The sequence below is a fragment of the uncultured Tateyamaria sp. genome, from assembly GCF_947488715.1.
In the GTDB taxonomy this organism is placed as follows: domain Bacteria; phylum Pseudomonadota; class Alphaproteobacteria; order Rhodobacterales; family Rhodobacteraceae; genus Tateyamaria.
In genome coordinates this window covers 339,912-396,080 of record NZ_CANLAG010000001.1, presented here as the reverse complement: position 1 = coordinate 396,080, position 56,169 = coordinate 339,912, and the positions used below count along the sequence as shown (strand labels likewise).

The following is a 56,169-nucleotide window of genomic DNA, read 5'->3' as shown; positions in this document are numbered from 1 at the left end:
CGTTGCATGCGACTTCCATGGCCTGCCCCGTTCAACGGGACCAATGTCCGAAAGGATTGCCCAGATGCACGAGACCACCCGCACCGCCGACATCCAGACAGGCACGACTGCGCAATTGCCGCAGGTCACAGAGCCGCGCAATCCGGGTCAGCCGCTGGATATGGATTGGGTCCGACGCGTACAGGCCAACACTTCGGCCATTGAGCGACGCTGCGCCACCCTGCCCGGTCGCCGGTCGATCAAGAAGGATCACCAAGCCGCGTGGCTGCTCAAGGCGGTGAGCCTGATCGACCTGACCACCCTGTCGGGCGACGACACCGAGCGGCGCGTGCAGCGGTTGTGCGCCAAGGCTCGCCAGCCTGTGCGCGCTGAAATGTTGGAAGCACTGGGAATGCCCGGCCTGACCACCGGGGCGGTATGTGTCTATCACGAGATGATCCCCGCAGCGGTCACGGCTCTGCGCGGCACGGGAATTCCGGTGGCGGCTGTTTCCACCGGCTTTCCCGCCGGCCTGTCGCCCTTTCCCCTGCGCTTGCAGGAAATCCGCGACGGCGTTGCCGCGGGTGCCTCCGAGATCGACATCGTCATCTCGCGCCGCCACGTGCTCGAGGGCAACTGGCAGGCGCTTTATGACGAGATGGCACAGATGCGCGCGGCCTGCGGCGATGCCCACGTCAAGGCGATCCTCGCCACGGGCGAGCTGGGCACGCTGCGCAACGTGGCGCGTGCGTCGCTGGTGTGCATGATGGCGGGGGCGGATTTCATCAAGACTTCGACCGGCAAGGAAAGCGTGAACGCCACCCTGCCCGTCAGCCTCGTGATGATCCGCGCGATCCGCGACTTTTACGACCAGACCGGGCATCGTGTGGGCTACAAACCCGCGGGCGGGATTTCCAAGGCCAAGGACGCGCTGGTCTATCTGAGCCTGATCAAGGAGGAACTGGGCGACCGCTGGCTGATGCCCGACCTCTTCCGCTTTGGCGCGTCGTCACTCTTGGGCGATATCGAGCGCCAGTTGGAACACCACCTGACCGGCGCCTATTCCGCCGGCTACCGCCACGCAATCGGGTGACTGGGCATTTCATGCAAGGTAGCTGGAAAATAAGTCATTTTGCTCGGTTCCATGTGAAGAAAAGCGCATTGGTCCCCATCCTAGTGGTGGCCCAATTGTTCGCCCCAAACTTCGCAAGCGCAGGAGACCAGACCTACACTCTGTACAGGAATTCTCTGCTTGATGCTCAAATGAGAATTCACGTCGCCACCTTTGATGCATCTTCTGGGCGGGATTACAATTTCGAGAATTGTTGGTTGGCAGCAACACTGTTCAAAGAGCAACCTGACGTAAAAACAGTCTTTTGGTGTGAGCCTGGGAACTTTGAGGAAAAACGATGACCGTCAAAGACATATTCGAGACCATGGACTACGGCACGGCCCCCGAGGCTGCAGGCGAAGCGTTGAAATGGATCGCCGATCGCGGCGGCATCGCGGGCCACTACATCAACGGCCAGTGGGGTCCGCTCCGCGACGATTTTGCCGCGCGCAACCCGGCCACCGGTGACAAGCTTGCAGGCGTTACCAAGGGTACGGCGGACGAGGTCGCAACCGCCGTCGCTGCCGCACGCAAGGCGCAACCAGCATGGGCCAAATCGGGCCACACACGCGCCCGCGTCCTTTATGCCATGGCCCGCCTGATGCAGAAACACAGCCGTCTGCTGGCGGTCATGGAAACGCTCGACAACGGCAAACCGATACGCGAAAGCCGCGACATCGACGTGCCCCTGGCGATCCGGCATTTTTATCACCACGCGGGCTTTGCCCAGTTGATGGACGATACACTGCCCGACCGCGTGCCACTGGGCGTGTGTGGCCAGATCATCCCTTGGAACTTCCCCCTGCTGATGCTGGCGTGGAAGATCGCGCCCGCGCTGGCCATGGGCAACACCGTTGTCCTGAAACCCGCCGAATACACATCGCTGTCTGCGATGGTTTTTGCCGAAATCTGCACCGAGGCGGGCGTGCCCCCGGGTGTTGTGAACATCGTCACGGGCGATGGCGATACGGGTGCCGCTCTGGTCGATGCAGACGTGGACAAGATTGCCTTTACCGGCTCCACCGCCGTGGGCCGCCGCATCCGCGAGGCCACGGCAGGCACGGGCAAGGCGCTGACGCTCGAACTGGGCGGCAAATCCCCCTACATCGTCTTTGACGACGCCGATCTCGACTCAGCCGTCGAAGGGCTGGTCGACGCCATCTGGTTCAATCAGGGCCAGGTGTGTTGCGCCGGGTCGCGCCTGTTGGTGCACGAACCCGTGGCCGACGCCTTCTATGCCAAACTGCGCGCGCGCATGGACAAACTGCGCATCGGCGACCCGCTGGACAAGAGCATCGATGTGGGCGCCGTCGTCGACCCGGTCCAGCTCGAAACCATCACACGGATGGTCGCGGACAACACCGCAGGGGATACCTATCAGGCGCAAACGGCTTTGCCCGAGACAGGCTGCTATTACCCACCCACGCTCATCACCGGCCTCAACACCGCCGACACGTTGATGCAGGAGGAGATCTTTGGCCCCGTCCTCGTCTCCACCACCTTCCGCACGCCGTCCGAAGCGGTCGAACTGGCCAACAACACCCGCTACGGGCTGGCCGCGACGCTTTGGACCGAGAACGTGAACCTCGCCCTGGATATCGCGCCGAAACTGGCCGCAGGCGTGGTCTGGGTGAACGCCACCAACCTCTTTGACGCCGCCGCAGGCTTTGGCGGGGTCCGCGAAAGCGGGTTCGGACGCGAAGGCGGCTGGGAAGGGCTCATGGCTTACACCAAGCCCGCAGACAAACCCAAACGGATCAAACCCATTGCTGCCTTCACCGGCGATGCCGCTCCCGCCGGCCCACTGGACCGCACCGCAAAACTCTATATCGGCGGCAAACAGGCGCGCCCCGACGGCGGCTATTCCCGCAATGTCTACGGCAAGAACGGCGCGCTTCTGGGCCAGACCAGCCTCGCCAACCGCAAGGACCTGCGCAATGCCGTCGAAGCCGCCGCAGCTGCCAAGGGCTGGGGCAAGAGCTCCGGCCACCTGCGCGCGCAAATCCTCTACTACATCGCCGAAAACCTCTCCGCGCGGGCCGATGAATTCGCCGCACGGCTGAATGCGATGCAGGGCGGACGCAACGGTGACAAAGAAGTCGACGCCTCCATCCAGCGCCTCTTTACCTACGCCGCGTGGGCCGACAAATACGACGGCGCGGCCAAGGGCGTGCCCCTGCGCGGCGTGGCGCTTGCGATGAACGAACCCACCGGCATCATCGCAGCCCTCTGCCCGGACGAGGCTCCACTGCTAGGCCTCATCTCCTGCATGGCGCCCGCGATCGCCATGGGCAACCGCGTCATCCTCGCCGCCTCGCAACCCTTCCCGCTGGCCGCCACCGACTTCTATCAGGTGCTCGACACCTCCGACGTGCCGGGCGGCGTCGTCAACATCCTGACAGGCGACCACGCCGACCTCGCCCCCCACATGGGCAAACACCTCAACATCGACGCAGTCTGGTCCTTCTCCGGCAGCGACCTCTCGGCCACCATCGAACACGCAGCCGCAGGCAACCTCAAACGCACCTGGGTCAACGCAGCCCTGGCGCGCGACTGGTTCGGCCCCGAGGGCGAAGGCAAACCCTTCCTGCAAGCCTCCACAGAAATCAAAACCGTCTGGATCCCCTACGGCGAATAGCCCTTCCTTTCGCCAGAAATACCTCGGGGTTTGGGGCAGCGCCCCAACAAAAAACCCCCGCGCACAGCGCGGGGGTCAAACATCGTGTGTGCGTCAGCACTCAATTGGCGACGGTGCTCTCCAACCCGACGGGTTGGCCCACCACGACAAAGTGCAGGCCCTCGGGATCCAGCAACTCACCCGCCACGCGCTTCACATCATCCAGGGTTACCGCCTCAACCTTTTCATTGCGGGTGGCAATGTAGTCGATGGGCAAGCCCAGCATCTGCATCCCCACCATGATCCGCGCAATGGGGCCGTTGCCATCGAACCGCAGCGGATATGCACCGGTCACATAGGTCTTGGCGGCGTCCAGCTCTTCCTGCGTCACACCCTCGACCGCAGTACGCGCCCACTCGTCGCGGATCACCGACACCGCTTCGGCCACGCGCTCATTGGCTGAGGCCACCTGCCCCTGGAACGTCGCCGCGTGGTCCTGCGGCACGAGGAAGGAATAGACACCGTAGGTCAATCCACGTTTCTCGCGCACTTCGGTCATCAGACGGCTCTCGAACCCGCCTGCACCCAGCACCTGGTTCAGCACGCGCGCGGCAAAGAAATCCGGATCCTCCTGCTCAATCCCGCGCTGACCGAAAATCGCCACCGACTGCGGCGTATCGAATGGCACAACCGTGGTGCCGCCCTCGATCAATACCTGCGCCGGACCGGGCTGTGGCGCACCCTCATCGGGCAGCGCGCCCAGCAGATCATCCAACAGCACACCCAACTCGTCAGGCGTGATGTCACCGACCGCACCGACATAAAGCCTGTCCTTGGCAAACACCGCGCCATGTGCGGCCAGCATGTCATCGCGGGTCAACGCTTCGACACTTTCGATCGTGCCGCGGAAATTCGATCCATAGGGGTGATCGCCGTAGGCCATCTTGTCAAAGGCGGCACGCGCAATCTCGTTGGGGTCCTTGGCATCGGAGCGCAGCCCCGTCAGCACCTGCCCCCGCACCCGGTCCAGTGCCACCTGGCCAAAGCTCGGCTCGATGATCGACTTGCGCAGCAACTCGACCGCTGCACCCCGGTTTTCACTAAGGAACCGCGCCGACACCGACAGGGCATCATCGCTGATGTCATAGTCAAAGGACGCCGCAAGGCGTTCCAGCTCGCGGGCAAAGGCGCGCGCGTCCAGATCGGCCGCCCCTTCTTCGAGCAGGCCAGTCATAAGATTGATCGCCCCGCGCTTGCCCGGTGCGTCAAGCGACGCGCCACCCCGGAACCGCAGTTCGAGCGCCATGAAGGGGATCGACGGCTCTTGCACCAGCCAGGCGGTGATGCCACCGGGACTGACAACTTCGGTGATCTCGACTTCGGCGCGCGCGGGCAACGCCGCAGCCAGTGCCACCATCACGGCACCCAGAAAACGTGTCACGACCTTGTTCATTGTGTCACCTCCGCCTCAGGTTTGGTCAGCCAGCCGGTCACCGACGCATCGCGGTTCAGCACCATGCGCGCGGCCTCCATGATTTCGTCGCTTGTCACCGACTGCAAAACATCCGGCCACGACTGGATGTCTTCGACCGTCAGGCCAACGGACATCGCAGCGCCGTAGCGGCGGGCGATCCCGTCAACATTGTCGCGTTCGTAGATCTCGTTGGCGCGCAGTTGATACTTGATCCGCTCCAGCAATTCCTCATCCACACCGTCCTGCAGGAATTGGGCCAGCGTGGCATCCATGGCGTCCTCGACCTCTTGCAAGGACAGGCCCGGCACCGGCACAACCACCACGTCAAAGGTCGTGTCATCCAGTGACACACCCCGATAGAACGCGCCCGAGAACACGACCTTCTGTTCCTCGAACTGCAGCTTTTCAGTCATATAGCTGGTCTGCCCGCCACCCAGCACTTCGGCCAGCAAGGTCAACGCAGCCGCCGCCCGTTGATCACCCGGATCACGTTCAGGCGCGAGGTAGGACCGGCTGACATATTCCTGCGCCACACGTGCGTCGCGGTAGATCAGGCGGCGTTCTGCGGTTTGCGGTGGCTCGGCGCTGCGCACCCGTTCGGGCAGATCGGGATTGGCGGGGATCACGCCATAGTATTTCTCGGCCAGTACGCGAACCTCATCGGGGTCCACGCCACCCGACACCACGAGGATCGCGTTGTTGGGATAATAGTAAGTGTCGTAAAAGCCCAGCGCGTCCGCCTTGTCCAACGTCTCCATCTCGTGACGCCAGCCGATGATCGGTACGCCGTACCGGTGGTTGAGGTACTGCGCGGCGTTCATCTGTTCAGAGAACAGCGCGCGGGGGTTGCTGTCGGTACGTTGGTTGCGTTCCTCGAGGATCACGTCCCGCTCGGTCGCCACGTTCTGATCGGTAAAGTTGATGTTGCGCATCCGGTCGGATTCCATGCGCATCATCAATTCCAGCCGGTCTGCCGCGACACGCTGGAAATAGGCGGTGTAGTCATAGCTGGTAAAGGCGTTGTCGCGCCCGCCGTTGGCCGCCACGGTTGCCGAAAATTCGCCGTCCTTGAGGGTGTCGGTGGCCTTGAACAACAGGTGTTCGAGGAAATGCGCCACGCCCGAAGATCCGACAGGTTCGTCGGCGGACCCGGCCTTGTACCACACCATGTGTTGCACAACGGGTGCGCGGCTGTCCTCGACGACGACAACCTGCATGCCGTTGTCCAGTTCGAATGTGGTGACGTCAGCCGCCAGTGCCGCAAGCGGCAGAGCAGCGGACAAGGCAAGCCCGGACAGGGCGGAACGCAATCGGATCATAAGATTTCCTGACTTGTGTCGGTTGACCAACAGATACAGTGCGCCCGCCCGGCTTCAAGCGGCGCTGGCGGGTTTGTGAGCAACCGATCGCCCGTGGTCAGCGGCGACGGCGACCGGATGGCGGCGCGTTGGGCGTCGGGATGCCCGCACGGCGGAACTGTTGTGCCGTGCGCCCGGCATTGAGCGACTCGCGCCGGTAGGCTTCGTTATAGAAGTCTTCGCGGATCAGGCGGAACTGTGTGAACCGGGCCTGACGTTTGCGGAAGGCGGCGTCTGCCTCGGCCAATGTGGCGCGGATATTGGCCTCGCGACCAAAGCGACTGGCGTGGTTGACCAGTGCACCGTCTGCCCCCGGCACAGGTGCGTTGGGCGATGTGCGCTGTCCACCCAATGCGGCGGCGCTTTCTTCGAGGGGGCGTTGATCTGTGCGGTTGAACCCGCCGGGCGTCGGCGTGGGCAGTGCAGTCAGGCTTTCGGGCTGTTGCAGCGGCTTGGACGGCACGATGATGAACTCGTCCGGCCCCTCGCCGCGCGACGTGACCTGGCGCAGGCCCTTGTTCTCGCACGCGGCAAGCAGGGTCACGGCAATCATGGCACACGCGATCAGTCGCATCGAACGTCTCTCCCTTGTTCGGGCCGCATTATCGCAACTTGGCCCGCGTTGTCACGCGCCCTTTTTACGCGCACCCGTTTTGCCCGATCCGCCTTCCTTGCCAAAAAAGACAAGGCCGATGGCACCGGCAAAGATAAAGATATCCGCCACGTTGAACACAAACGGGTTGTCGACGCCGCAGCAGGACATGTTCAAAAAATCCAGGACAAAGCCATAAAGCACCCGGTCCAGCACGTTGGCCAGCGCCCCGCCGATCAACATACCTGCACAAATCCGTGCAATGGCCCCCTGGGGGTGCCGCCACATCCACCACAGTACGCTCGCGCAGATCGCGCAGGCGATGGCAATCAGCAACCAGACGCTTGTCCCCTCGCCCAAAAGGCCAAAGTTGATGCCACGGTTCTCGCCATAGCGAAAGTTCAGGATCGGCGGCAGCACATCGACGGGCTTGAACTGGGACACGCCCATGACGTGAATGACCAGGTATTTCGACACCTGATCGAGCACAAAGGCGATAGCCGCAGAGATCCAGAGAAGTTTCATACGCGCCTTAATGCCGGAAATGACGCATGCCGGTAAAGACCATGGCCAGACCAGCCTCGTCTGCGGCGGCAATCACCTCGTCGTCACGCATCGACCCGCCGGGTTGGATCAGCGCCGTGGCACCTGCCTCCGCCGCCGTGATCAGGCCGTCGGCAAAGGGAAAGAACGCGTCCGAGGCCACGACCGACCCTTGGGTCAGCGGGGCGGGCAGGCCCATGGCTTCGGCCATATCCTGTGCTTTGCGCGCGGCGATGCGGGTGCTGTCCACGCGGCTCATCTGGCCTGCGCCCACACCAACGGTCGCGCCGTCCTTCACGTAGATGATGGCATTGGATTTCACGTGTTTAGCGACCGTCCAGGCAAAGAGCAGATCGGCAAGTTCCTGCTCGGACGGCTGGCGTTTGGTCACGACCTTGAGGTCATCGGCGCTGATCCGGCCCACATCCTTATCCTGCACGAGGAACCCGCCGGACACTTGTTTGACGGCCAACGACGCCGCCGACGCATCCGCCAGACCATCGGTGGTCAGCAGGCGCAGGTTCTTTTTGGCGGCAAAGACCTCGCGCGCCTCGTCGCTTGCCGCAGGGGCGATGACCACCTCGGTAAAGATGCCGGTGATCTCGCGGGCGGTGTCGCCGTCCAGTTCGGTATTCAGCGCGATGATCCCGCCAAAAGCCGACGTGCGGTCACAGTCAAAGGCGCGGGAGTAGGCCTCTTTCAACGTGGCCCCCGTTGCCACACCGCAGGGGTTGGCGTGCTTGATGATGGCACAGGCGGGGCCTTTGCCCGCAAACTCGCTCACCAGCTCGAACGCCGCATCGGTGTCGTTGATGTTGTTGTAGGACAGTTCCTTGCCCTGATGCTGGGTCGCGGTGGCCACGCCGGGACGGGCCGAGCCGTCCGTATAGAATGCCGCCGCCTGATGCGGGTTCTCGCCATAGCGCAGCGTCTGCGCCAGTTCGCCGCCAAAGGTGCGTCGGCGCGGGGTGTCCTCCACCTGTGCGGCCATCCACGTGCTGACGGCGGTGTCATAGGCCGCCGTGCGGGCATAGGCCGTCTGCGCCAGCCGCTGCCGCAGGGCATAGGTGGTCTGGCCGTCGTTCCCGGCCATCTCGGCCAGCACGACATCATAGTCGGCCACATCGACGACGATGTTCACAAACCCATGATTCTTGGCCGCCGACCGGATCATCGCGGGGCCACCGATGTCGATGTTCTCGATGACCTCAGCGTATTCCGCACCTTTGGCCACGGTCTCTTCGAACGGATAGAGGTTCACCACCACCAGATCGATTGCGCCGATCCCGTGTTCCTCCATCGCGGCGACATGGTCGTCATTGTCGCGCAGCGCCAGCAGACCACCGTGTACGACCGGGTGCAGCGTCTTGACCCGACCATCCATCATCTCGGGGAACCCGGTGACGTCGCTCACATCCTTGACCGTCAGACCGGCCTCGCGCAGGGCGCGCGCCGTGCCCCCGGTGCTCAGCAGTTCCACGCCGTGACCGGCCAATGCGGTGGCAAATTCCACCAGCCCGGTCTTGTCGGATACGGAAATCAACGCGCGGCGCACGGGGGTCAGGTCGGTCATGTTGGCAGCAGTCCTTTACTCGTAGATCTCGCCGGGCTCATCCCGGTTCAGGTCGCGGATGCCCATGGCAGTTTCCTGCGCCTTGGACAAGGACCAGCGCACACGTGTGGCATAATCCATCGCACGTCCCGTCAGCACGATTTGCAAAGCGGCACGCGGTTTCAGGCGGCCTTTTTCCAGAAAAACGCTGGGCTCCAGCGACAGGTTTTGCGTGCCGTCATGGCGGAACACCCAGATCTCACCGCTCTTGAGCGCCATGGACACGGCGGCGCCACCCATATCGATGGCCGCGTCCACCTCCGGGTGCAGGTGGAACCGGATGTCAAAGGGTATGCCCCCAAGTTTCTTGGCGTCCATCACCTTGTCGAACACGCGCTTTTCGTTGTCCTCAAGCGCCAGCAACATATCCTCGCCCGCCATGCCGCGTCCGTCAAAGGTCAGCTCAAGCTGGCGGGCGTGGGTCACGCCGTGGGTCTGGACATAGCCATTGTGCCCCCCCTGAAATCGCAGGCCGTCCGGGGCATGGCTGACCTCGATCGGGACGTGGTCGGGGGCATCAATCAGAATTTCACGCGCGGTGGCGCGGTCGGCATCCCCAAGGCGGGCGCTGGAATAGCCGTCAAGCGACAGGGCCGAATGCGACGGCGTCGCCCGGCCCGCACGCCGCCAATCCGCGCCAAAGCTGATGCCTGATCCGCAGTTTACGACCAACGGGCGCCGTCCCGACGTCAACTCAAAGGCCAGCGTCGAGGCATGGGCGTTGTGGCTGGCCTCGGGTGCGGGTGGTGTGGCCGCGTCGATGATCACGCTGGTGCGCCCCGCGCTCAGCCGGGCATAGCCCATCGACAACCCGTCCGGTTGGCGCGTGCGGATGCCGGATGCGGCCAGCGCATGATCCAGCCACCCCTCTTGTCCGCGCCCACCACCGTGAAACCGCGCAAGGCTGCCGTCCGAGTGCCGCAAGGTGCGCAGGGTCGGGGCGATGCGTTCAATTGCGGCCAGATGCGCCTGTGGCACTTCGCGTTCGGCAGCTGTAAGCGCCGCCGCCGCCCATGTGAGCAGGGTGAACACCTCAAGCAGTTCTTCCGGATTGCGGGTCGGCAACCCGCCCTGTTCGTCGATCTGGTCACGACATTCGCGGGCCAGTGCCGTGACGGCGGGCGGGGCCAGCGCCTCTTTGCCCTCGAGCGACAGACCGGCATAGATCAACCCTGTGAGCGCCTCGAACCGCGACAGCCCCGGCGGGGCTGCGTGCCAGCGTTTCGATAGAAATTCCGTCTGTTGCGCAAGCGAGCGATAGAACGCCTCGGCCAGATCGGCATCCTGTCCGCGCAGCACAAACAGCGCGTGGTTGATCCAGCGGATCAGGCGACGCCCGGTCAGGTCCGGTGTCCAGCCCGGCCCACGTCCGCGGCCATAGCGGTCAATCCACCCCCACAGCCAGGTCTGCCCCAGCGTCCGTGTGGACACGTCGCCCACCGCCGCCAGATCGTCCATCCAGGCAAATCCGTGCACGGCGTCCTCGAAGGCGCGGTCGGGCATGGCCACATCCCAGATCGGGGTATCGGGCGCTTCGATCAGCGCACCCGCAAACAGGTAGTTACCCGCCACCAGTTGCCGCCCCTTGGCAAAACTGCCGATGGTGCGCGGCTCGGGCGCGGATACGAACGCAGTCGCGGCCTTGGCCCGCGTTGCGCGCGCGGCATGCCAACGGTTCAGGAACCGCGCTTTTCGTTCGGAAAACCCATATCGGGTGGACATGCTGACTGCCTCGGTGCGTCTTGGGCGCTTTGGCGGCACCATAGCCGCACCGCGCCTTCAAGTCACGTGGTCCCGTCAGCTTTTGCGCAGGCAAGCGACATAGAACCCATCCATCCCACCTTGGTCCGCCCACATGTCCGGGCGCAGGCGCAGTCCGCCCTCTTCGGTGATCCAGCTCTGGTCAATGCCGGGACGGTCCAGTGCGGCGCGATCTACCGACAGACCGGGATGGCGCTCCAATGCCTCTTCGACCTGCACCTCGCCCTCGTCCGGCAGCAGCGAACAGGTGCAAAACACCAACCGCCCGCCGGGTTTCAACAGGCCCAACGCGTGATCCAGCATCCGCGCCTGCACGTCCATCAGCGCGCCGAACTCCGAGCCATCCTTGGCAAAGGGCAAATCAGGGTGCCGCCGCATCGTGCCCGTTGCGGAACAGGGCGCATCCAGCAAGATCGCATCATAGGCACCCGTCAGTTCAAAGGCATCCGCCACTTGCGTGTCCACAGTCAGTCCTGTGCGGACAAGGTTTTGCGACACCCGCTCCATGCGTCCTGCGGAAATGTCCACTGCCGTCACCGTAGCGCCAGCAGCGGCCAGTTGCATCGTCTTGCCGCCCGGTGCGGCGCACAGGTCCAGTACCGCTTCGCCCGGCTGCGCGTCCAAAACACGTGCGGGAATGGCGGCGGCTGCGTCCTGCACCCACCAGTCGCCAGCGGTAAATCCCGGCAGGCTCGACACCTGCCCCGGATCGGTCAGCCGCACCGACCCCGTGGGCAGCACCGTACCGCCCACCGCAGCAGCCACCGCGTTCACATCACCCTTAGGCGTCAGGTCGAGCGGCGCGCCAGTGAATTGGACCGCCTCCATCGCCAACACGGCCTGCGGCCCCCACGCGTCGACCAAAGGCGCGCGCAACCACTTGGGCAGGCGCGGGGTACGCAGGGCGGGCCACTGTTCCGGTCCCTTGTCCGCCACTTTACGCAACACGGCGTTCACCAACCCCTTGAGGTGGCCATAGCGCTTGTGCTTGGAAATGATCCCGACCATGGCATTCACAACACCATGGGCCGCCTCACCCTGACACAGTTCATAGGTGCCAATGCGCAAGGCATTGCGCACGGTCAGGGGTGGGTACTTGCTCAGATGTTTCTGCAGGATACGGTCGGCCCGCTCCATCCCGCGCAATGTCTCCGTGGCCAACCGCTGGGCCCGCGCACGGTCGCCGGGCTCAAGACGGTCCAAGGCCCCCGCACCGATCACCTCAGCCATCAGCTTGCTCTCACCCATGATCTGATCCAGCAGATAAATCGCACTGCGCCGCGCAGGCAGGCCGATGTCAGACATGAATGAGGTTCCCTTGCATCTCGTCGCACCCGACTTGCCGGGGCAGAAGCCGCGCGTATATCAAGGGTCAGACCAGAGAGAAAGCAACCATGTCCAAAGAGACCCCCGACGACCTGCCAGCCGCCGCAAAACGCGCCCTTGCCGAAGCCGAAGCACGACGCAAAGCGGCACAGGACCTCGACCTTCCCACCGAATTGGGTGGCCGCGATGGCCCCGAACCGGTGCGTTACGGAGATTGGGAGAAAAAAGGCATCGCCGTCGACTTCTGACAGCACCGCCCAAAGGGATGGTGGGTGGGGCGTCGTTGGCGTGCGCATGCACGCAAACGCGCGTCAGCCAACAGACTTAACGCAACCGGAACATCGCACTGTCACCGGCACCCCGATCCGACGTGAACTTGATCCGACCGTCTGCCGTAGCGCGCACTTCCTGGCAATTGTAACCCAGCGCATCTCCGCCCCAGAACAGATCCCGGCAGAAATACCCATCTTTCCAGGACCACGTGCCTTCGACATCCCAACGTGCGCCGCGGCCCTCGATCCGACCATCCGGCGTCACGGTCAGCTTGATCAGTGGCCGGGTCAGCGTCTTGCCCTTGACCAGTTGCACAAACTGCCCCTGGTCATCCACCTTCTTCAAATCGGCCATCGCAGGCACCGCACAGATCGCCGCAACCGCAGCCAAAACAAACACACGCATTCCAAAGCACCTCACAACTGGTGTCACTCGTACAAACACTTACGAGCCTACCGGCGCTTTGGTTCACTCCGTGGGAAAAATTTCGACATCATTGTGCCCAATGCATCAAATTGAGCGGATCACCGCTTCAATCCCAGCACATCCAGCATGTCATATTCACCCGGCACCTTGTCCTGCGCCCAGAGTGCCGCGCGCAGCGCGCCCTTGGCAAACAGCGCCCGGTCCGTCGCCATGTGCCGCAAAACAATCCGCTCGCCCGCCCCGGCAAACAGCACCTCATGCTCGCCCACGATGTCGCCGCCACGCACCACGGAGAATCCAATATCGCCGCGTGTCCGCGCCCCGGTGATCCCGTCGCGCGCCGCATCGCGCACTTGCGCCAGATCCACGCCACGCCCCGCAGCCGCTGCCTCACCCAGCATCAGCGCCGTCCCAGACGGAGCATCAACCTTGTGGTGATGATGCGCCTCGATGACTTCAATGTCGAAATCCTCGTCGAGCGCTGCGGCCACCTGTTTGGTCAATTGCACCAACAGGTTCACGCCGAGGCTCATATTGCCAGCCCGCACGATCGGGCAGTGCCGCGCTGCGGGTTCCAGCTGTGCGATCTGCTCATCCGTCATGCCGGTGGTGCCGATGATATGCGCCGCCCGCGCCTGTGCTGCGATCTTCGACAGGGCAATCGTGGCCTCGGGTGCCGTGAAATCAATCACCGCCTGCGCCCGCGCCATCGGCTCCAGCGGATCGTCAAAGACCTGCGCACCCAGCGCAGCGCCGCCCATGGCCACGCCCACATCCTGCCCGACCCAGTCATGCCCCGGACGTTCCAGCGCGCCGACCAGCCGCATCTTGTCGCTTTCCATCACCGACCGGATCAGCATCTGGCCCATCCGTCCCGACGCACCCGCAATCACGATACCCGGCAGTTCTGTCATGTCCCTCACCCCTTTTGGCGGTTTCCCGCTGTCCTAGCGCGCGCAGGCCCGCTTGGCAAAGGGGGGCCGCTGACTTAGATGGGTCACATGGCAAAGAACAAATTCCATGACGGCCCCGGCCCCTCGCAACGTCAACTGCGCGTGGGCGAACTGATCCGCCGCACCCTATCCGAGGTGCTGGCGCGCGGCGACGTGCATGACCCCGACCTCAACCGCATGTCCATCACCGTGGGCGAGGTGCGCACCTCCCCCGATCTCAAGATCGCCACGGCCTATGTCCTCCCCCTCGGCGGGCAGGGACAGGACGAGGTGCTGAAACTACTCGCCCGCAACAAGAGCGAGCTGCGCCGCGCCGTGTCCAAGAAGCTGGCGCTGAAATTCGCGCCTGACCTGCGTTTCCAACTGGACGAGACCTTTGACCGCATGGACGACACCCGTCGCATGCTGGGCCAGGACGCGGTGCGCCGCGACACCGAAGCGTGATACGTGCCGCCCTTCTGGCGTTGATCGCATGGACTGCCCCCGCCTGGGCCGCCACATGCGAAAACGTGCGCCATGACGGCACTGGCTATACCATCTGTGAGGTCGATCTGACGACCGAGGACCTGCGCCTGTTCCTCTATGACGAGGCGGGCGATGTGCTGGGCCAGTTTGGCGCGGTAGACCGGAGCCTGCGGGCTGAGGACAAGACGCTGGGCTTTGCCATGAACGCGGGCATGTATCATGACAACCGTGCGCCCGTTGGACACTATGTCGAGGACGGCACGGAACTGATGCGCGTCATCCCGAATGCAGGCCCCGGCAATTTCGGCCTGCTGCCCAATGGGGTGTTCTGCATCCGGCCGGGCCGCGCGGACGTGATCGAAACGCTGCGCTTTCAACGCGAGGCGCCCGCCTGCGCCTACGCCACCCAGTCGGGGCCGATGCTGGTGATCGACGGAGATCTGCACCCGCGGTTCCTGCCCGACAGTACCTCGCGCTATGTGCGCAACGGCGTCGGCACCAGCGCCGATGGCACCCGCGCCGTGTTCGCCATTTCAAACACCACCGTGACGTTCCACCAGTTCGGGCGGCTCTTTCGCGATCACCTGAAACTGCCGAATGCCCTTTTTCTCGATGGCAACATCTCGCGGCTCTATGCGCCCGACCTGAACCGCAGCGACATCGGCTTTGCCATGGGGCCGATTGTCGGCACCGTGACCGACCGCACAGATTGACAAGCCCGCGCGCGCTGCGCTAGGCGGCAGCCCTTACGCAAAACGGGGGCGACATGGGCCGCACACGCAAAGGGCGCGATATTTCCGGGTGGCTGGTGGTGGACAAACCCGCCGGGCTGACCTCGACCGCTGTGGTGAACAAGGTCCGCTGGGCGCTTCAGGCCAAAAAGGCCGGGCATGCCGGGACGCTCGACCCCGATGCCACCGGTGTTCTGGCCGTCGCACTGGGTGAGGCGACCAAGACGGTGCCCTACATAACCGACGCGCTCAAGGCGTACCGATTTGTCGTGCGGCTGGGGCAGGCCACCAACACCGACGATGCCGAGGGCGAGGTGATCGCAACCTCAGACGCGCGCCCCACGGATGACCAGATCAAGGACGCGCTTGCCCCCTTTGTCGGGGACATCATGCAGGTCCCGCCCAAGTTCTCCGCCGTCAAGATCGACGGCCAGCGGGCCTATAAACTCGCCCGCGACGGCGAAGACGTCGACATCGCCGCCCGCCCCCTCTGGGTCGAGGAACTGGTAATGACCGACCGGCCCGACGCCGACCACGTGGAGCTGGAGATGATCTGCGGCAAGGGCGGCTATGTCCGATCCATCGCGCGCGATTTGGGCGCCGCACTCGGGTGTCACGGCCACGTGCGCGAGTTGCGCCGCATCTGGTCGGGGCCCTTCGAGGCCAGCGAGGGCCTGACCTTTGACCGGATCGAGGCCATGGCCCAAACGCCGGAGCTCGACACCCACCTGCGCCCCACCGCCGAAGGGCTGGCAGATCTGCCCGAGGTCAAGGCCACGCCCGAGGGCGCCGTGCGCATGCGCAACGGCAACCCCGGCATGGTTTTTGCATCAGACGTAGAATATGGCGACGAATGCTGGGCCTCGCTCGACGGTGTGCCAGTGGCCGTAGGCCGCTACAAAGCGGGCGAGTTGCACCCCGCACGGGTGTTCAACCTCTGAACCTTCGGGCGCATTGTAACAATTCCCGTCGCCGTCACCCTGCGTCACCGACGGATTCGCACCGAATTGTTACAGTCTCGCCATCCAAGATCAGCCCTCCGTGAGGCGGGCTGACACTTTGGGACCATATGGTCCATATCTCTCTCATCAAAACGTCCATACGACTTTCAAGAGAGAGACTGACATGACACCTATCACACTCCGCACCGTCGGCACTGTTCTCACCGCAGGCGCCTTTGCCACCATCGCCTTTGACGTCTTCGGTCAGGCGCTCAGCCCGCTCTTTGGCTATGCCAAGCTGGCGCCGGTGGGCCTCGCCGGTGCCTCGATCAAAGCCATTTTCGGCGCCAACCCCTCTGGTGCGGCTTACTTGCTGCACGCCCTGACGGGCCTCGTGTTCTATGCCGTGGGCTGGTTCGCGGTTGCACGTCCGCTGCAACTGGCTGTTGCGCCCCGCCTGCACTGGTCGCTGACGGCAGTGGCCTACGGTGTCGCCCTCTGGGTCTTTGCCCTCTACGTCATGGCGCACCTTGTGACCGGCAACAAACCGTTCCTCGGCTTTACCGGGATCACCTGGGTCGCCTTGTGGGGGCACATCGTCTACGCCCTGATCGCCGCCGGCATCATGGAAGCCAAGGGCGCTGTCCTTGACCTGCGCCGCGACACCACCGTCGCTGTCCCAGCCGAATAATTCAAACTACCACTCACGCGACAACCGGGGTCGCCGCTTATGCGGCGGCCCCTTTTTGCGCGCCGGTTGCGCGCCCGGTAGCGCAATGGCAAACAGTCTTCCATGATCACCCGCACCCACACCAAGGGCGACGCCCCGTCCACCGCCGTCTATTCCGACTGCGAACGCTACCGGTACAGCCTGACACGTATCTGGGACCCGGCAGGACAGCGGGTGAACTTTGTCATGCTGAACCCGTCCACCGCGACCGAAGTCCAGAATGACCCAACAGTCGAACGCTGCGAACGGCGCGCACGCACGCTGGGGTTTGGCAGCTTTGCCGTGACCAATATCTTTGCCTGGCGCGATACCGATCCCCGTGCCATGCGGGCCGCAACCGACCCGGTGGGCCCCGACAATGACGCCGCCATTGCCGAGTGCGCTGGTTGGGCAGACCAGGTGATCGCGGCCTGGGGGACACATGGCGCGCATCTGGGCCGGGGGGAGACGGTTGCCACGCTGTTGCGCGGTATGGATCGCCCCATTTACCATCTGGGTTTGTCCAAGGCCGGACACCCCAAACACCCGCTATACCTGCCCTATAGCCAACAACCCCAAACATGGTCCGCCACTGTTTGAAATACGCCAAATTTTGTGGATTTCCTTTACCGGACGTTAACCAATTGTCCGAAAACGCTTTGCGTCCGACACCTGAGTCGCCGTATCTTTCCCTTGGGTAGTTGTGCCCAAACGTATTGGGAACGAGTGGATGTTGTGGCTTGCAGGTTTGATGGGACTGATGGCGGTCGGCGCGGTTGGCGTGATCGACATGGGTGGCGAATCGGACGACGAAGAAACGGTCGAAACTACATCCGAATCCACGGATGAGGCAGAAGCGCCCTCGGACGCCGTGGACGCCGCTATGTCGGATGAACCACAGGCGGCGGCGCAAGATCCCGCGCAAACTTTTGATCAAAGACCCGCAGACACCCTGACACTTGGCACCGATGGTGATGACGCCCTGACCGGATCAGATGCCGGTGACACGCTCTATGGCGAAGATGGCAACGACACGATCGACGGCGGCGACGGCAACGACACGCTGCACGGCGAGGACGGCACCGACCAGATCGACGGCGGCGCGGGCGATGACGTCATCACCGGCCACAATGGCGACGATATGCTCGCCGGCGGCGACGGCGATGACACGATGCAAGGGTCCGCCGGAGCAGATGTCCTCAAGGGCGGCGATGGTGATGACGCCGTGCATGGCGGCTTGGACAATGACACCCTCGTGGGTGGCGACGGCTCCGACAGCCTCTTTGGCGGGTGGGGCGACGACTATGTCAGCGGGGTCGAGGACGACCCGACCACAGCCGCGATTGACGACATTGACCAAGGCACTGACTACCTGAACGGTGGCGGCGGCGACGACACCATCGTTGCAGGCGAAAATGACATCGTCACCGCGGGCGACGGCGAAGACACAATTGTGGCTGGCACATGGATCGGCCAAGGGAACGCGGCAGACATCATCGACTTTGACGCCGAGGACGACAACATCCTGTTGGTCTACGATGACGCAGCTGGTGACGCGCCGGATGTATCCCTGCAGCCTGATCCCGACGATCCCAACACCACCCAAGTGCTGATGGACGGTATCGCCGTGGCCAATGTGTTGAACGGTGCCGAGATCACGATCGAGGATATTGCGATCATGCCGCTCAGCCTCGCGCAGTCGGCAGGGATGGCCCCGGTCTGATCCACGGATCAGTTTTGCTTTGCCATCGCGGCGAATCTCTCCTATACGCGCGCATCCCCAAGGGCTGCTTTGGGGCAAATGGCCCTGTGCTGGACGACATCCCGGCCTGCGGCGTCTCAACTCGAACCTGAAAAGGAGATCCCGATGTCGATCACTGCCGAAGAAAAAGCACGCGTCATGAAGGAATACGGCACCAAGGACGGCGACACCGGTTCGCCCGAAGTCCAGGTTGCCATTCTCAGCTCGCGCATCGCGACCCTGACCGAGCACTTCAAAACCCACAAAAAAGACAACCACGGCCGCCGTGGTCTGCTCAAAATGGTGGCACAGCGCCGCAAGCTGCTGGACTACCTGAAAGCCAAGGAAGAAGCGCGGTACACCGACCTCATCAAACGTCTGGGCCTGCGCCGCTAAACCGCGCGCGACAGCCAAACGATCAATCGCACCCCACGGGGTGCGATTTGCGTTTCGGGGGTATGGCATGTTGATCACTGGCCTTCTGGTCCTCACGGCGACCACCTGCATCGTGTTGGGCGATGCGGCAGGCAAGGCACTGACCGAGGCGGGGTTTGACCCGTTCTTTGTCGCGTGGACCCGGTTTGCCTGTGCCGCCATCGCACTGGCCCCGTTCTGCGGTTTGACCAGCGACAGCCTTCGTGTTCTCCTCGACAAGCGTGTGATCCTGCGCGCGGCCCTGATCGCCGCGGCCATCAGTTCGATCCTGACAGCCCTCAGCACGACGCCACTGCCCGACGCCTTTGGCGCGTTTTTCATCGGGCCGGTTGTTGCCTTCGTCCTGTCCGCCCTTTTGCTCGGGGAAACGCTGGGCCGTGGGCGTAGCGCGCTGCTCGCCCTTGGCTTTGGCGGTGTGCTGCTGGTGGTAAAGCCCGGTTTCGGCCTGACCCCCGGCATTGGCTTTGCGCTGCTTGCGGGTGTGCTCTACGGGTGTTTTCTGGTGGCCACCCGGTGGCTGTCGGGCGCGGTACGTCCTCGCCTGCTGCTCTTTTCCCAACTGCTCATCGGTGCCATTCTGTTGACGCCTCTGGGGGCCACAACCGTCTTGCCACAGATCACACCGGGCGCGGCTCTCCTGGTCCTTGCCAGTGCCGCAGGGTCTGCCATCGGCAATTTCCTTCTTGTCTGGGTCAGTCGCACAACTCCGGCCAGCATCGTGGCCCCGCTGATCTACACGCAACTCATCGCGGCCACGGTCGTTGGGGCGACGTTCTTTGGTGACTGGCCCGATCTGCTCACGCTGGCAGGGCTGTGCATCATCCTCGCTTCCGGGCTTGGGTCCCTTTGGCTTGGGCGCACCGCGCGCTAGGTTTCACAGCATGCCCGACCTGCCACGCCTCGCCCTCTCTGTCCGCCAACCCTCCGCATGGGCCATCATCGCGGGACACAAGCCAATCGAAAACCGCACAATGGGCGCGATCCGCGCAGGCAGGATGGGGCCGGGACGCATCGCCCTGCACGCGGCCGCCGGACTGAAAGAGGAAGAGTTCAGATACCTCTACTGGCGTCTGGAAAAACATGGAGTCGAATGCCCCCACCCCGCCGACCTGCCACGCGGTGCCATCATCGGCACAGTCGAGGTGACAGGGATCATCACCCAAAGCGACAGCCCATGGTTCGGCGGAGCCGCAGGTCTGACATTGACAGACCCCGAACCCTGCGACCCGATCCCCGCCCCCGGTGCGCTCGGCTACTTTGAATGGGCGCCTGGCGGCACACTCGCCCCGCCCACCCGCTGGATGCAAAACTGGGGCACGGCAGCCCCCGATGCGCAAACGAACGACCTGTTCCCCGACGCCCCCATCGCCTTTGCCAAACCACCCGCAAAACCCTGGTCCTGACGCGCAGAGGGGTGGCGGGTGGGCGCCTTTGCGCCAGCAAACAGTCCACCCCCACCCCGCGCAGATTGACCCACCCGGCGCACTGCGCTTCCCAAGGGGCCGCATCTCGTGTATGGCCGCAAAATCTGAAAGCATGGCGCCCGGACCTCAGCGCCCGCAAAAGAAGATACAGGGGTCAGGGGGAATACGCCCCCTATGCAAATGGCCAATCGGGCCAACTTAGGAAACCTAGATGTTCAACGAGACGAAAAAATCCATGCAGTGGGGCGAAGAAACGCTCACACTGGAAACCGGCAAGGTTGCCCGTCAGGCAGACGGCTCCGTGATTGCCACGCTGGGCGAAACCAGCGTCATGGCCAACGTGACCTTCGCGAAAAAACCAAAACCCGGCCAGGACTTCTTTCCCCTGACCGTCCACTACCAGGAAAAATACTACGCCGCGGGCAAGATCCCCGGCGGTTTCTTCAAGCGTGAGGCCCGGCCCACCGAGAAAGAAACATTGACCGCCCGCCTGATCGACCGTCCGATCCGGCCACTGTTTGTCTCCGGCTTCAAGCACGAAGTGCTGGTGATGTGCACCGTGCTGTCGCACGATCTGGTCAACGACCCCGACATGGTTGCGATGATCGCCGCCTCGGCTGCTCTGACCATTTCCGGCGCGCCCTTCATGGGTCCCATCGGGGCCTGCCGCGTTGGCTTCGAGGATGGCGAATACATCCTGAACCCCACCGTCGACGACATGCAGGACCTGCGCCTGAACCCCGAGCAACGCCTCGATCTGGTTGTTGCCGGCACCAAAGACGCCGTGATGATGGTGGAATCCGAAGCCTACGAACTCTCCGAGGCTGAAATGCTGGGTGCGGTGAAATTCGCCCACGAACAGTTCCAGCCCGTGATCGACCTGATCATCTCGCTGGCCGAAGATGCCGCCAAAGAGCCGTTTGACTTCCAGGCGCCTGACTACAGCGACCTGTCCGCCGCCGTCAAAGCCGCAGGCGAGACACAGATGCGTGCCGCGTTCGCAATCAGCGACAAGCAAGAGCGCACCACAGCTGTTTCCGAAGCCCGCGCTGCCATCATGGACGCGCTGACAGACGAGCAAAAAGAAGACCCGAACCTCGGTTCCGCGATGAAGGGGCTCGAAGCTTCGATCCTGCGCGGTGACGTGGTCAAAACCGGCACCCGCATCGACGGTCGTAAAACCGACGAAATCCGCGACATCGTGTGCCAGACGGGCCTCCTGCCCCGGACGCACGGCTCGGCGCTCTTCACCCGTGGTGAGACGCAAGGCCTCGTGGTCACGACGCTGGGCACCGGCGATGATGAGCAATTCATCGACGCCCTGCACGGCAACTTCAAATCGAACTTCTTGCTGCACTACAACTTCCCCCCCTACTCGGTGGGTGAAGCGGGTCGCGTGGGCCCTCCCGGCCGCCGCGAAATCGGTCACGGCAAACTGGCATGGCGCGCGCTGCAAGCCGTCCTGCCTGCCTCGACCGACTTCCCCTACACTGTGCGTCTGGTGTCGGAAATCACCGAATCCAACGGCTCGTCCTCGATGGCTTCCGTCTGCGGCGGCTCGCTGTCGATGATGGACGCGGGCGTTCCGCTGAAATCGGCGGTTGCCGGTGTGGCCATGGGTCTGATCCTCGAAGAAGACGGCAGCTACGCCATCCTGTCCGACATTCTGGGTGACGAAGACCACCTGGGCGACATGGACTTCAAAGTGGCAGGCACCGAAAACGGCATCACCTCGCTGCAGATGGACATCAAGATCGCAGGCATCACGCCCGAGATCATGGAAAAAGCTCTGGCCCAAGCCAAAGACGGCCGCATGCACATCCTGGGCGAGATGGGCAAATCCATCACCGGCGCGCAGGAATTCAGCGTGCACGCACCGCGCATCGAGACCATGCAGGTGCCCACGGACAAAATCCGTGAGGTCATCGGTTCGGGCGGTAAAGTGATCCGTGAAATCGTCGAAGTGTCGGGCGCCAAGGTCGACATCAACGACGACGGCATCATCAAGATCGCATCGCCCAACGGCGACTCGATCAAGAAAGCCTACGACATGATCCACTCGATCGTGGCCGAACCCGAAGAAGGCATGGTTTACACCGGCACCGTCGTGAAGATCGTCGACTTCGGCGCCTTCGTGAACTTCTTTGGCAAACGCGACGGCCTGGTGCACGTCAGCCAAATCGAAAACCGCCGCTTGAACCACCCTTCGGACGTGTTGAAGGAAGGCCAAGAGGTCAAGGTCAAGCTCTTGGGCTTTGACGATCGCGGCAAGGTCCGCCTGTCGATGAAAGTCGTCGATCAGGAAACCGGCGAAGAGATCAAGAAAGAAGAGCCTGCCGAAGAGTAATCTCGGCACGGTTCTACGTATCAAGGCCCCGGTGGAAACGCCGGGGCCTTCTTGTTTCTGCAAGCGGTCTGTGGTTTCAGACCCTGACCATTGTCCAAGGCCCGCCATGCCCACACTCAGCGACATCCAGATCGTGACCGTTGCCTACAACAGTACCGGGGTGATCGGTGACATGCTCGCCTCTGTCCCGAACGGGGTAAAGACCGTGATCGTGGACAATGCCAGCACCGACGCGGATGCGTTGCGCACGCTGGCGGACAAGCACGAGGCGCAGGTGGTCACAAGTCCGGTCAACCGCGGCTTTGGCGCAGCATGCAACATAGGTGCCGCGATCGGCGACAGCCCCTATCTGCTGTTCCTGAACCCTGATGCTCAACTCGGCGATGGGTGCCTGCAAACCCTGCTGGCCGCAGCCACTGCACAGCCGGAGGCCGCCGCTTTTGTGCCTAATGTGCGCGACCGCCGGGGACGGCCTGCGTTTCGACGTCGCTCAAATCTCTTGCCGCGTTCATCCTGGTGGACCGGTTCACCACCTGACGCCGACACTGACGTCCCGCTGCTGAATGGGTCAGCGGTGTTTGTCTCCCGTGCACGTTTTGATGCAGTAGGCGGCTTCGATACCGACATCTTCCTCTACCACGAGGATGACGATCTGTCCCTGAGGCTGGCAGCCTTGGGGCCCCTTCGTTTTGTCCACAATGCGGTGGTTCACCACGCCGAAGGGCATGGCAACGCGCGCACCCCTGCCTCCGCCGCGTTCAAGGCATGGCATATGGGTCGCAGCCGCGTTTACGCCACCGCCAAACATGGACGACCCGCGCCCTTTCTGTCGTCCCTCAAGGCAGCACTGGCCCAGCTCGCCTCACCCTTGGCCTGGACCTCCAAGCGCAAATGGGCCAAGCAAATGGGCTTCTTGCGCGGCATCTTGTCAGCGCGCTCCGATGGCGGGCGTGGCACCCGACACCCCGATAGCAGCGGCAAGGTTTGAACATGGCGTCCCTCCCTTTCTGGAAAATCCAGCGCGAACTGTCTCGATTTGGCCGTCAGCTGGCCGCGGCCCCCGGCAACATATGGCGCTATTGGACCGAACGCCCCTTCTACGACATGGTCACTGCGCGCCAGATCAGGGTGAGTGAAGGCGGCATCCCCTCTTCGGACAACGTGGCGCTGTTCCTGGTCTTTCCCGCCGATGGCATTTTGCAAAGCCACCTGCACAGCCTGCGCTGGCTTACCGACAACGGCTATGCGCCGCTCGTCATCTCAAACGTGCCTCTGACGGACACTGACCGTGCGGCCCTGCATGACCACGCATGGCAGATCCTTGAACGGCCCAATGTCGGCTATGATTTCGGCGGCTACCGCGACGGCATACTGTCGCTGGCTGACCGCCTGCCGTCTCTCAAACGGCTGGTGATCGTCAACGACAGCGCATGGTTCCCCATGCCCGGCACCGATGGTTGGCTGACCGAGGCCGAAACCAGCGGATATGACGTGGTCAGCGCCAGCTTTCACTGGGGTATTGCTCGCGTCGACACCGAAGATTTCCGCGACATCCGCTGGGAATTCAGCACGGACGACCGGAATTTCCACTACGGTTCGTTTGCGCTGTCAGTAGGCGCAAATGTCCTGCGTGACCCCGCATTCCTGGGCTTTTGGAAGCATTACCGCCTGACCGGCGACAAATCCAAAACGGTCCGCCGCGGCGAAACAGGTTTCAGCCAGTGGATCTTGCGCAGCGGCTACAGCCATACGGCCACGCTCGACCTAACCACCTTGGACACTGATCTGGCGGCCATGCCAGACGATCAGGTGATCGACCTCGCGCAGAAACTCATCTTGCATGAGGACATGCTGATGCGCGGCAAAAAGCTTGAAGTACTGGCCGGACCAGACGGGCGTGATCCGAAAACCCTGATCCCGCTCATCCTGACGTCCATTGCCCGTCAGGGTGTGTCGTATGCCCTGCCGCATCACATCATAAGAGCCAAGGGCTATCCGTTTCTAAAGAAGTCACCGCTGTGGGCGTGCCCCGACACTCAATCAATCATGCTGGATTTTATCGACGGGATCACGGGTGACCAGGGCCCGGACATTCAGTCCGAGGCCGAGGCACTCGTGGCAAAGCGGCGTGACCGGCTTCAACCTGACATCACGCCGCTTTACGAAACACGCCTTGCGCTGCGGCGGCGCTAGCTCGGCGCTTTGGTCTTGCGCAGGTAGGGCAGCACGGTCTCGAATTCGCCGAACTTCGCCTTCGCATCTTCGTTCGACACAGATGGCGGGATGATCACGTCTTCGCCCGGCACCCAGTTGGCCGGTGTTGCAACGCCCTTTGCCGACATCTGCAAACCGTCCAGCGCACGCACAATCTCGGCAAAGTTCCGGCCAACAGTCATCGGATAGGTCATCGACAGCTTCAACTGCTTGTCGGGGCCAATGATAAACACAGACCGCACCGTGGCACTGTCTGCAGGTGTGCGACCATCGGGCAGGTATGCCTCGGCCGGCAGCATGTCAAAGGCCTTGGACACTTCCAGACCTGCGTCAGCGATGATCGGGAAACCGGCCTTGGCGCCTGAGACCTGCTCGATGTCGCCCTTCCACTTCTTGTGGTCCTCGACCCCGTCCACAGACACGCCAATCACCTTGGTGCCGCGCTTTTCCCATTCGTCGGCCAGTTGTGCCACAGCGCCAAATTCCGTCGTGCAGACGGGCGTAAAGTCCTTGGGGTGCGAAAACAGGATGGCCCAGCTGTCGCCGACCCAGTCATGCAGGGAAATCGTGCCGTGGTCCGTTTCGACCGTCAAATCGGGGATCGTGTCGTTAATGCGCAAACCCATGGTGTCCTCCGTCGGGATAATGTCGTCAGATGCAACCTAAGTGATCCCGCGCCTCATTTCATCCCCCGTCTTGTCGCCAGCCTCGCCCGGTGCCACAGTCCACCCAAATCTCAGGGAGACACCCATGCTCGAAAAACGCGATTTCTACATTGGCGGCCAGTGGGTCGCCCCGATGAACGGCACCGATCACCACGTGATCGACCCCTCAACCGAAGAGCCCACGGCGGTGATTTCACTGGGTGGTGCTGCTGACGCTGAGGCCGCGATTGCCGCCGCCAAATCAGCATTCCCCGCGTGGATGGCCACGCCGGTGGAAGACCGCATTGCGTTGGTCGAAAAACTGATCGAGGTCTACCAGACCCGTGGCGAAGACCTTGCACAGGCCATGTCCGCCGAAATGGGCGCGCCCCTCGACATGTCGCGCAGCCAGCAGGTCGGCGCAGGCACCTACCACCTGAAGAACTTCATCCGCGCGGCCAAGGCGTTCGACTTCAACCGCCCCCTCAGCGACCGCGCCCCAAATGACCGGATCATCTACGAGGCAGTGGGCGTCGCAACCCTCATCACGCCCTGGAACTGGCCGATGAACCAGGTCACGCTCAAGGTCGGTGCCGCCGCCATCGCGGGCTGCACCATGGTCCTGAAACCGTCCGAGGAATCGCCGCTCAACGCCATGATCTTTGCCGAGATGATGCACGAGGCGGGCTTCCCCCCCGGCGTCTTCAACCTCGTCAACGGCGACGGCCCCGGCGTGGGCACCGTGCTGTCCGGCCACCCGGATGTCGACATGGTCAGCTTTACTGGATCATCCCGCGCGGGTCGTCTGATCTCCAAGAACGCCGCCGACACGCTCAAACGCGTGCACCTTGAACTGGGTGGCAAAGGGGCGAATGTCATCTTTGACGATGCCGATGAAAAGGCCGTCAAACGCGGCGTGCTGCACATGATGAACAACACGGGCCAGTCCTGTAACGCCCCCTCGCGCATGTTGGTGCAACGCGGCAAATACGACGCCGCCGTCGAAGAGGCCGCCGCCGTTGCGGGCAAAGTCACGGTCGGCCCAGCAACCGACGAAGGTCGCCATATCGGCCCCGTCGTGAACGAGGTGCAGTGGACCAAAATTCAAGACCTGATCCAAAAGGGCATCGATGAAGGCGCCAAGCTCGTCGCCGGTGGCACGGGCCGCCCCGAAGGCTTCAACAAGGGCTTCTACGTCCGTCCCACCGTCTTTGCCGACGTCAACAACAACATGACCATCGCCCGCGAGGAAATCTTTGGCCCCGTCCTGTCGATCATCCCTTTCGATACCGAAGAGGACGCCGTCGCAATCGCCAACGACACCCCCTACGGCCTGACCAACTATGTCCAGACGCAAGACGGCGCGCGCCTGAACCGCATGGCACAGGCGCTCCGCTCCGGCATGGTCGAAATGAACGGCACCTCCCGCGCGGCAGGCTCGCCATTTGGCGGCATGAAACAGTCCGGCAACGGGCGCGAAGGCGGCATCTGGGGCATCGAGGATTTCCTCGAAGTCAAAGCCGTCTCAGGCTGGGCCGCCGAATAACCCGGTCAGGCGAGGCGGTCCTCGCCTGACCTTTTAGGGGACGTGAGCACAGGAATAACCGTTTTCAGCCCTGTCGTACCGGCTTGGTGCAATCTTTCAAAAGTCAGCTATGCGCAGCACGACTTGCCTTCTTGGATCGGAGGGCAAGGCACTGTTGCGTATGAGCAATACACGCAACAGTCACCTTTCAGCGGTTTCAAAACTGTCTGACAAGACTTGCATTCATAAAACCACTGGCAGGCGTCGGTAGGCATAATCTCTGTCTCCGCATGCCCGCAAGACGGACAAGTCAGCGTGGACTCCAAAACTACTTTTGTTTCTTCTGCCGCCATAGCGCGTACCCCGTCAGTATGAGAAATCCTGCCAAGATCGGCAGCAAAACAGCATCGTTGTAGAGAACGCCAAGCAGGCCAGTCAGACCAAGTGTTGTCAGCGCAATCGGCAACAACGGCGTGAAACAGCAAAGGACTGCGAGGATTGTTCCGCTCACTCCAAGTGCTAATAGCTTGTTCTTCATGGTTAAACTGGGTCAGTCTCTGTTATTTGAATTGCGTTTACGTCCGTTCTGCTCTTCTAATTCCTGTAGTGGCTACAGGAGCAAACAAAATGTTCACTATCGGCAAGGCGTCTGAGCAAAGCGGCGTGAACATCGAAACGATCCGTTACTACGAGCGTGAAGGCATTGTCCCCAAGCCGGGTCGGTCGCCGGGAGGGCGTAGGCTCTATTCAACCGATGAAATTGCAAAATTGAGGTTCGTACGGCGGTGTCGAAACTTGGGATTCCCAATCTTGATCATCCAAACCTTTCTGTCTCTGACGATAGAAGATGATCGAAGTTGCGGTGAAGTGAAGGCCTTGGCCGAAAACCACTTGGATGAGATCAACGCTAAGATCGAAAACCTGACACGCCTCCGCGAAGCACTTCTTGGCCTATCAGCGAACTGCGATGACGGTACTGCCACTTGTCCGATGCTGGATGCTCTCATGAAAGATGGTTTTTACGCGTAGATAAGAGCAAAGCGGACGTCAAATTGGCCTCCGAGAACGGCAGCAAAGACCGTAAAGCCGCAATTCCGAAATCAGCCGTTACTCTCCCATCCTGAGCTGAGTTGACCCTCCAAAGCGCAATCATTCTGGTCAGATACGGTTTCAAAGCGGTGCACAAGCGCGCCATCGCCTCGATTTCCCGGACGTTGGCGCCACCCAAACGGCGCTACCGCTCAGAATGGCACAGGCGCGCGGAACCGCATCATGCGTCCCGAATCCGGGTGCTTGATCTTCAGCTCTTCTGAATGCAGCATCAGACGCTCGAAATCGCGCGCCGTCCCGTCCGCATAAAACGGATCGCCCAGGATCGGATGGCCCAAAGCCTGCATGTGCACCCGCAACTGATGGCTCCGCCCCGTCTGCGGCATCAATCGCACGCGCGTCTCGGTGTCCGTATCGCGCAGCACCCGCCAGTCGGTCACCGCCGGTTTGCCATTCTCGTGGTCCACATGCTGCTTTGGCCGGTTCGGCCAATCCACGATCAACGGCAAATCCACGCGCCCGGTCTTGGGCGTCAGCCGCCCCCAGACCCGCGCCACATAGGTCTTTTTCGCCGCCCGCAATTCGAACTGTTTCGACAGGAACCGTTGCGCATGGGGCGTCAGGCCAAAGACGATCACGCCGCTTGTGTCCCGGTCCAGCCGGTGCACCAGCAACGCCTGCGGCCACACCGCCTGCACCCGCGCCATCAGACAATCGGACAGGTGCGCGCCCTTGCCCGGCACGGACAACAGGCCCGACGGCTTGGATACGGCCAGCATCTCTGCATCGTCGTGCAGCACGTCGAGCGGATCATTGGGCGGGTCATAGTTGCTGTCCATGCGTCCGCCTCTCAAATGCGCTGACCAAAGGCAAGCCCCATCACGTTTCAGAGAGACCGATGGCGCAAGGATTGCCTGCGCCGTGCTGTCGTGTTCGGTGGGCGGCATGAAATACATTGTCGCCCTGCTGCTCGCCATTCCGACCTTTGCCATGGCCCAGTGCGGGCCCGACGCCGCCTGTGAGATCGACGGGGGCAGCTATCACATGATCGCGCCAGTGTCGGACGATCCAGCCCCCGCGCTCGTGTTTTTTCATGGGCACAACGCGACGGGTCAGATGATTTTTCGCGGCGGGATCAAATCGGATTTCGCCGATGCCGGATATGTGGTCATCGCCCCGAACGGTACGCCCATCGAGGGGCGGCAAACCCGCCGCTGGGCAGGGCGCGACGGGGCGGGACGCGATGATGTGGGCTTTGTCCTTGATGTGATCAAGGACGCGCAAACCAAGGCCAATATCGATCCCGACCGCGTCTATGTCGCGGGCTTTTCCGCCGGCGGGTCCATGGCATGGCTGATGGCCTGCAAGGAGGCGGAACATTTTGCCGGCTTTGCCTCGATCTCGGGCGCGCTGCGGGAACCCAATGACACCACCGATTGCCCCAACGCGCCAGTGCGGTTCCTGCAAATCCACGGATTTGCCGACAATCAGGTCCCGTTCGAGGGGCGCGCCATCCGCGACTGGCATCAGGGCAGCCTCTGGGACAGCCTGTCGCTGGCCCGCAGCGCCAATCAGTGCCGCACCCATCCCGACACCATCGACATCGGCGACCGGTTCCGCTGCCGCACATGGAACGACAGCTGCAAAAGCGGCGCGATCCGGTTCTGCGAACATGACGGCGGTCACGGCATGCCACGCGGCTGGACGACCCTCGCACGCGATTGGTTCGAAGGGTCTTAAGCCCGGCGCATCTCGCGCAGCATCGACACTGAATAGATCACCAGTGCCGCCCAGATCATCGGAAAGGCGATCATCCGCGCCTGCCCGAACGGCTCTTTGAACACCACGACAGCGCACAGGAAAATCATCGTCGGCGCGATGTATTGCAGGATTGCGATGGTGGTCAGCCGCAGCCCCTTGGCGCCGTTGGCATAGAGGATCAGCGGGATCGCCGTGACCGCGCCGCACCCCAGCAACAACCAATTCGTGGAGGCATCACCCACCATGAACGTCCCTTGCCCACTCACGCCCAGCCACGTGACATAGGCCAGCGCCGGGATCAGCAGGATCAGCACCTCAAGCAGAAAGCCCTGGTTCGGCCCGATGGGCAGCTGTTTCTTGGCCAGCGCATAGAACCCCCAGGACACGGTCAGCCCCAGCGCGGCCCACGGCACGACTCCCGCTGAAATCGTCAGCACCGCCACCGCACAGGCCGCCAGCCCAATCGCCACCAACTGCGCGCGGGTCAGCCGTTCGCGCAACAGCAGCGCACCCAGCGCCACGGAAAACAGCGGGTTGATGTAATACCCCAGCGCCGCGTCCAGCGTGTGCCCGCTTGTGATCGCCCAGACGTAGATGCCCCAGTTCACCGTGATCAGCGCCGCAGTGACGCACGCCATGGCCAGCATCCGCGGATTGCGCAGCGCCGCCATCAAATCACCGGTCCGGCGCAGCAGGATCAACAGAACCGCCGCAATCGGCACCGACCAGATGATGCGATGCGCCACCACTTCGGCCGGGCCGATATGGCTGAGCATCTTCATATACAGCGGCAGAAATCCCCACAGGAAATAGGCCGACAAGGCAAAGCCAAGCCCTTGCGGGGTATCACCGGTTGGCTGCGACATGAGGGAGGTCCTTTCCGGTCCTCCCTAGCACCCTGTCAGGGCCGCGTCACGCCTTCACACGCTCCGATTTCGGGTCGTACATCGGTTTGAGCGATGCCTCGGCCCGCACCCGCGTGCCCGCCACGTCGATCTCGTAGGTGGACGCCAGAACATCCGCCGCCGTCTCGCTTTTGCACGGGACATAGCCAAGGCCCATCGCTGCACCCAGATGGTGACCATACGCCCCCGAACTGAGATAGCCCACGATCTCGCCATCCCGCACAATCGGCTCGTTGTGATACAAGAGCGGCTCGGCATCGGTCAGCTTGAATTGCAGCATCCGGTTCAACAGGCCCTCGTCCTGCTTGCGCAGCACCGCGTCGCGCCCGATGAACGACGGCTTGTCCTTCTTGACAGCAAAGCCCAGCCCCGCCTCCATCACGTGGTCTTCGCATGTGATGTCGTGACCAAAGTGGCGGAACCCCTTTTCGATCCGGCAGGTGTCCATCATGTGCATCCCGCACAGTTTCATCCCCATGCCTTCGCCCGCCGCGTGCAGTGTCTCGAACACATGTGCACACTGGTCCGCGCTGACATAGACCTCCCAGCCCAGCTCGCCCACATATGTGACGCGGTGGATGCGGGCGAGGCCCATGCCGATCTCGATCTCCTGCGCGGTGCCAAAGGGGTTCACGTCGTTGGACAGGTCCGCCGGGCTGACCGCGTTCAACAGATCGCGCGACTTTGGCCCCATGACGGCCAGTACGCCCTCGCCCGCAGTGACATCCGTGATGACCACGTTGAAATCACCCACATGACGCTGCATCCAGGTCTGGTCCGCCAGCCGCGTGGCCGCCGGTGTCACTACCAGATAGGCAGTTTCGGTCAGACGGGTCACAGTCACATCCGCCTCGATCCCGCCGCGGTTATTCAGGAACTGGGTGTAGACGATCTTGCCATTCGGCACCGAATAGTTGCCGCCACCCACATAGTTCATGAACGCCTCGGCATCGCGCCCCTCAACCCGGATCTTGCCAAAGGACGACATGTCATACATGCCGACATTCTCGCGGATCGCGCGGTGTTCCTCGGCCACGTTGTCAAAGAAGTTCTGCCGCGCCCAGCTGTATTCATATTCCGGCGTCTGCCCGTCCCGCGCAAACCAGTTGGCGCGTTCCCAGCCCGCCAGCTCGCCCATCACCGCGCCGTGCTGCATCAGGTGGGCATGGAACGGCGTGCGCCGCACGCCCCGCGCTGTTGCCTTCTGGCGAAACGGGAAGTGGTCGGCATAAAGCAGACCAAGCGTCTCGGTCGACCGATCCGCGAGATAGCTCTTGTTGCCCATGAAAGGCTGCATGCGGCTGATGTCCACATCGCCCAGATCGAACGGCTTGTCGCCGTCCTCCATCCACTGCGCCAGCGCCATGCCTGCGCCACCTGCTGACTGGATCCCGATGGAGTTGAACCCGCAAGCGACCCAGACATTGTCCATCTCGGGCGCGAGGCCCAGGTGGTAGGCGTCATCCGGCGTAAAGGATTCTGGCCCGTTAAAGAACGTGTGGATCCCCGCCTCTGCCAGCATCGGCAGACGGTTCACCGCCGCCTCAAGGATCGGCTCGAAATGGTCAAAGTCTTCGGGCAGCTGGTCAAACTCAAAGTCGCGCGGGATGCCGTCGATGGCCCAGGGTTTGGCGTTGGGCTCAAAGGCGCCCAGCAGGATCTTCCCTGCATCTTCCTTGTAATAGGCGCATTCGTCCGGGATCCGCAGGACCGGCATCTGTTGCAGGTCCTTGATCGCCTCCGTCACGATGTAAAAGTGTTCGCAGGCCTGTAGCGGCACGTTCACACCCGCCATCTTGCCGACCTCATGGCCCCACATGCCCGCGCAGTTGACGATCATGTCGCAGGCGATGTGGCCGTCGCTGCCATCCTCGCCTTTCCAATCCACACCAGTGACCTTGCGGCCCTCGCGGACGATATTGGTCACGGCCACCCGTTCCTGCACCTTGGCGCCGCGTTGCCGCGCGCCCTTGGCCAGCGCCAGCGCGATGTTGGCCGGATCGCCCTGCCCGTCGAGCGGCAGGTAGACGCCCCCGGTCACATCCTCGATGTTCAGATGCTCATAGCGGGCCTTCACCTCGGCGGGCGAAATCTCCTCGACCTCGACGCCAAAGGCGCGGGCCATGCCCGCCTGTCGGCGCAGCTCTTCGAGCCGCTCACCGGTCAGCGCAGCGGTGATCGAACCCACGCGCTTGAACCCGGTGGCCACACCGGTTTCCGCTTCGAGATCACCGTAAAGCTCTTGGGAATAGCGGGCCAGCTTGGTCATGTTCGCGGTCGCGCGCAGCTGCGCGATCAGACCGGCGGCGTGCCAGGTCGTGCCGGATGTCAGCTGTTTGCGCTCCAGCAGCACGACGTCTTTCCACCCCAGTTTGGTCAGGTGGTAGGCGACGGAACACCCGATAACACCGCCGCCGATAATGACGACGCGGGCAGAGGTGGGAAGGTCAGGCATGTGCGGTATCCTCAGACGATGACGTGCCCATCCGCGCGCAGGCGGCGGGCGATTTCGGCAATATGGGCGGGGCTGACTTCGCAGCAGCCCCCGACAATGGTGGCACCCGACGCGACCCAACGCATGACGTGGTCGGCATAAAGCGCGGGCGTAAAATCACGGCGGGCAGACAGGCTGTCGACGGTGGGTTTGTCGTCCAGAAACCCGTCGGCGATTTGTTCAAACCCATTGGCATAGGCGCCAAAGGGCAATGTCGACGTGGCCAGAGCGTCCAGCGCCGGGCCAATCGCCTCTGGCGTGGAACAGTTGATCAATATGGCCGCTGCGCCTCCGGCTTCGGCCACGGGCACGGCCTCTGACACCGGCTCGCCTGACCGCAACCGCGATCCGTCCTGATCATCCACGGTCAGGGCCAGCCATACTGGCAGACCAGTTGGCACGCTGGCCGCCAAGATGTCACGGGCATGCGCCACAGAGGCGACCGTTTCACAAATCAGCAAATCGCAGGCCGGGGCCAACAGATTGGCAATCTCGGCGAAAAGAGGCACTGCCTCATGCGCGTCCGGGTGCAAATCCGGCCGGTAACTGGCCCGCAATGGGCCAATAGCACCGGCAATACGGCCCGAGCCATGTTCCCGCCGCGCCGTACGCGCCTCGTACAGCGCGCTTTGATGCAGGGCGGAAAACGCCCCTTCGACAGGCGTTTCCGCAAGACGGTCGTGGTGGATCGCATAGCTGTTGGTCGTCGCAATGGTGGCACCGGCGGCGTAAAAGTCGCGGTGCACCTGGGTGACCATGCCGGGATGATCCAGCATGATCTGCGTCGACCACAGCGGGGTGGGCTTGTCGCCAGCGCGGTGCACCAGCTCTTGCCCCATCCCACCGTCCAGCAGGGTGATGTCGGTCACGCACGCAGCCTTTCGTTTGCGGGATCCCACAACGGCTGGTCCGGTTGCACCACCGCCTTGTAGCGTTTGCCGTACATCTCGACCTCAAGCTCGGATCCCGGCTCTGACAGGTCGGTGCGCACCACACCCAACGCAACGGATGCGTTGATACGGTAACCCCACGCGCCGGACGTGGTTTCGCCCACAACGGTGTCCCCGCTCCAGATCGTCGACATATAGGGCGCGTCCTGATCGCCTGCTTCGACAAGCAGCGTCACGAACCGCTTCTTGGCACCTCGCTGCTTTTCGGCTTGCAGGGCGGCCTTGCCGGGGAAGTCCTGCGGTTTGTCCAGTTTGACAAAGCGGTCCAACCCACCTTCGAACATGGTGTAGTCGGTCGACAGATCGCCCTTCCAGGTGCGATAGCCTTTTTCCACACGCATCGAGTTCAGCGCATACATGCCAAACGGCGTGGCCCCTGCATCGCGGATGGCCTCGTACACCTTGGCTGCCTGATCGGTCGGTGCGTGCACCTCCCATCCCAGCTCGCCCACAAAGGACACGCGCGCCATGGTGACCGGGACGCCTGCAACGGTTGCCGATTGGTGGGTCAACCAGCCAAGCGACAGGTCCGCATCGGAAATACCGGCAAACAGGTCACGGGACGCCGGGCCTGTCACCAGCATTGTGGTCACCTCTTCGGACAGGTCCTTGACCTCGACACCGGCAGGCGCGCGCGACGCCAGCAGTTCAAAGTCGTGCCATTGCGCCACGGCGGCGGTCATGATGGTAAAGTCGTCCTCACCATGCCGGATCACGGAAACCTCAGTCAGGATACGGCCACGGGTGTCCGCGAAATATGACAGGTTCATCCGTCCCGCCTTGGGCAAGGCACCGGTGATCTGGGTGCGCAAGAATTCCGCGGCGCCCTCGCCCGTCAAGCTGTAGCGCGAGAACCCGCACATATCGATGACACCGACGCCGTCGCGCACGGCTTCGACCTCTTCCTTGATCCGCGCCTCCCATGGGCCTGCGCGGTCCCAGGTCTGCGTCGCCTCTTCGGAGGTGTCGTCACCGTCCTTGGCAAACCAGTTGGCGCGTTCCCAACCGTTATAGGCACCCATCTGCCCGCCATCGGCCACCAGCCGGTCGTGGTTGGGCGACAGCTTCTTGTTGCGGCCTGCGGGCCATTCGTGGTGCGGAAAGTGCATGGCGTATTCGTGGCCATAGGTTTCGAGCGCCTTGGACAGGCTGTAGTCGTGATCGGCATAGGCGGTGTAGCGGCGCGGATCGACGGCCCACATGTCCCACTCGGTCTCGCCGTGCATGATCCATTCGGACAGCACCTTGCCCGCACCGCCGCCTTGCGCGATGCCAAAGGTAAAGCAATGCGCCTCGAATGCGTTCTTGACGCCCGGCATTGGCCCGATCAGGGGCAGACCGTCGGGTGCATAGGGGATCGGGCCGTTGATGTTGCGACCCACACCGGCTGTGCCCAATGCGGGCAAACGCTCCATCGCGTCCTCGATATAGAATTCCAGCCGCTCCAGATCATCGGGATAGAGTTGGAAGCTGAAGTCTTCGGGCATCGGATCATCGGGCGTGACCCAATGCGCCTTGCAGTTCCGCTCATATGGGCCGAGGTTCAGACCGTATTTGTCTTGCCGCAGGTAATAGCTGATGTCCACGTCGCGGATCATCGGCATCTTGTGGCCCTTTTCCTTGGTCCACGCTTCCAGTTCGGCGATTGGCTCGGTCAGGAAATACTGGTGCGACATGACCACCATAGGCACGGTGCGCCCGCCGAACGGCTTGAATATCTCGCCCACGCGCTGCGCGTAGTACCCTGCACAGTTGGCCACGTATTCGGCGCGGATGTCGCCCTTGTCGGTCTTTACGATCCACTCGTCGCCGTCACGTTCGATGCCGATCACCGGACAGAACCGTTCGATCCGGCCACCCGCCTCACGCGCGCCTTTTGCCAGCGCCTGCGTCAACTGTGCGGGGTCGATGTCACCGTCCAGCGGATCCCACAGGCCACCCGCCAGATCGTGTGTTTCCATGAACGGGTTGAATTCTTTCAACTCCGCAGGCGTACACATCTGCATCTCCAGACCCTGATAGCGGCCCATGCCTGCCACGCGCTCGAATTCCTGCATCCGTTCTTTAGAATGGGCCAGACGCAGCGCGCCGGTGACGTGGTAGTTCATCGGGTAATCGACGTCATCGCCAAGGGTCCGGTACATCTCCAGCCCGTAGCGCTGCATGTTCATCACGGCCCACGAGCCGGAGAAGTTCGGGCAGTTGCCCGCCGCATGCCATGTCGACCCGGCGGTCAGTTCATTCTTTTCCAGCAGAACGCAGTCTTTCCACCCCGCCTTGGCGAGATGGTACAGCGTCGAGGTGCCGACCGCCCCGCCACCGATGATGACCACACGGGCCGTTGTTGGAAAGTCGCTCATGTTCAGGTCTCCCTTTGCGGCACGTTGTCCGCGATGTCGTAGTAGTCGCCCTTGTCGGCGGTGAAGATGTGGGCGCGCAAACGCAGGCCCGAGGGGCCGTCAATGGACCCCATGGAAAAGCTCATCCACGCCTCGGAGTGGTCCTTCCAGAACAGGAAGGCTCCGCAGGTGGGGCAAAAGCCGCGCTTTGCCGTGTCGCTGGCCGCGTACCAACGGACCTCACCCTCAATCGTGATCTTGTCGTCAGGCGCATAGGATGACGCCCATGTGTGGCCCGATTGCTTGCGGCACTGGTTGCAATGGCAATTGGCAGGTTGCCCGGCCTCGCCCTCGACCGTGTAGCGGATAGCCCCGCATAAACAGCTTCCCTGCATCTCAGGCTCTCCCCGGTGTTGACGATGCCCCAAGCAGCGCACCGTAGATCACAAAGCACACAGCCATCACGCGCCGGAACCAGACATTGAAAACAGCGCCCAGCGCCGCACGGCCCAGACCCGCACCCAGCGCGGTAAAGCCGCAATAGCTCAGCGCGGTGATGGTCAGCGCCGTGGGTAGGATCACCCACATCTGGCTCCAGATCGGCACGTCCGGTTGCACGAATTGCGAAAACGCGGCCAGGTAACCCGCCACGCTCTTGGGGTTGATCGTGGCAATGGCCAACGCTTTGAGGTACACGGACCGGCCTGATGGGTCCGCAGCCGGCGGCGGGTTCGACGCAGACATCCACCCACGCACGCCCAGATAAATCAGAAAACCGGCACCGATCAGCTTGGCCAGCCAAAACCCGGTTGGCGACGCCGCAATCAACGCAGTGATCCCCAGCGCCGACAGGATCAAAAAGGCCGATGCCTGCGTTAGGATCGCCAACACACCCACCAACGCCTTGCGAAAGCCAAGGACCATGCCGTTGTTGATGCAGTTGACCGCGTTGGGTCCCGGTGTGGTCACAAAGACCACCCAAAACAGCACGAATATGACCCAGCCCTCGAAACTCATCAGTAGACCGGTGGCGCGATCACCCAGATGGCAATCGCAGGCGCATCATAGGCATTGATCCAGCGGAACGGCTCGCCGCGAATGCGAAAGCTGTCTCCGGGGTTGATGGTGTAGAGCGTGCCGCCGATCTCAAGGTCCAACCGGCCCGACACCAGATACCCGACCTCTTGTGTGGGGCGGGTGACGGCGACGTCGATGCGGCTGTGCGGTTCAAAGGTGGAATGCACCATCTCGAAATCGTCTGTCAGATCCGGTGACAACAACTCTTCGACCAGACCGGCAGTGCGGGACCCGATGGGCCGCCGCGCACCACTGCGCACGACATATCCCTCTTCGTCCTGCGGTGCCGTGCCACGACGGAACAGGGTAGACACTGCAATGTCCAGTTGCGCTGCAATGTGGCGCAGGTCGGTGATCGACGGCTCTGACAGGTCGCGCTCAACCTGGCTGACCCACCCGACGGACCGGCCCAGCGCGCTCGCCATATCCTGCAACGTCATGCCGCGCGATTTGCGCAATGCACGCAGATCGGCACCCAGGCTATGCGCGATTGTCGGATTGGTGTGCAGCATCGTCCGTGAAATTCCCTCTCTGAATTTCACGTAAGGTCACATTGTATGAAAAATCAAGTTTGTTTTTCACGCAGCGGCAAAGATTCCATCCAGAATGCGGCCCAATCGGTCAGCGTCTTCGGACGTGAACGCGTCCGGTTGATCACTGTCGATGTCAAAGACGGCGATGATGTTTCCGGCTGCATTTCGGACCGGCAAAACAAGCTCTGAACGGGTGGACGAGGCACAGGCGATGTGACCGGCAAAGGCATCCACATCCGCCACGATCTGCACCTCTCCGGTCCGGGCCGCTGCACCGCACACCCCGCGCGAGAACGGAATATGCAAACAGCCGTGACCACCCTGATAGGGCCCGATCTTGAGAAGTTCGGGTTCGGTCACGCGGTAAAAACCCGTCCAGTCGAATCGCTGATCGCTGTGGTGTACCTCGCAGACGACGGTGGCCATCAGCGCAATCTCGTCGGTCTCGCCAGCCGTCAGGCTGTCCAGCGTCGCCGCCAGGGTGTCGTAGTCTACCATGTCGTCTTCCTTCAGATCGTGCTGTCCAAGCGGCCTCAGGTACGCTCGATTGCGATGGCCGTGCCTTCGCCACCACCGATGCAAATGGCGGCGACACCGCGCTTTAAGTTCCGTTTTTCCAAGGCATTCAACAACGTGACCATGATCCGTGCACCGGACGCGCCAATCGGATGTCCCAGCGCACAGGCCCCGCCATTCACGTTGACCACGCTGTGATCCAGACCCATTTCGCGCATGAACGCCAACGGCACAACGGCAAAGGCTTCGTTCACCTCCCACAGGTCCACGTCTTCCTTGCGCCAGCCGATACGATCCAACAGCTTTTGTGCGGCGGGTACGGGCGCGGTCGTGAACAGACCGGGCGCCTGCGCATGGCTCGCGTGGCCCAGAATGCGCGCACGGATCGTCATGCCATTGGCCTCGGCCTGTTCTTGAGATGCCAGTACCAGCGCCGCAGCACCGTCGGAAATCGAAGAGGCGTTGGCCGCTGTAACGGTCCCACCATCGCGAAACGCGGGCTTCAACTGTGGGATCTTGTCAGGGCGCGCCGCGCCCGGCTGCTCGTCGGCCGCCACAAGGGTCTCGCCCTTACGCGTCTTGACCGTGACGGCCGTGACTTCGCCCTCGAATGCACCCGTCTCGATGGCCGTTTGCGCCCGCGACAGAGACGCCAGCGCATAGTCGTCCTGAATCTCGCGCGTGAACTGATAGGTTTCGGCGCAATCTTCGGCAAACGTGCCCATCAAACGCCCTTTGTCATAGGCGTCCTCGAGCCCGTCCAGAAACATGTGATCCACAACCTGACCATGGCCCAACCGCGCGCCATCCCGCATCTTGGGCAGCATATATGGGGCGTTGGACATGCTCTCCATTCCACCCGCAACCATTGTATCCGCATGACCAAGTGCGATCTGATCAAACGCCATCATCGCCGCTTTCATGCCCGACCCGCACATCTTGTTCAGCGTTGTGGCTGGCACTGCGTCTGTCAGCCCGGCGGCAAACCCCGCCTGACGCGCAGGTGCCTGACCCTGCCCCGCAGGCAGGACACAGCCCATCAGCACCTCATCGACCGTTTCGACACCGGCACCGTCCAGCGCCGCCTTGATTGCAATCCCGCCCAGGTCGGCGGCGGTCATACCGGAAAATGCGCCCTGAAAACCGCCCATCGGGGTCCGTGCGGCTCCCGCAATCACAACAGGTTTCATGTCAATTCGCTCCTTTGAGGCTGGTGGCAACTGATTGGTAAGGATTGGCGTCTAGAGACACAATGTAACTACAGAATTTCAAGGGGTCGCGCATGGATCTTCGAACCAGGTCAGAAAACAACTTACAGGTTGTGTCGGTTCATGACAGCCGCATAGACGCGGCCGTCGCAATCGAATTCAAGGACGCGATGCGCGCATCGACGGATGGGGGCGACGACACGGTGGTGTTGGATCTCAGCGAGGTGCAGTTCATCGATTCCAGCGGGCTTGGCGCTATCGTCGCTGCCATGAAACACATGGGACCTGCCCGCAAACTGGCGCTGGCCGGGCTGACACCGACCGTGGACAAGGTGTTCCGCCTGACCCGTATGGACAGTGTATTCAGTGTATTTCCCACGCTCGACGGGGCCCTGAAAGAATTGAACCCCTGATTTGTCGTCCATGTTAAAGGACCGCGCCATGTCTCTCATCTCGCAACTCCCCGTCTTCCGGATTTCGGTGCAAAGTAGCGAAATGGCTGTTCGGGAGGCTTTGCAAAAGCTGCTGGATGGCCTCGGCCCTCTGGCGCTGGACGTGGAAGAATCCGGCACGGTCGAGCTGGTGATGGCAGAAGCGCTGAACAACATCGTTGAACACGCCTATCCCCCAAGTGACCCCGCAGGACCAATTCACATCACCTGCATGCACGCCAAGGACGGCTTGCATCTCACGGTGGTTGATCATGGCCGTGGAATGCCCGACGGGCAAACGCCGCTTGGCGCGGCGGCCAACCTGGATGTCGATCTGTGCGACATGCCCGAGGGCGGGTTTGGCTGGTTCCTGATCAAGGACCTGGCCAAGGATGTCGCCTATCAACGGGTAGAGCCGGAGAATCACCTGACGCTCCGTCTGGCCGTTGCAGTGTCCTGAGGGGCCATCCTTACACGACACAAAAAACGCAGGGCCGCGAGAATTCGCAAAAGCGCCCACCGCGCACCACATTCCTGCCACGATCCACCGGCATACATGACCTTGTAGCTGCATATGGCTTCCCTCGGCGCCGCGTCTAATTGCCCCCACCCAGTGCGTGGCGCCGAGGAACTTCTTCCCCAACTATCCAGTGGACAATCTGCGGCACGCAATTACCTTGCCGTCACTGTGCGACAGCAAGGGGACCCCACACATGCGCGATTTCCACCTACCGGGCCGCTCGCCCGTCCTGGCCACGTCCGGCATGTGTGCCACGTCGCACCCTCTGGCTGCACAAACTGCAATTGAAAGCCTCAAGGCAGGCGGTAATGCCATGGACGCGGCAATTGCTGGCGCTGTGCTGCTTGGCATCTGCGAACCGCAAATGACGGGCATCGGCGGCGACTGCTTTGTTTTGTGGTCCACGCCCGACGGCGGCATCCAAGCCATGAACGGATCAGGCCGCGCACCCGCCGCACTGGACGCCGAAACGCTCCGCGCACAAGGGCACAGCACGGTGCCGATCCATAGCCCTCACGCAGTCACGGTCCCCGGCGCAATAGACGCCTTTTGCACATTGTCAGACCGTGTCGGCACACTCGGGATCGACCGTCTGCTGGCACCCGCCATCCACTACGCCGACGCAGGCGTGCCAGTGGCGCCGCGCGTTGCGTTCGATTGGATCAATGACGCGGACACCTTGCAGGACGGCGCGCGCACCCATTTTCTGCACAACAGCGCAGTGCCCAAGTCCGGACAGATATTCCGTGCGCCCGGTCAGGCGCGTGTGTTGGAACAGGTGGCCAAACACGGTCGCGACGCTTTCTACACAGGCGAGATCGCGGACGACATGATCGCCGCCCTCAACGCCAAGGGCGGGGTGCACACCGCCGAAGACTTTGCCTCAACCGCCTGCACCGACACGACCCCGATCAGTGGCCCCTACAAAGGCATCGACCTGATCGAGCATCCGCCCAACGGCACAGGTGCGACGGCTAACCTGATGCTCAACATCCTCGCCCATTTCGACATCGCCGCGATGGACCCCATGGGCACCGCCCGCGCGCATATCGAGGCCGAAGCCGCGAAGCTGGCCTATGACGCGCGCAACCGTTTCCTGGGCGATGCGGACTATACCACCCGGCTGGACCACATGATGTCACCCGACACCGCCGCCCGGCTTGCCGCTCTGATTGACCCGAACAAGGCGATGGCCGCACCCGCACCGCTCAGCGAACAGGTGCACAAGGACACGATCTATATCTGTGTCGTCGACCGGGACGGCATGGCCGTGTCGCTGATCTATTCGATCTTCCACGGGTTCGGGTCGGGCATCGCATCCGAGAAATATGGCATCCTGTTCCAGAACCGGGGCGCTGGTTTCACACTCGAAGACGGGCACCCAAACGAGCTCAAGGGCGGCAAGCGGCCCATGCACACGATCATCCCCGGCATGCTCGCGCAGGACGGCAAACCGTTTATGCCCTTTGGGGTGATGGGCGGCGCATACCAACCCAACGGTCACGCGCGGCTGGTGTCGAACATCGTGGATTTCGACATGGACCCTCAAACGGCAATCGACGCGCCACGTGCGTTTTCTGACGCAGGCAACATGAAGGTCGAGCGCGGTTACACAGACGCCGTGCGCGCAGACCTGAGCGATCTAGGACACGACGTCAGCATCCCCGACACCGCGATCGGCGGGGCGCAGGCGATCCAGATACGTGATGATGGCGTCCTCGAAGGCGCCAGCGACCCGCGCAAAGACGGCTGCGCCTTGGGCTACTGAACGGGCGTGCGGTGCGCAGTAAATGCGCACCCTACGTAGGGTGTGCCCTCTGGGCGCACCTCACCTCAGTTCAATTGGAAATGCAGCGGGTAAGTCCCGTCCTCGAACGGACCAAAGAGATCGGGAATATCCGGGTGATCTACCGGTTCGCCGGAATAGTCCGCAACCAGGTTCTGCTCTGACACATAGGCCACGTAATAGCTTTGGTCATTCTCTGCGAGCAGGTGGTAAAACGGCTGCGCCTTCTTGGGGCGGCTGTCCTCGGGAATGGCTTCGTACCATTCCTCGGTGTTGGAAAACTCAGGATCCACGTCAAAGACAACACCGCGAAAGGGGTGCTTTTTGTGGCGGACGACCTGGCCCAAGTGATATTTTGCGCGTGTTCTCAGCATAGCGTTGCGCCCCCTAACGTCCGTGACTACACGTTGCAAGGGACACTTGTCCAATAATTGAGCACGTTTTTGCTGGAAACAGTCTGTGAACCTCACCGTAACAGTCCTGGAGATCGTCGCGCCCGTGTTCCTGCTGGCCGGGATCGGCTTTGCCTGGGTGCGGGTTGGGCTGGAATATCGCATCCAGTTTGTCACCCGGTTGGCGATGACGCTTTCGCTGCCTTGCCTGATCTTTGTGTCGCTGATGCAGACCCGGATCGACCCTGCTGCGTTGACCGCCCTGTCGCTGGCATCGGTCGTGGCATATGCGGCGGTGACCATTCTGTTTCTGCTTTTCGTGCGGTTGGGCCGGCTCGAGACGCGCACCTACGCCGCACCTCTGATCTTTGGCAACACGGGCAATCTGGGCCTGCCGCTTGCTCTGTTTGCCTTTGGTGATGCGGGCCTCAGCTATGCGATCATCGTTTTTGCGATCATGGCCCTGTGGTCCTACACCTTTGGCATCTGGCTGGTGGCTGGGTCCGGTGCCTTTGGCAAGGTGCTGCGCGAACCGCTTGTCTGGGGGACCGTGCTGGGCGCGCTGTTTCTCTGGCAAGGGTGGCAAACACCGGTCTTTCTCACCAACACGCTGACCTTGGTGGGACAAATGGCAATCCCGATGATGCTGATCACCCTCGGCGTTGCAGTGGCGCGCCTGTCGGGCCGCGGTTTGATGCGCGCGGCCGTACTCTCCACGCTGAAACTGGCCGCCTGCACCGGCATCGCCTGGACAGTGGGGCGCTATTTCGAGCTGGATCCCGTGGCGTTCGGGGTCCTTGTCCTTCAGGTGGCAACGCCCGTGGCTGTCACCTCGTACCTCATCGCGGAAAAATACGGCGCCGACGCGCAGGCTGTCGCTGGTCTGGTTGTTGCATCGACCTTGATTTCCGTCGGCGCATTGCCGCTGATCCTCGCCGCCGTGCTATAACATTTCGTGATTTCCTCATCCGCGATTTTCCGCTAGAATACCGCAAAACATATAAAAATAGCGAGTGAGGCAGATGAGCAGACTCTTTCGCGCTTTGGCATTGGTACTCTTGGCCGCCAGCTGTGGTGGCGGATCCGGCACGGCCCCGCGCCAGCTGGACAACGCGTGTTCCATTGTCCGCGAGCGCCCCGAATACCTGAGGGCCTTCAAGGCCGTCGAGCGCAAATACGGCGTGCCGGTGCACGTGCAAATGGCGACCATCTATCAGGAAAGCAAATTCATCTCGGATGCGCGCCCGCCATTTCGCTACGCGGCTGGCGTCATTCCGACGGGCCGTCTGTCCAGCGCCTATGGCTACAGCCAGGCCCTCGACGGCACGTGGGATGAATATGTCCAATCCACCGGTAAACGATCCGCCCGCCGCGACCGCATCCGCGACGCGTCAGACTTTATGGGGTGGTACATGATCGAAACGCAATCGCGTTTGGGCGTGCCGGTGACAGACGCCCGCAACCAGTACCTTGCCTATCACGAAGGGCGCACCGGCTACCGTCGCGGCAGCTATCGGGGCAAGCCTTGGCTCGTGCGCGTGGCGGGTGAGGTCGACGCACGGTCCGACCTCTATGCCCAGCAATTGCGGTCCTGCTAAGGTCTAGTTCGACCGGCCCTGCGGAGCATTGAACAGGCGGTTCGGGATCGTGCCGCCTGTTTCCAATTCCCCAAGCACAACAGTGGTCTGACCGCCGCCACTGTCATTCACAACCCATTGGCGCAGTTGCACGGGGTTGCCGGTGAACTTCATCTGGATGTTGCCGTATTCCGGGTTCTTGGGGTCTTGCGCCGTAACCACCGTGGCCGTCCCGTCAAAGCTGTGGCCCGTGACCATGTTCGCCTGAGACAGGTTCACATTGCGCGCCAGGATCAGCGACAAAGGCGTCCGCTTCAGCGGGTAGGTCTCGGGCGGTTGGTTCGACTTCTTGTCGACGATATAGACGGCATTGGCCGACACGATCACCAGCCCGTTGTTGGGGGCGTTGTACTCGAACCGCATCTTGCCGGGGCGCTTGATCCGGATCGTGCCAGTGTCGATTGTGCCATCGTCGTTGATCTGCGTGAACGTGCCCTCGGCCGTGCGCAGATCGTTCAGATAGTTTGAAATCTGCCCAAGCGGCAGTTTTTCCGCCAACGCGCCGGTTGCCGTGCCCACCGCCAGAGCGGCCGCCGCAAGAGTTGTCGTGATACGCATACCTGTTCGTCCTCAATAAATCGTCTTTGGTCACGATATAGGACGAACGGGCCGGTTATGCGATATCAATGGCCGAACATGCGCGGAATTGCACCGCACATGTTCCCGCCTTGTCATTGTTCCGGAACGAGAATTTCGCGTTTCCCGACATGGTTCGCACTGCTCACCACACTTTCGTCTTCCATCTGCTCCACGAGGCGCGCCGCCTTGTTGTACCCGATGGCCAACTTACGTTGGATATAGCTGGTCGAACACTTCCGATCCTTGATGACAATCGCCACCGCCTGATCATAAAGAGCATCCTCGCCATTGGTGTTGCCACCCAGACCCAGCACTTCGTCGATCCCGCTTTCCTTGTCCTCGGACGGCCCATCCACCACGCCCGACACATAGTCCGGCGCGCCAAAGGCCTTGAGGTGGTTCACGATTTCCTCGACCTCTTCATCGCTCACGAACGGACCATGGCAACGGGTGATCTTGGCCCCGCCCGCCATGTACAACATGTCGCCCATACCCAGCAGTTGCTCGGCGCCCATCTCGCCCAGAATGGTGCGGCTGTCGATTTTCGATGTCACCTGGAACGAAATCCGGGTGGGGAAGTTCGCCTTGATCGTACCGGTGATCACGTCCACCGACGGGCGCTGTGTCGCCATGATCAAGTGGATACCCGACGCCCGCGCCATCTGTGCCAGACGCTGGATGCAGGCCTCGATCTCTTTGCCGGCCACCATCATCAGGTCGGCCATCTCGTCCACGATCACGACGATATACGGCATCGCTTCGGGCGCGAATTCCTCGGTCTCAAACACCGGCTCACCCGTGTCATCGTCAAAGCCCGTCTGCACCGTGCGGCTGAACATCTCGTCCTTGGCCAGCGCCTCTTTGACCCGGCCATTGTAGCCGTCGATATTGCGCACGCCCATCTTGGACATCTTGCGATACCGTTCCTCCATCTCGCCCACGACCCATTTCAGGGCGACAACCGCCTTTTTCGGGTCGGTCACAACGGGGGACAGCAGGTGCGGAATGCCGTCATAGACGCTCAGTTCCAGCATCTTGGGATCGATCATGATCAACCGGCATTCCTCGGGCGTCAGCTTGTACAGCAGGCTCAGGATCATGGTGTTGATCGCCACGGATTTACCCGACCCGGTGGTCCCCGCAATCAGCAGGTGAGGCATCTTGGCCAGGTTCGCAACAACCGGATCACCGCCAATGTCCTTGCCCAGCGCCAGCGGAAGTTTCTGGTTGCTGTCGCCGAAATCCCGGCTCGACAGGATCTCGCGCAAGACAACCTTTTCGCGGTTCTCATTGGGCAGTTCGATGCCAATGACCGACCGGCCCGGCACCGTCGACACACGCGCCGACAGGGCGGCCATGGACCGTGCGATGTCATCGGCCAACCCGATCACACGGCTGGCTTTCAAACCGGGCGCGGGCTCCAGCTCGTACATGGTGACCACGGGGCCGGGGCGCACCGACACGATCTCGCCCTTGACGCCATAGTCGTCCAGCACGTTTTCCAGCATCCGCGCGTTTTCTTCGAGCGCCTCGTCACTCAGGTGGTGACGTTTGATCTCGACCGGGTTTTCCAACAGGTTCAGCGGCGGCAGTTCAAAACCGGGGTGCGTGTCCTCGAATTTCAACGCCGGTTGCGCCTCCAGCTGCGCGCGCTGGCTTGGCTGCACCGGCTTGCGCACAGGCTGCTGCACCACTTTGCGCGGCTCGGCCACCGGGATCGCGGGGGCCGCGGGCACCGGTTCGGGCATTGGCGCAGCCAGTTGCTCGGGCACCGGCGCAACCTGCGCCACAGGTTCCGGCATGGGCACGGGTGCTGCAACGGGCGCTGTCAGCGGCGGCTCGGCCCGCGCAATGGTAGGTGCCGTCAACGGCGGTTCGGGCGGCAACACCGGCTGCGGTGCTGTGTTCAGAACCAGTGGCTCCGGCCCACGCCCACGTCCCTTGGTCAACGGCGCAACGCTTTCGATCTGTACTGCCGGATTGGTCCGCACCCGCGATTTGATCACATCCGAAATCTTGTTCTTGATCCGCTCTTCGCCGGGGCCATCGCCCACATCCACATCGCTCCACGTCTCAACCAGCTCGGGGTCAGGCATCTCGGTCGGCATAGGCTCGGGCCGCTTGATCAAGGCAGGCATACGGCCCAGAAGACCGGGCTTCGCCACCTCAGGCTCCGGCTCAGGCTCCGCATAGTCCTGCATTTGCGGCACGGTCGCCGCATAGGCTTCGGCCTCCGCGGCCTCGATCTCGCGTTGCGCGCGCCGTTCGGCCTGACGCGCTTGCATCACGCGCCCGGCCTGCACCGCGCCACTGGCACCGTGCCCCAAAAGCGTCATCAAACCCGCATAGGCCACCACCAGCCCCACCAGCAGGAACCGCCCAATGCGCAGAACTTCGGGCCGGGTGAACCCCAGCACAAAAGCCCCGAACAGAACGATACCCGCCGCCATGACAAGCGACATCAGCTTGACCGTGAACGCGGATCCAATCGGCAATGCCGTCAGTAAAAAGGCCATGACCGTGTCGCCAAACAGCCCGCCCAGCCCAAAACCATGCGTCGCCTGCCAGGCCGCATCAGGTTGCAATGTGGCCGCATAGATCGACCCAAACGCAATCGCGATCGGGGCAAAGATCAAACGCCCCACGGCACGGTCATTGCCCATATGCAGAGCAAAGCGCACACCCCAGACCAACAGCACGATGGCAATGCCAAAGACACCCCAACCCGCAATCATGAACATCGGCGCAGCCACGGACGCGCCCGTGCGGCCCATCCAGTTCTGCACCGGCGCATCCGTCGACGCCATCCAGTTCGGATCATCCGGCGAATAGCTCAACATCATGGCCGCCGCCATGCACCCAACAATCAGCAAGCCGATCCCGATCAGCTCGCGACTGCGCTTTTCAATCGCCGCCTGCATCCCTTGATCAAAGAGCGGGTCGCGCCGTGTTTGATATGCCATGCCTCGTCCTCGTTTCTTATGTGGCGTAAAGAACGTCGCGGATCGCCATCAGGCCCCGCTCCGTCTCTGCCTTTGGGGCCACCAGCGCGGCCCGGATATATGCGTCACCAGGATTGAACCCGTCGATTTCACGCGCCAGATAGGCACCCGGCAGAACCCGCACACCTGTCTCCAGCCACAGCTTCAGCGCGGCGGCCTCGCCATCCGGCACCGGCAACCACAGGAAAAACCCGGCCTCCGGCGCGGCATATCCCGGCACGTTGCCCAGGATGCGGTCCGCCATGTCGTATTTCTCGTGATACTGCGCCCGGTTGTCTTTCACATGTGCCTCATCCGCCCACACGGCGGCGGCTGCATGCTGCAACGGCGTCGGCAACGGCGTACCTGCATAGGTGCGCAGCTGCTTGGCCTCGCGGATCGTCGCAGGCCCACCCACGATGAACCCCGACCGCAACCCGGGCAGGTTCGACCGCTTGGACAGCGAATGAAACGCCACCACTCGTTCCGGGTCCGCATCACCGATGCACTGCAACACGCCCACAGGCGGCACATCGCGGTAAATCTCGGAATAGCACTCGTCGGCAAAGACCTGGAAATCGTATTTCTCAGCCAGCGCAATCAGGTCCCGCCAATACTCCGGCCCCGCCACAGCCCCCTGCGGGTTCGCAGGCGAGCACATGTAACAGGCCACCGTCCGGTTAAGGATCTCAGGATCAACCGACGCATAGTCCGGCAAATGCCCGCTCTCCGCCGTGGCAGGCACCAACACAGGCTCCGCCCCCGCCGAAATCGCCGCCAACATGTAAACCTGATAAAACGGGTTTGGCATCAACACGACCGGCTGCTGCCCGTTTTTGACCTCCGGGCACAGCGCCATGCCCGCATTATACAGCCCCTCACGCGTGCCGTTCAGCGGCATCACATTGGCATCCGCATCCATCGCCACGCCGTACCTGCGGCCCAGCCAATCGCAAAACGCCTGCCGCAACTCCGGCAAACCCTCATTCGGGGGATAGTTGTTAAACCCAGCGGCGTGCGCGGCAATCACATCTGTGACCCAGGCTGGAAACGCATGTTTCGGCTCGCCAATGGTCATATGCACCACGTCCCCGCCGGGGGTGTGGTGGTCCAACAGCGCGCGCAAACGCGGGAATGCATAAGCCGGAAGGTTCGAAAACCGCTCGGGAAACTTCATAAAACTGCCTCAGGTTCGGGATCATGAACGCCCCGTTTGCCCCAACCTACCCCAAGGCGCGGACTCGCGTCCAGAAAAACCACACCCCATGGCCAAAACCTGTGGCTTTCGCGCCCATGCGGGAGGGTGGGCGGGGCGTCGTTGCCCCGTCAGGGGCCAACGCGCGTCCGCCCCGCCCTCACGCCAGCGCAGCCTCCGCCGCTACTCCCACGCGCAACAACGCCTCTTCACACTCCGGCGCACCCATCAGCATGATGCCGCAACTCGGCACACCCGTGGGCAAGCTCAGCGCACACAGCCCCATCAGGTTGCCCACCCGCGTATTCCGCAGGGCAAGCAGGTTCTCGGTCTTGTAATACTCACTGTCGCTGTTCAACCGCGCCAGATTGGGCGGCAGGATCGGGGCCGAGGGTGCCAACACCGCATCAAACCCTGCCGCCGCCCGATCCCAAGCCGCCCGCGCACCGTCCAACTGCGCCCAAGCCGCACTGTAATCCGGCGCCGAAAACCCGTTGCCCAACCGGAACCGCTCAAGGATCTCGCCATACATCGCACCCGGATTGGCCTCGATCACATCCCGCCACAACCCGTAGACCTCGCCCGGCACCAGCGGCCCGGCATTGGCCATCGCCTCAACCAGTTCTGGCACCTCCAGCGGCTCGACAACAGCGCCCGCCGCCTGCAACCGCGCAACGGCCCCCTCATAGGCCGCGCGCGGCGCATCCCGCAGGTCGTCCAGAACCACGGTCTGCAACGCCGCAAACCGCTTGCCCGCCAGCGTCGCGCCCCGCAGATCCGGCGCACGCCCACCTTCCAGCGCGGCCAGCAAAGCCGCCGCATCCTCCACCGTCCGCGTCAGCGGCCCCACCGTGTCAAACTTCAGGCTCAGCGGCACGCACCCCTCGATCGACACCCGGCCCGCCGTGGTCTTCAGCCCCACCAGATCGTTCCACGCCGACGGAATGCGCACCGACCCGCCCGTGTCGGACCCGATCGCCGCTGCCGCCAGCCCAAAGGCCACCGACGCCGCCGCGCCTGAGGACGAGCCCCCCGGCACAGCGCCCTCATCATTCACACAAGGCGGCGTCGCCGTGGACGGGTTGTACCCCAACCCCGAAAACGCCAGCTCGCTCATGTGCGTCTTGCCTAGGCACACCAGCCCCATGGCCGTCGCATTGGCCAGCACAACCGCATCCGTATCCGGCACCCGGCCTGCGAGCAGTTTCGATCCGCTCTCCGTTGCCGTCCCTGCGGTATCAAAGAGGTCCTTCCAACTGACAGGCACCCCGTCCAGCGGCGACAACCGCCGCCCCGATGCCGCCCGCGCCGACGCCGCCTCCGCCTCGGCCAGCGCGCGCTCTTCGGTCAGCCGCGCATAAATGCGGTCCTTCAACGGATGCGCATGAATGCGCTCGAAATACGCGCGGGTCAGCGCCAGAGGATCCACCTCTCCGGCCCCGATGGCCCGCCCCAGATCACTTGCGCTCTTGTCCAGCCACTCTTGCATCGCACCCTCCGTTGCTCTGCCCGGACGGTAGCGACGTCGCAACGCATGGACAATCCCGCACGCACGCCCATATTCGCCCCATGACCCAAGACAGCGATATCCTGATCGTCGGTGGCGGCCTCTCCGGCCCTCTGCTCGCCCTCGCCCTCGCCCGTGGCGGCCAGACAGTCACCGTGATCGACGCCCTGCCCGAACCCGTGCGCAAGAACGCGGCCTTCGACGGGCGCAGCTATGCGGTGGCGCTGACCTCGCAGCGGCTGCTCGATGGTCTGGGCCTCTGGGACGGCATCGCCGACCACAGCCAGCCGATCCTCGAAATCAAGGTCTCTGACGGGCGCGCGGGCCAGGGCCCTTCGCCCTTCTTCATGCATTTCGACCACGCCGAGATCGAGGAAGGGCCCATGGGCCACATGGTGCAGGACCGGCACCTGCGCCGCGCCCTGCTCGACGCCATGGCCGCCAGCGACGCCATCACCCATCTGGCGGGCGACACGGTCATGGCACAGGATGCGACCCCCGGTGACGTCTCAGTGACCCTCGCCTCCGGCCAGACCCTGCGCGCCAAGGTGCTGATCGGCGCCGACGGGCGCGGCAGCGGCACGGCCCAGCGCGCAGGCATCAAGCGCACCGGCTGGGGCTATGACCAGACCGCCCTCGTCTGCGCCATCGCCCATGAAAAACCGCATCACGGCATCGCGCACCAGTTCTTCATGCCGCCGGGGCCGCTCGCCATCCTGCCCCTGCCCGGCAATCAAAGCTCGATCGTCTGGAGCGAAAAGGCCGACACCGCCGCCGCCTTCAACGCGCTGTCGGATGACGATTACCTGACCATGCTGCGCCCGCGCTTTGGCGACTTTCTGGGCGACATAGAGCTGGCGGGAAAACGCTACAGCTATCCGCTGTCGCTGTCGCTGGCCGACCGCCTTGTGGCCCCGCGCACCGCGCTGATCGGCGACGCGGCCCACGGCGTGCACCCTATCGCGGGTCAGGGCCTGAACGCAGGGATGCGCGACATCGCAGCACTGGCCGAAGTGATCACCGATGCCGCCCGCCGGGGCGAGGACATCGGCGCGACGGACGTACTGGCCCGCTACGAGGCCTGGCGCCGGTTCGACAACACCGCGCTGGCGCTGGCCACCGACAGCTTCAACAAGCTGTTTTCAAACGACAATACCCTAGTGCGTGGCCTGCGCGATCTGGGCATGGGGGTGGTAAACGCTCTGCCCGGCCTGCGCCGCAGCTTTATCCGCGAGGCTGCCGGCCTCACTGGCACCCTGCCCCGCCTGATGCAGGGCCGCCCGCTCTAATCCAGCTTGCGCGCCTCGTCGACCAGCATCACGGGGATGCCATTGCGGATCGGATAGGCCAGCTGCGCCGCGTCCGAAATCAGCTCCTGCGCCGCCGCATCATAGCGCAGCGTGGCGTGCGTCTCAGGACAGATCAGCGCCTCCAGCATATGGCGGTTGGCTTCCGTGTTCATTGCATCATCTCCCCTTCACCGCCGCGCAATTCGAACTCGATCAGCGTCACCAGCGTCTCGCGCCGCGTGCTCAGCGATGGCGCTTCCAACAGCGCCTGTTTGTCCTCTGGATCGAAATCCAGCATCATCGACAACGAGTTGATCAACAACTCATCATCCGCATCCTTCAGCGTTTCCCAATCGGCCGACAGGTCGCGGGCCGAAAAATAGCGCCCCAACAGATCCAGAAACCCCGACCGGGCAAAGCCTGTGTCTTCTTCGGTGTTGCCCTGATCCCGTTCAAACCCATCCCAACTGACCGTACAGCGGCGATAGGGGGTAAAACCCTCGACCTCGTCGCGCACGCGGAACCGCGAAATGCCGGACAATGTGATGAGATACCGATTGTCCTCAGTCTCGGAAAACTGGGTGATGCGCCCGGCACAGCCGATGGTCTGCAAACCGGGGCCACCCCGGCCTTCGACCTCGTTGGGCTGGACCATGCCGATCAACCGCTCCGGCGTTTTCAACGCGTCATCCAACATCTGCAGATACCGCGGCTCAAAGATGTGCAGCGGCAAACGTGCGCGCGGCAGCAACAAGGCGCCAGGCAAGGGAAACACCGGTATCGTTCCGGGAAGGTCGGCCACTTTTATCATATCAGTTCAGCTAGCCCGCCGCAGCGATCAGGCAAATATGATTGAACTCAATTTGCGGCGTCCGTTCAGAACAATCGGATCATTCGGCTTGAGCGCGTCAAATATCGTGAACAACTGCGTCTTGGCCGCACCCTCGTTCCACTCTGCATCACGGCGGAACAGCGCAAGCAATTCGTCCACGGCGGCCTCTGTCTCGCCTGCGGCGTGCAAGGCCTGCGCCAGATCAAATCGGGCCTGATGATCATCCGGGTTCGCCTCGACCGCCGCGCGCAACTCGGCCACAGGTCCCGCATCCGCCGCCTGACGCGCCAGTTGCAATTGCGCATGTGCCGCTTCCAATTCCGGGCTGTCCGAAATCTCGGCAGGCGCGCCGTTCAGAATGGCCTCGGCCTGGTCCAGATCGTCCATCGCGATATGCGACCGCACCAGTCCACCATACGCACCGGCATGGTTCGGGTCTTCGCCCAGAATGGCGGCAAATGTCTGCGCCGCATCCACGGCCGCCCCTTCGGCCAGCATGTCCTCGGCCGCCTCAACGGCGTCGTTCAGGCTGTCGCCCGGTGCCTCACCGCCCGCTGCTTTGATCACCCGCTCGACAAAGGCGGTGAGTTCGGACCCCGGCACCGCGCCTTGGAACCCGTCCACGGGCTGGCCCTTCCAAAAGGCATAGACCGTCGGGATCGACTGGATCTGCAACTGGCCCGCGATCATCTGGGCTTCGTCGACGTTGACCTTGACCATCTTGACCGCGCCCTTGGCCGCGCGCACCGCATCCTCCAGCATCGGGCCCAGCGTCTTGCACGGCCCGCACCACGGCGCCCAGAAATCCACGATCACCGGCGTGGTCTGACTGGCCTCGACCACGTCCGCCATAAACGTCGCCTCGCTCGCGTCCTTGATCAGATCGGCGTCAGCGGGTGCAGAAGTCAGGCCAAGGTCCATCATCGTCTTATCCTTTGTCTCGGTTCAGGGCTTATATGGACGCTGTCGGCCCGAAATCAAAGGTCAAACGTCGCAAAGACCGGGGCGTGGTCGCTGGGCTTTTCCCAGCCGCGCACGTCGCGCAGGATGCGGCTGGAATGGGCGGCATCTGCGATGTCGGATGTGGCCCAGATGTGATCCAACCGGCGGCCCTTGTCAGCGGCATTCCAGTCCTTGGCGCGGTAGGACCACCAGGAATAAAGAAGCCCCTCGGGGATGTCCTTGCGGGTCACGTCGACCCAATCGCCCGCCGTCTGCACCGCGCTCAGATGCTCGACCTCGACAGGCGTGTGGCTGACAATCTTGAGCAGCTTCTTGTGGTCCCAGACGTCGTCCTCACGCGGGGCAATGTTCAGATCGCCCACCAGGATCGACTTGGCCGGTGCGTTTTCGGCGAAATGGTCCCGCATTTCTGTGAGGTAATCGAGCTTCTGGCCGAACTTGTCGTTCTTTTCGCGGTCCGGCACATCACCACCTGCGGGCACATAAAAGTTGTGCACCGTCACACCGTTGGCCAGCCGCCCGGCAATATGGCGCGCGTGACCCAGCGATGCGAAGTCCATCGCGCTGACCTCTTCCATCGGCAGTTTGGACAGGATGGCAACGCCGTTATAACCCTTGTCGCCACGCGCAACCATGTGGGTATAGCCCAGTGCGTTGAACCCCTCGCGCGGGATTTTGTCGACCGGGCTTTTGCACTCTTGCAGGCACAGGACATCCGGCGCCTGTTCTTCCAGCAGGCGCAACACGATGGGTTCGCGCAGGCGGACAGAGTTGATGTTCCAGGTGGCGAGGGTAAAGGACATGGTCTAGGCTCCGGAGGTCAGGCGCGGCAACCCTAGCTTGGGGTGCGCCCCCTCACCAGCCCGAAAGGTGCGCGAAATGCTGTTGGCCCGGAACCGAAATTACCGCCTGCTGTTTTCTGCCACGGCGGTGTCGAACCTGGGCGATGGCATCTCGGCGCTGGCCTTTCCGTGGCTCGCCACCCTGTTGACCCGTGACCCGGTTCTGATCGCCGCCGTTGCCGCCGCCGGGCGGTTGCCCTGGCTGCTGTTCACCGCCCCCGCGGGAGTGATCACGGATCGTGCCAGCCGTCAGGCGCTGATGGTGTGGTCGGATGTCGTGCGTGCGGCGCTGACCTGCGCCGTGATCCTGCTGATCCTGTCGATCCCCGACATCGAAGCGGGCGCATCAAACGTCACCGTCTGGGCGCTTGCGGCGCTCGCCTTCCTGCTGGGCATGGCCGAAGTGCTGCGGGACAATGCCGCGCAAACCGCGCTGCCGTCGCTTGTCGACAAGGCCGACCTGGAAAACGCCAACGGTCAGTTGTGGAGCGTGGAGCAGGTTATGGGCAGCTTCGTCGGCCCGCCGCTCGCCGGGGTGCTGATCGCCGTCGCTGTGCCGATGCCCTTTGCCTTTGACGCACTCAGCTTTGCACTTGCCGCTGGACTGGTCGCCTGCATCACCTTTCCCGAACGCGCGGCACGGGCCGCCACACAGTCGGTGTTCCGTGACCTGCGCGACGGGGCGGTCTGGCTGTGGCAGCACAAGACAATTCTGCAATTGGCGGTGCTGCTGGGTGTGATCAACGCGGCAACAGCAGGCTATGCGACCTTGCTGGTGCTCTATGCCCAAGAGGTGCTGGGTCTGAACGCTGCGGGCTTTGGCCTGTTGATGATGGCGGGTGCGGCGGGCGGCGTTGCCGGTGGCATCCTCGGCCCGCATCTGGTGCGCCGCTTTGGCGGTCAGTCGATGTTTCTGGGCGCGCAAATCCTGTTTCTCGCGGATCCGTTGGCGGTGTATTTCACCTCGTCCATTTCCATCGTCGCGGTTGGGCTGTTCATCGCGATGTTTGCCTCGGTCACCTACAACATCGTCACCGTCAGCTACCGCCAGCGTGTGATCCCCGATGACCTTCTGGGGCGGGTCAACAGCCTCTACCGCCTGTTTGGCTGGGGCATGATGCCCCTGGGCATTCTGGCCGCCGGTGCGATGGTGTCCCTGACCGAAGGCGCGATGGGGCGCG

Annotated in this window: 56 protein-coding genes (1 of these 56 cut by a window edge); 25 read left to right on the top strand and 31 right to left on the bottom strand. The window is 62.7% G+C overall.

The features are described from left to right. Positions 1–64: 64 nt before the first annotated feature. On the top strand, positions 65–1,072 hold the full coding sequence (deoC, locus tag Q0936_RS01910) for a deoxyribose-phosphate aldolase (RefSeq protein WP_299297685.1): 1,008 nt from the start codon (positions 65–67) through the stop codon (positions 1,070–1,072). Between the two features lie 316 nt (positions 1,073–1,388). After that, complete coding sequence (locus Q0936_RS01905) at positions 1,389–3,728, top strand: aldehyde dehydrogenase family protein (RefSeq protein WP_299297684.1); 2,340 nt, start codon at positions 1,389–1,391, stop codon at positions 3,726–3,728. Between the two features lie 100 nt (positions 3,729–3,828). On the opposite strand, the gene Q0936_RS01900 is transcribed toward Q0936_RS01905, so the two are convergent. The 7 genes from Q0936_RS01900 to Q0936_RS01870 form a co-directional block, all read right to left on the bottom strand. Next, entirely contained in the window at positions 3,829–5,160 is a 1,332-nt protein-coding gene (locus Q0936_RS01900; RefSeq protein ID WP_299297683.1) for a pitrilysin family protein, read from the bottom strand. Continuing rightward, positions 5,157–6,500 (bottom strand): pitrilysin family protein, encoded by a 1,344-nt coding sequence (locus Q0936_RS01895; protein WP_299297682.1) that lies wholly within the window; start codon positions 6,498–6,500, stop codon positions 5,157–5,159. Before Q0936_RS01895 ends, Q0936_RS01900 begins: the two co-directional genes overlap by 4 nt. A gap of 97 nt (positions 6,501–6,597) precedes the next feature. Next, positions 6,598–7,113, bottom strand: coding sequence for a DUF3035 domain-containing protein (locus tag Q0936_RS01890; protein ID WP_299297681.1), 516 nt, complete (start codon positions 7,111–7,113; stop codon positions 6,598–6,600). Positions 7,114–7,164: 51 nt separating this feature from the next. Continuing rightward, on the bottom strand, positions 7,165–7,656 hold the full coding sequence (lspA, locus tag Q0936_RS01885) for a signal peptidase II (protein ID WP_299297680.1): 492 nt from the start codon (positions 7,654–7,656) through the stop codon (positions 7,165–7,167). A 7-nt stretch (positions 7,657–7,663) separates the two neighbouring features. Further along, complete coding sequence (purH, locus tag Q0936_RS01880) at positions 7,664–9,247, bottom strand: bifunctional phosphoribosylaminoimidazolecarboxamide formyltransferase/IMP cyclohydrolase (RefSeq protein ID WP_299297679.1); 1,584 nt, start codon at positions 9,245–9,247, stop codon at positions 7,664–7,666. 15 nt (positions 9,248–9,262) lie between these two features. Beyond that, entirely contained in the window at positions 9,263–11,008 is a 1,746-nt protein-coding gene (locus Q0936_RS01875) for a heparinase II/III family protein (protein WP_299297678.1), read from the bottom strand. Between the two features lie 75 nt (positions 11,009–11,083). Then, a complete protein-coding gene (locus tag Q0936_RS01870; protein ID WP_299139068.1) occupies positions 11,084–12,352 on the bottom strand; it encodes an RsmB/NOP family class I SAM-dependent RNA methyltransferase in 1,269 nt (422 codons plus the stop codon). Between the two features lie 89 nt (positions 12,353–12,441). Here Q0936_RS01870 and Q0936_RS01865 point away from each other — a divergent pair, with 89 nt between their 5' ends. Continuing rightward, positions 12,442–12,621, top strand: coding sequence for a DUF1674 domain-containing protein (locus Q0936_RS01865; RefSeq protein WP_299139070.1), 180 nt, complete (start codon positions 12,442–12,444; stop codon positions 12,619–12,621). A 76-nt stretch (positions 12,622–12,697) separates the two neighbouring features. On the opposite strand, the gene Q0936_RS01860 is transcribed toward Q0936_RS01865, so the two are convergent. Next, positions 12,698–13,051 (bottom strand): dihydrodipicolinate reductase, encoded by a 354-nt coding sequence (locus tag Q0936_RS01860; protein WP_299139073.1) that lies wholly within the window; start codon positions 13,049–13,051, stop codon positions 12,698–12,700. Positions 13,052–13,170: 119 nt separating this feature from the next. Further along, positions 13,171–13,986 carry a 4-hydroxy-tetrahydrodipicolinate reductase gene (dapB, locus tag Q0936_RS01855; protein ID WP_299297677.1) on the bottom strand — a complete coding sequence of 272 codons (816 nt, stop codon included), beginning with the start codon at positions 13,984–13,986 and terminating at the stop codon, positions 13,171–13,173. Positions 13,987–14,073: 87 nt separating this feature from the next. On the opposite strand from dapB, the gene rbfA reads away from it, so the two are divergent. The 12 genes from rbfA (at position 14,074) to Q0936_RS01795 (ending at position 25,011) form a co-directional block, all read left to right on the top strand. Further along, positions 14,074–14,469 carry a 30S ribosome-binding factor RbfA gene (rbfA, locus tag Q0936_RS01850; protein ID WP_299139078.1) on the top strand — a complete coding sequence of 132 codons (396 nt, stop codon included), beginning with the start codon at positions 14,074–14,076 and terminating at the stop codon, positions 14,467–14,469. Next, positions 14,466–15,203: a phosphodiester glycosidase family protein gene (locus tag Q0936_RS01845; RefSeq protein ID WP_299297676.1), complete on the top strand. Its 738-nt coding sequence runs from the start codon at positions 14,466–14,468 to the stop codon at positions 15,201–15,203. The genes rbfA and Q0936_RS01845 overlap by 4 nt, the downstream gene beginning before the upstream one ends. A gap of 53 nt (positions 15,204–15,256) precedes the next feature. Then, positions 15,257–16,162, top strand: a complete 906-nt coding sequence (gene truB / locus Q0936_RS01840; RefSeq protein ID WP_299297675.1) for a tRNA pseudouridine(55) synthase TruB — start codon at positions 15,257–15,259, stop codon at positions 16,160–16,162. A 184-nt stretch (positions 16,163–16,346) separates the two neighbouring features. After that, positions 16,347–16,853, top strand: coding sequence for a hypothetical protein (locus Q0936_RS01835; RefSeq protein ID WP_299139084.1), 507 nt, complete (start codon positions 16,347–16,349; stop codon positions 16,851–16,853). A 102-nt stretch (positions 16,854–16,955) separates the two neighbouring features. Then, the gene (locus Q0936_RS01830) at positions 16,956–17,471 is read left to right on the top strand and encodes a DUF1643 domain-containing protein (RefSeq protein ID WP_299297674.1); all 516 of its coding nucleotides are present in this window, start codon (positions 16,956–16,958) and stop codon (positions 17,469–17,471) included. 130 nt (positions 17,472–17,601) lie between these two features. After that, entirely contained in the window at positions 17,602–18,594 is a 993-nt protein-coding gene (locus Q0936_RS01825) for a calcium-binding protein (protein WP_299139089.1), read from the top strand. Positions 18,595–18,738: 144 nt separating this feature from the next. Beyond that, positions 18,739–19,008, top strand: a complete 270-nt coding sequence (gene rpsO, locus Q0936_RS01820) for a 30S ribosomal protein S15 (protein ID WP_299139091.1) — start codon at positions 18,739–18,741, stop codon at positions 19,006–19,008. 67 nt (positions 19,009–19,075) lie between these two features. Then, positions 19,076–19,918, top strand: coding sequence for a DMT family transporter (locus tag Q0936_RS01815; protein ID WP_299297673.1), 843 nt, complete (start codon positions 19,076–19,078; stop codon positions 19,916–19,918). A gap of 10 nt (positions 19,919–19,928) precedes the next feature. Beyond that, complete coding sequence (locus tag Q0936_RS01810; RefSeq protein WP_299139095.1) at positions 19,929–20,450, top strand: hypothetical protein; 522 nt, start codon at positions 19,929–19,931, stop codon at positions 20,448–20,450. Positions 20,451–20,682: 232 nt separating this feature from the next. Next, on the top strand, positions 20,683–22,818 hold the full coding sequence (pnp, locus tag Q0936_RS01805) for a polyribonucleotide nucleotidyltransferase (protein ID WP_299297672.1): 2,136 nt from the start codon (positions 20,683–20,685) through the stop codon (positions 22,816–22,818). Between the two features lie 106 nt (positions 22,819–22,924). Beyond that, positions 22,925–23,806, top strand: a complete 882-nt coding sequence (locus tag Q0936_RS01800) for a glycosyltransferase family 2 protein (protein ID WP_299297671.1) — start codon at positions 22,925–22,927, stop codon at positions 23,804–23,806. Between the two features lie 2 nt (positions 23,807–23,808). After that, positions 23,809–25,011: a rhamnan synthesis F family protein gene (locus Q0936_RS01795; protein WP_299297670.1), complete on the top strand. Its 1,203-nt coding sequence runs from the start codon at positions 23,809–23,811 to the stop codon at positions 25,009–25,011. Here the strand turns inward: Q0936_RS01795 and Q0936_RS01790 are convergent. Further along, positions 25,008–25,658 (bottom strand): peroxiredoxin, encoded by a 651-nt coding sequence (locus Q0936_RS01790; protein ID WP_299139107.1) that lies wholly within the window; start codon positions 25,656–25,658, stop codon positions 25,008–25,010. The two genes, Q0936_RS01795 and Q0936_RS01790, sit on opposite strands and share 4 nt — an antisense overlap. A 124-nt stretch (positions 25,659–25,782) precedes the next feature. Here Q0936_RS01790 and Q0936_RS01785 point away from each other — a divergent pair, with 124 nt between their 5' ends. Further along, complete coding sequence (locus Q0936_RS01785; RefSeq protein WP_299377827.1) at positions 25,783–27,222, top strand: aldehyde dehydrogenase family protein; 1,440 nt, start codon at positions 25,783–25,785, stop codon at positions 27,220–27,222. 107 nt (positions 27,223–27,329) lie between these two features. On the opposite strand, the gene Q0936_RS01780 is transcribed toward Q0936_RS01785, so the two are convergent. Further along, positions 27,330–27,554 (bottom strand): GDCCVxC domain-containing (seleno)protein, encoded by a 225-nt coding sequence (locus Q0936_RS01780; protein WP_299297434.1) that lies wholly within the window; start codon positions 27,552–27,554, stop codon positions 27,330–27,332. Next, positions 27,530–27,739: a mercury resistance system transport protein MerF gene (gene merF / locus Q0936_RS01775; protein ID WP_299297432.1), complete on the bottom strand. Its 210-nt coding sequence runs from the start codon at positions 27,737–27,739 to the stop codon at positions 27,530–27,532. The genes Q0936_RS01780 and merF overlap by 25 nt, the downstream gene beginning before the upstream one ends. A gap of 89 nt (positions 27,740–27,828) precedes the next feature. On the opposite strand from merF, the gene Q0936_RS01770 reads away from it, so the two are divergent. Next, entirely contained in the window at positions 27,829–28,230 is a 402-nt protein-coding gene (locus Q0936_RS01770; RefSeq protein WP_299297431.1) for a helix-turn-helix domain-containing protein, read from the top strand. A 212-nt stretch (positions 28,231–28,442) separates the two neighbouring features. Here Q0936_RS01770 and Q0936_RS01765 read toward each other — a convergent pair whose 3' ends face one another. Then, on the bottom strand, positions 28,443–29,090 hold the full coding sequence (locus Q0936_RS01765; protein ID WP_299297430.1) for an RluA family pseudouridine synthase: 648 nt from the start codon (positions 29,088–29,090) through the stop codon (positions 28,443–28,445). A gap of 106 nt (positions 29,091–29,196) precedes the next feature. Between Q0936_RS01765 and Q0936_RS01760 the strand changes: the two genes are divergently transcribed. After that, positions 29,197–29,991: an alpha/beta fold hydrolase gene (locus Q0936_RS01760; protein WP_299297429.1), complete on the top strand. Its 795-nt coding sequence runs from the start codon at positions 29,197–29,199 to the stop codon at positions 29,989–29,991. On the opposite strand, the gene rarD is transcribed toward Q0936_RS01760, so the two are convergent. The 9 genes from rarD to Q0936_RS01715 form a co-directional block, all read right to left on the bottom strand. Beyond that, a complete protein-coding gene (rarD, locus tag Q0936_RS01755) occupies positions 29,988–30,878 on the bottom strand; it encodes an EamA family transporter RarD (protein WP_299297428.1) in 891 nt (296 codons plus the stop codon). The two genes, Q0936_RS01760 and rarD, sit on opposite strands and share 4 nt — an antisense overlap. A 46-nt stretch (positions 30,879–30,924) precedes the next feature. Next, the gene (locus Q0936_RS01750) at positions 30,925–33,372 is read right to left on the bottom strand and encodes an FAD-dependent oxidoreductase (RefSeq protein ID WP_299139118.1); all 2,448 of its coding nucleotides are present in this window, start codon (positions 33,370–33,372) and stop codon (positions 30,925–30,927) included. An 11-nt stretch (positions 33,373–33,383) separates the two neighbouring features. Beyond that, positions 33,384–34,280: a homocysteine S-methyltransferase family protein gene (locus tag Q0936_RS01745; protein WP_299297427.1), complete on the bottom strand. Its 897-nt coding sequence runs from the start codon at positions 34,278–34,280 to the stop codon at positions 33,384–33,386. Continuing rightward, on the bottom strand, positions 34,277–36,721 hold the full coding sequence (locus Q0936_RS01740; RefSeq protein ID WP_299297425.1) for an FAD-dependent oxidoreductase: 2,445 nt from the start codon (positions 36,719–36,721) through the stop codon (positions 34,277–34,279). The genes Q0936_RS01745 and Q0936_RS01740 overlap by 4 nt, the downstream gene beginning before the upstream one ends. 2 nt (positions 36,722–36,723) lie before the next feature. Further along, positions 36,724–37,095 carry a GFA family protein gene (locus Q0936_RS01735; RefSeq protein ID WP_299297424.1) on the bottom strand — a complete coding sequence of 124 codons (372 nt, stop codon included), beginning with the start codon at positions 37,093–37,095 and terminating at the stop codon, positions 36,724–36,726. Position 37,096: 1 nt separating this feature from the next. Then, positions 37,097–37,717, bottom strand: a complete 621-nt coding sequence (locus Q0936_RS01730) for a LysE family transporter (RefSeq protein ID WP_299297423.1) — start codon at positions 37,715–37,717, stop codon at positions 37,097–37,099. Further along, positions 37,717–38,289: a helix-turn-helix domain-containing protein gene (locus tag Q0936_RS01725; RefSeq protein ID WP_299139129.1), complete on the bottom strand. Its 573-nt coding sequence runs from the start codon at positions 38,287–38,289 to the stop codon at positions 37,717–37,719. The genes Q0936_RS01730 and Q0936_RS01725 overlap by 1 nt, the downstream gene beginning before the upstream one ends. Positions 38,290–38,355: 66 nt before the next feature. Continuing rightward, positions 38,356–38,808 carry a GAF domain-containing protein gene (locus Q0936_RS01720; protein WP_299297422.1) on the bottom strand — a complete coding sequence of 151 codons (453 nt, stop codon included), beginning with the start codon at positions 38,806–38,808 and terminating at the stop codon, positions 38,356–38,358. Between the two features lie 35 nt (positions 38,809–38,843). Next, a complete protein-coding gene (locus Q0936_RS01715; protein WP_299297421.1) occupies positions 38,844–40,016 on the bottom strand; it encodes an acetyl-CoA C-acyltransferase in 1,173 nt (390 codons plus the stop codon). A 92-nt stretch (positions 40,017–40,108) separates the two neighbouring features. On the opposite strand from Q0936_RS01715, the gene Q0936_RS01710 reads away from it, so the two are divergent. The 3 genes from Q0936_RS01710 (at position 40,109) to Q0936_RS01700 (ending at position 42,753) form a co-directional block, all read left to right on the top strand. After that, positions 40,109–40,447, top strand: a complete 339-nt coding sequence (locus Q0936_RS01710; RefSeq protein WP_299139135.1) for an STAS domain-containing protein — start codon at positions 40,109–40,111, stop codon at positions 40,445–40,447. Between the two features lie 28 nt (positions 40,448–40,475). Then, positions 40,476–40,925, top strand: coding sequence for an ATP-binding protein (locus Q0936_RS01705; protein ID WP_299297419.1), 450 nt, complete (start codon positions 40,476–40,478; stop codon positions 40,923–40,925). A gap of 253 nt (positions 40,926–41,178) precedes the next feature. Beyond that, complete coding sequence (locus Q0936_RS01700; protein ID WP_299297418.1) at positions 41,179–42,753, top strand: gamma-glutamyltransferase family protein; 1,575 nt, start codon at positions 41,179–41,181, stop codon at positions 42,751–42,753. Positions 42,754–42,818: 65 nt separating this feature from the next. On the opposite strand, the gene hspQ is transcribed toward Q0936_RS01700, so the two are convergent. Further along, positions 42,819–43,145, bottom strand: a complete 327-nt coding sequence (gene hspQ, locus Q0936_RS01695; RefSeq protein WP_299139138.1) for a heat shock protein HspQ — start codon at positions 43,143–43,145, stop codon at positions 42,819–42,821. An 85-nt stretch (positions 43,146–43,230) separates the two neighbouring features. Here hspQ and Q0936_RS01690 point away from each other — a divergent pair, with 85 nt between their 5' ends. Together Q0936_RS01690 and Q0936_RS01685 are read left to right on the top strand one after the other, a co-directional pair. Further along, positions 43,231–44,112 carry an AEC family transporter gene (locus Q0936_RS01690; RefSeq protein ID WP_299297417.1) on the top strand — a complete coding sequence of 294 codons (882 nt, stop codon included), beginning with the start codon at positions 43,231–43,233 and terminating at the stop codon, positions 44,110–44,112. Between the two features lie 73 nt (positions 44,113–44,185). After that, a complete protein-coding gene (locus tag Q0936_RS01685) occupies positions 44,186–44,761 on the top strand; it encodes a lytic transglycosylase (RefSeq protein ID WP_299139140.1) in 576 nt (191 codons plus the stop codon). Between the two features lie 3 nt (positions 44,762–44,764). Here Q0936_RS01685 and Q0936_RS01680 read toward each other — a convergent pair whose 3' ends face one another. The 4 genes from Q0936_RS01680 to Q0936_RS01665 all read right to left on the bottom strand — a co-directional run bounded on the left by Q0936_RS01680 (position 44,765) and on the right by Q0936_RS01665 (position 51,044). Next, the gene (locus Q0936_RS01680) at positions 44,765–45,358 is read right to left on the bottom strand and encodes an outer membrane lipoprotein carrier protein LolA (RefSeq protein ID WP_299297416.1); all 594 of its coding nucleotides are present in this window, start codon (positions 45,356–45,358) and stop codon (positions 44,765–44,767) included. Between the two features lie 113 nt (positions 45,359–45,471). Continuing rightward, on the bottom strand, positions 45,472–48,342 hold the full coding sequence (locus Q0936_RS01675) for a DNA translocase FtsK (RefSeq protein ID WP_299297414.1): 2,871 nt from the start codon (positions 48,340–48,342) through the stop codon (positions 45,472–45,474). 16 nt (positions 48,343–48,358) lie between these two features. Further along, positions 48,359–49,537, bottom strand: coding sequence for an aminotransferase class I/II-fold pyridoxal phosphate-dependent enzyme (locus tag Q0936_RS01670; RefSeq protein WP_299297413.1), 1,179 nt, complete (start codon positions 49,535–49,537; stop codon positions 48,359–48,361). Positions 49,538–49,715: 178 nt separating this feature from the next. Beyond that, positions 49,716–51,044: an amidase family protein gene (locus Q0936_RS01665; RefSeq protein ID WP_299297412.1), complete on the bottom strand. Its 1,329-nt coding sequence runs from the start codon at positions 51,042–51,044 to the stop codon at positions 49,716–49,718. A gap of 80 nt (positions 51,045–51,124) precedes the next feature. Here Q0936_RS01665 and Q0936_RS01660 point away from each other — a divergent pair, with 80 nt between their 5' ends. Then, the gene (locus tag Q0936_RS01660; protein WP_299297411.1) at positions 51,125–52,351 is read left to right on the top strand and encodes an FAD-dependent monooxygenase; all 1,227 of its coding nucleotides are present in this window, start codon (positions 51,125–51,127) and stop codon (positions 52,349–52,351) included. On the opposite strand, the gene Q0936_RS01655 is transcribed toward Q0936_RS01660, so the two are convergent. From Q0936_RS01655 to Q0936_RS01640, 4 genes are read right to left on the bottom strand one after another with little or no spacing between them, the layout of a single operon-like run. Then, a complete protein-coding gene (locus tag Q0936_RS01655; protein ID WP_299297410.1) occupies positions 52,348–52,524 on the bottom strand; it encodes a Trm112 family protein in 177 nt (58 codons plus the stop codon). The two genes, Q0936_RS01660 and Q0936_RS01655, sit on opposite strands and share 4 nt — an antisense overlap. Further along, the gene (locus Q0936_RS01650) at positions 52,521–53,162 is read right to left on the bottom strand and encodes an LON peptidase substrate-binding domain-containing protein (protein ID WP_299139158.1); all 642 of its coding nucleotides are present in this window, start codon (positions 53,160–53,162) and stop codon (positions 52,521–52,523) included. Before Q0936_RS01650 ends, Q0936_RS01655 begins: the two co-directional genes overlap by 4 nt. A gap of 27 nt (positions 53,163–53,189) precedes the next feature. Further along, positions 53,190–54,107 (bottom strand): thioredoxin, encoded by a 918-nt coding sequence (gene trxA, locus Q0936_RS01645; protein WP_299297409.1) that lies wholly within the window; start codon positions 54,105–54,107, stop codon positions 53,190–53,192. A gap of 53 nt (positions 54,108–54,160) precedes the next feature. Continuing rightward, a complete protein-coding gene (locus Q0936_RS01640) occupies positions 54,161–54,949 on the bottom strand; it encodes an exodeoxyribonuclease III (protein WP_299297407.1) in 789 nt (262 codons plus the stop codon). A 76-nt stretch (positions 54,950–55,025) separates the two neighbouring features. Here Q0936_RS01640 and Q0936_RS01635 point away from each other — a divergent pair, with 76 nt between their 5' ends. Then, on the top strand, positions 55,026–56,169 hold the 5' portion of the coding sequence (locus tag Q0936_RS01635; RefSeq protein ID WP_299297406.1) for an MFS transporter. The gene runs 98 nt beyond the window's last position; 1,144 of the gene's 1,242 nt are visible here — the first part of the coding sequence; it begins with the start codon at positions 55,026–55,028; its stop codon lies beyond the right edge, outside the window.

What these genes read in the sequence shown, in the direction of transcription:
- deoC (WP_299297685.1), top strand. Translation starts at nt 65, where the DNA reads ATGCACGAGACCACCCGCACCGCCGACATCCAGACAGGCACGACTGCG.
- Q0936_RS01905 (WP_299297684.1), top strand. Translation starts at nt 1,389, where the DNA reads ATGACCGTCAAAGACATATTCGAGACCATGGACTACGGCACGGCCCCC.
- Q0936_RS01900 (WP_299297683.1), bottom strand. Translation starts at nt 5,160, where the DNA reads ATGAACAAGGTCGTGACACGTTTTCTGGGTGCCGTGATGGTGGCACTG.
- Q0936_RS01895 (WP_299297682.1), bottom strand. Translation starts at nt 6,500, where the DNA reads ATGATCCGATTGCGTTCCGCCCTGTCCGGGCTTGCCTTGTCCGCTGCT.
- Q0936_RS01890 (WP_299297681.1), bottom strand. Translation starts at nt 7,113, where the DNA reads ATGCGACTGATCGCGTGTGCCATGATTGCCGTGACCCTGCTTGCCGCG.
- lspA (WP_299297680.1), bottom strand. Translation starts at nt 7,656, where the DNA reads ATGAAACTTCTCTGGATCTCTGCGGCTATCGCCTTTGTGCTCGATCAG.
- purH (WP_299297679.1), bottom strand. Translation starts at nt 9,247, where the DNA reads ATGACCGACCTGACCCCCGTGCGCCGCGCGTTGATTTCCGTATCCGAC.
- Q0936_RS01875 (WP_299297678.1), bottom strand. Translation starts at nt 11,008, where the DNA reads ATGTCCACCCGATATGGGTTTTCCGAACGAAAAGCGCGGTTCCTGAAC.
- Q0936_RS01870 (WP_299139068.1), bottom strand. Translation starts at nt 12,352, where the DNA reads ATGTCTGACATCGGCCTGCCTGCGCGGCGCAGTGCGATTTATCTGCTG.
- Q0936_RS01865 (WP_299139070.1), top strand. Translation starts at nt 12,442, where the DNA reads ATGTCCAAAGAGACCCCCGACGACCTGCCAGCCGCCGCAAAACGCGCC.
- Q0936_RS01860 (WP_299139073.1), bottom strand. Translation starts at nt 13,051, where the DNA reads ATGCGTGTGTTTGTTTTGGCTGCGGTTGCGGCGATCTGTGCGGTGCCT.
- dapB (WP_299297677.1), bottom strand. Translation starts at nt 13,986, where the DNA reads ATGACAGAACTGCCGGGTATCGTGATTGCGGGTGCGTCGGGACGGATG.
- rbfA (WP_299139078.1), top strand. Translation starts at nt 14,074, where the DNA reads ATGGCAAAGAACAAATTCCATGACGGCCCCGGCCCCTCGCAACGTCAA.
- truB (WP_299297675.1), top strand. Translation starts at nt 15,257, where the DNA reads ATGGGCCGCACACGCAAAGGGCGCGATATTTCCGGGTGGCTGGTGGTG.
- Q0936_RS01835 (WP_299139084.1), top strand. Translation starts at nt 16,347, where the DNA reads ATGACACCTATCACACTCCGCACCGTCGGCACTGTTCTCACCGCAGGC.
- Q0936_RS01830 (WP_299297674.1), top strand. Translation starts at nt 16,956, where the DNA reads ATGATCACCCGCACCCACACCAAGGGCGACGCCCCGTCCACCGCCGTC.
- Q0936_RS01825 (WP_299139089.1), top strand. Translation starts at nt 17,602, where the DNA reads ATGTTGTGGCTTGCAGGTTTGATGGGACTGATGGCGGTCGGCGCGGTT.
- rpsO (WP_299139091.1), top strand. Translation starts at nt 18,739, where the DNA reads ATGTCGATCACTGCCGAAGAAAAAGCACGCGTCATGAAGGAATACGGC.
- Q0936_RS01815 (WP_299297673.1), top strand. Translation starts at nt 19,076, where the DNA reads ATGTTGATCACTGGCCTTCTGGTCCTCACGGCGACCACCTGCATCGTG.
- Q0936_RS01810 (WP_299139095.1), top strand. Translation starts at nt 19,929, where the DNA reads ATGCCCGACCTGCCACGCCTCGCCCTCTCTGTCCGCCAACCCTCCGCA.
- pnp (WP_299297672.1), top strand. Translation starts at nt 20,683, where the DNA reads ATGTTCAACGAGACGAAAAAATCCATGCAGTGGGGCGAAGAAACGCTC.
- Q0936_RS01800 (WP_299297671.1), top strand. Translation starts at nt 22,925, where the DNA reads ATGCCCACACTCAGCGACATCCAGATCGTGACCGTTGCCTACAACAGT.
- Q0936_RS01795 (WP_299297670.1), top strand. Translation starts at nt 23,809, where the DNA reads ATGGCGTCCCTCCCTTTCTGGAAAATCCAGCGCGAACTGTCTCGATTT.
- Q0936_RS01790 (WP_299139107.1), bottom strand. Translation starts at nt 25,658, where the DNA reads ATGGGTTTGCGCATTAACGACACGATCCCCGATTTGACGGTCGAAACG.
- Q0936_RS01785 (WP_299377827.1), top strand. Translation starts at nt 25,783, where the DNA reads ATGCTCGAAAAACGCGATTTCTACATTGGCGGCCAGTGGGTCGCCCCG.
- Q0936_RS01780 (WP_299297434.1), bottom strand. Translation starts at nt 27,554, where the DNA reads ATGGCGGCAGAAGAAACAAAAGTAGTTTTGGAGTCCACGCTGACTTGT.
- merF (WP_299297432.1), bottom strand. Translation starts at nt 27,739, where the DNA reads ATGAAGAACAAGCTATTAGCACTTGGAGTGAGCGGAACAATCCTCGCA.
- Q0936_RS01770 (WP_299297431.1), top strand. Translation starts at nt 27,829, where the DNA reads ATGTTCACTATCGGCAAGGCGTCTGAGCAAAGCGGCGTGAACATCGAA.
- Q0936_RS01765 (WP_299297430.1), bottom strand. Translation starts at nt 29,090, where the DNA reads ATGGACAGCAACTATGACCCGCCCAATGATCCGCTCGACGTGCTGCAC.
- Q0936_RS01760 (WP_299297429.1), top strand. Translation starts at nt 29,197, where the DNA reads ATGAAATACATTGTCGCCCTGCTGCTCGCCATTCCGACCTTTGCCATG.
- rarD (WP_299297428.1), bottom strand. Translation starts at nt 30,878, where the DNA reads ATGTCGCAGCCAACCGGTGATACCCCGCAAGGGCTTGGCTTTGCCTTG.
- Q0936_RS01750 (WP_299139118.1), bottom strand. Translation starts at nt 33,372, where the DNA reads ATGCCTGACCTTCCCACCTCTGCCCGCGTCGTCATTATCGGCGGCGGT.
- Q0936_RS01740 (WP_299297425.1), bottom strand. Translation starts at nt 36,721, where the DNA reads ATGAGCGACTTTCCAACAACGGCCCGTGTGGTCATCATCGGTGGCGGG.
- Q0936_RS01735 (WP_299297424.1), bottom strand. Translation starts at nt 37,095, where the DNA reads ATGCAGGGAAGCTGTTTATGCGGGGCTATCCGCTACACGGTCGAGGGC.
- Q0936_RS01730 (WP_299297423.1), bottom strand. Translation starts at nt 37,717, where the DNA reads ATGAGTTTCGAGGGCTGGGTCATATTCGTGCTGTTTTGGGTGGTCTTT.
- Q0936_RS01725 (WP_299139129.1), bottom strand. Translation starts at nt 38,289, where the DNA reads ATGCTGCACACCAATCCGACAATCGCGCATAGCCTGGGTGCCGATCTG.
- Q0936_RS01720 (WP_299297422.1), bottom strand. Translation starts at nt 38,808, where the DNA reads ATGGTAGACTACGACACCCTGGCGGCGACGCTGGACAGCCTGACGGCT.
- Q0936_RS01715 (WP_299297421.1), bottom strand. Translation starts at nt 40,016, where the DNA reads ATGAAACCTGTTGTGATTGCGGGAGCCGCACGGACCCCGATGGGCGGT.
- Q0936_RS01710 (WP_299139135.1), top strand. Translation starts at nt 40,109, where the DNA reads ATGGATCTTCGAACCAGGTCAGAAAACAACTTACAGGTTGTGTCGGTT.
- Q0936_RS01705 (WP_299297419.1), top strand. Translation starts at nt 40,476, where the DNA reads ATGTCTCTCATCTCGCAACTCCCCGTCTTCCGGATTTCGGTGCAAAGT.
- Q0936_RS01700 (WP_299297418.1), top strand. Translation starts at nt 41,179, where the DNA reads ATGCGCGATTTCCACCTACCGGGCCGCTCGCCCGTCCTGGCCACGTCC.
- hspQ (WP_299139138.1), bottom strand. Translation starts at nt 43,145, where the DNA reads ATGCTGAGAACACGCGCAAAATATCACTTGGGCCAGGTCGTCCGCCAC.
- Q0936_RS01685 (WP_299139140.1), top strand. Translation starts at nt 44,186, where the DNA reads ATGAGCAGACTCTTTCGCGCTTTGGCATTGGTACTCTTGGCCGCCAGC.
- Q0936_RS01680 (WP_299297416.1), bottom strand. Translation starts at nt 45,358, where the DNA reads ATGCGTATCACGACAACTCTTGCGGCGGCCGCTCTGGCGGTGGGCACG.
- Q0936_RS01675 (WP_299297414.1), bottom strand. Translation starts at nt 48,342, where the DNA reads ATGGCATATCAAACACGGCGCGACCCGCTCTTTGATCAAGGGATGCAG.
- Q0936_RS01670 (WP_299297413.1), bottom strand. Translation starts at nt 49,537, where the DNA reads ATGAAGTTTCCCGAGCGGTTTTCGAACCTTCCGGCTTATGCATTCCCG.
- Q0936_RS01665 (WP_299297412.1), bottom strand. Translation starts at nt 51,044, where the DNA reads ATGCAAGAGTGGCTGGACAAGAGCGCAAGTGATCTGGGGCGGGCCATC.
- Q0936_RS01660 (WP_299297411.1), top strand. Translation starts at nt 51,125, where the DNA reads ATGACCCAAGACAGCGATATCCTGATCGTCGGTGGCGGCCTCTCCGGC.
- Q0936_RS01655 (WP_299297410.1), bottom strand. Translation starts at nt 52,524, where the DNA reads ATGAACACGGAAGCCAACCGCCATATGCTGGAGGCGCTGATCTGTCCT.
- Q0936_RS01650 (WP_299139158.1), bottom strand. Translation starts at nt 53,162, where the DNA reads ATGATAAAAGTGGCCGACCTTCCCGGAACGATACCGGTGTTTCCCTTG.
- trxA (WP_299297409.1), bottom strand. Translation starts at nt 54,107, where the DNA reads ATGATGGACCTTGGCCTGACTTCTGCACCCGCTGACGCCGATCTGATC.
- Q0936_RS01640 (WP_299297407.1), bottom strand. Translation starts at nt 54,949, where the DNA reads ATGTCCTTTACCCTCGCCACCTGGAACATCAACTCTGTCCGCCTGCGC.